Raw genomic sequence first — 56,862 nt, forward strand, 5'->3', positions numbered from 1 at the left:
CGTGAGCGGCGCAGGCGGGCCCGCGTATGGACCCCGAGCCGGCCCGAGGTGATCGAGCGGCTGGACTCCGAGGGGCTGCTCCCCGCCATCACGTTCATCTTCAGCCGCGCGGGCTGCGAGGCGGCCGTACAGCAGTGCCTGTACGCCGGGCTGCGGCTCAACGACACCGCCGCCCGGGCCCGTGTGCGCGAGATCGTCGAGAAGCGCACCGCGGACATCCCCGACGCCGACCTGCACGTGCTGGGCTACTTCGACTGGCTGGAAGGGCTGGAGCGGGGCATCGCCGCGCACCACGCGGGCATGCTGCCCACCTTCAAGGAGGTCGTCGAGGAGCTGTTCGTGCGGGGGCTCGTCAAGGCCGTCTTCGCCACCGAGACGCTCGCGCTCGGCATCAACATGCCCGCCCGCTCGGTGGTGCTGGAGAAGCTGGTCAAGTGGAACGGCGAGCAGCACGCGGACATCACGCCGGGGGAGTTCACGCAGCTGACGGGCCGGGCCGGACGGCGCGGCATCGACATCGAGGGGCACGCCGTCGTGCTGTGGCAGCGCGGCATGGATCCGGGAGCGCTGGCCGGTCTGGCCGGTACCCGGACGTATCCGCTGCGCTCGTCCTTCAAGCCGTCGTACAACATGGCGGTCAACCTCGTCGGCCAGTTCGGACGGCACCGCTCGCGCGAGCTGCTGGAGACCTCCTTCGCGCAGTTCCAGGCGGACCGCTCGGTCGTCGGCATCTCCCGCCAGGTCCAGCGCAACGAGGAGGGGCTGGAGGGCTACCGGGGCTCCATGACGTGCCATCTGGGGGACTTCGGGGAGTACTCCCGGCTCCGGCGCGAACTGAAGGACCGGGAGACGGAACTGGCCAAGCAGGGGGCCATGCAGCGCCGCGCGCAGGCCGCCGCGGCCCTGGAGAAGCTCAGGCCCGGCGATGTGATCCATGTGCCCACGGGCAAGTTCGCAGGGCTGGCGCTCGTCCTCGACCCGGGCACCTCGGGCGGCGGCAAGGGCCCGCCGCACCACAGGGGCTGGCAGCAGCAGGACGGGCCGCGTCCGCTCGTCCTGACCGCGCAGCGGCAGGTCAAGCGGCTCGGCTCGATCGACTTCCCCGTTCCGGTAGAGCCGCTGGAGCGGATGCGTATCCCGCGTTCCTTCAACGCCCGCAGTCCCGAGTCGCGCCGCGACCTGGCCTCCGCGCTGCGTACGAAGGCGGGGCACCACACGCCGCCGCGGCACCGCAAGCAGCGTGCCGCCGCCGCGGACGACTCCGAGCTCGCGCGGCTGCGTGCCGAGATCCGCAAGCACCCCTGCCACGGCTGCGAGGAGCGCGAGGACCACGCCCGCTGGGCCGAGCGCTATCAGCGGCTGCGGCGTGACACGCGTCAGCTGGAGCGCAAGATCGAGGGCAGGACGAACACCATCGCCCGTACCTTCGACCGCGTCTCCGCCCTGCTGACGGAGCTGGGCTACCTGCGGGGGGACGAGGTCACGGACGACGGGCGGCGCCTGGCCCGGCTCTACGGAGAGCTCGACCTGCTGGCCAGCGAGTGCCTGCGCGACGAGGTGTGGGAGGGGCTGCCCCCTTCCGAACTGGCCGCGTGCGTCTCGGCGTTGGTCTACGAATCGCGCTCCGCCGACGACGCGATGCCGCCGAAGCTGCCGGGCGGAGGGGCACGGGTCGCCCTGGAGGAGATGGTGCGCATCTGGGGCCGTCTGGACGCGCTGGAGGAGGAGCACCGCATCAGCCAGACCGAGGGCGTCGGCCAGCGCGAGCCCGACCTCGGTTTCGCCTGGGCCGCCTACCGGTGGGCCGAGGGGCACGGCCTGGACGCGGTGCTCCGCGACGCGGACATGCCCGCCGGTGACTTCGTGCGCTGGTGCAAGCAGTGCATCGACGTGCTCGGCCAGGTCGCGGTGGCGGCTCCGGAGGGCGGCGACGTCGCGAGGAACGCGCGCAGGGCGGTCGAGGCGATGCGGCGCGGCGTCGTCGCGTACACCAGCGTGGGTTGACGGGGTACGGGCGCGGCCGGCCGCTCCGACGTCTCACGGACGCGCGGGGTGTTGACCGCGGCCCCGCGCGGGGGGCATGTTCACCGAGGCGTCAACCGTCCGGCGCCCCTGCGCCGGACGCGTGCGTCAGGGTGCTCGCATCCCGCCGTACCGGATGCCGCCGGTCCGTGTCCCGTCCGTCCCCCACGGGAGGTCGATGTGCGCACCACGACAAGACCACTCTCGCGCCGCTGGGCCGCCGCCACCGCCGCGCTCGCCGCGGTGGCGGCGCTGACCTCCGCGACGCTGGCCCCGCCCCCCTCCAGCGCCCCACGGGACGGGAGCGATCCGGCCGGCCGGCTGCGCATGACCCAGCTTCAGGCGATGGCCACGCACAACAGCTACCACCGTGAAGTCTCCTTCGAGGAGCAGCAGCTGATGGGCCGGCACGACCCGAACTTCCGCACCCTGCTCTACAGCCACGCCTCCCTGCCCGTACAGCTGTCCCGTCAGCAGGTGAGGGGAGTCGAGCTGGACGTCTTCCCCGACCCGGACGGCGGGCTCTACGCCCGTCCGCTGATCCGCGGCGAGGCGGGGCTGCCGCCGCTGAAGGACCCGGAGCTGCGCAGGCCGGGCTTCAAGGTGCTGCACTGGGCGGACTTCGACTACCCCAGCAGCTGCGCCACCCTGACGCGCTGTCTGCGGCAGGTCAAGAGGTGGTCCGAGAGCCGCCCCGGGCACGTCCCCGTCCCGATACTGCTCGAACTCAAGCAGACCGACCCGGAGTTGGAGGAGCGCGGCGGTGCCGTGAGCCCACCGTGGAACACCGCGATGCTCGACGCGCTGGACGCCGAGATCCGCACGGTCTTCCCTGACAGCGCGACCGTCACCCCGGACGACATCCGCCGCCCCGGCCGGACCCTGGGGGAGTCCGTACGGGAGCACGGCTGGCCGCGCCTGGCGGACGCGCGGGGCAAGGCCGTCTTCCTGATGGACAACGACGACCCGGAGCTTCAGGACGCCTACCGGGCGGGAGGCCGCGAGAGCCTGCAGGGCAGGGTCTTGTTCACCGACTCCGAAGCCGGCCGTGCGGACGCGGCCTTCATGAAGGTCAACGACCCGACGGGGAGGGGCAAGAGCGTCATCAAGGACCTCGTGCGGCAGGGCTACTTCGTCCGTACGCGCTCCGACGTGCCCCTCGACCAGGCATCCAGCGGGGACACGCGCATGCTGCACGACGCCCTGAACTCCGGGGCGCAGATGGTCTCCACGGACTTCCCCGTGCCCGGTCTCGCCGCCCGCTACGGCTCCGACTACGTCGCGGGGCTCCCCGGCGGCGGCACGGCGCGCTGCAATCCGGTCACCGTGCCCGGTCCGGGATGTCCCGGTCCTCTGGAGCGCCGCCGTCCGCACCGGTGAGCCGGGGCGGAAGGAGGGAGCAACGACGCGGCCCGGGGGAGCGGTTCGCCTCGTGGGGCGTCCGCCCGCACGGTGTGAGGCACCGTGTCAGCTACGAGCGGCCCGGCGCCGCTACGGCGGAAGTCACCGGCGGCGTCCTCGCCTTCCCCGGGCTCGGGAGGGGCGGGGCACGCACGGTCGAGCCACGCGCCGGCTTCAGGCCGACGAACTCAACGAAGCGGTGGACCCCGCACTACCCTGCGGAGCGCCCCGCACCCGGCGCGTCCGGTGACTGCTCACGCCGCCCGTTCTCCTGCTCCGCCTCCACCTGCGCGTTCCACTCCTTCTTCGAGGACTGCCAGCCGTCCTCGTCGTGGCCCAGCCGCCAGTAGCCGGAGATGGACAACTGCTCGCGCTCCACGCCCCGTTCGAGCCGCAGATGGCGGCGGAGCTCCTTCACGAAACCCGCTTCGCCGTGCACGAAGGCATGCACCCGCCCCGGCGGGAAGGTCATCTGCCGCACCGCCTCGACCAGCAGCTTTCCCACCCGGGACGTCCCGCGGTGCAGCCAGACCACCTCGGCGGTGCCGGGGACGCTGAGCTTGTGCTCCTCCTGCGGGCCTTCGACCTCGATCAGCGCCCGTACGTGTGCGTCCGCGGGCATGGCCTCCAGTGAGGCGGCGATGGCGGGCAGGGCGCTCTCGTCCCCGGCGAGCAAGTGCCAGTCGGCCTCCGGGTCGGGGGCGTAGGCGCCGCCCGGGCCGAGGAGGCGGATCTGCCGGCCGGGCCGCGCGCTGCGTGCCCAGGGGCCCGCGAGCCCTTCGTCGCCGTGGACGACGAAGTCAAGGGTCAGCTCCCGCGCGGCCGGTGCCCAGGAACGCACGGTGTACGTCCGCGTCACAGGCCACTGCTCGCGCGGGAACTCCGCGCGGATGCCGGCGATGTCGAACGGCTCGGGATACTCCACGCCGGGGACGTCGAAGAGCAGTTTGACGTAGTGGTCGGTGAACTCGCCGGCCTCGAAATGCTCCAGGCCTGGGCCGCCGAGGACGAGCCGCACCATGTGGGGCGTCAGCCACTCGGTGCGCAGGACCTGCGCATGGTGGACCTGGGTCTTGCTGCGGGCCGGACGTTCTGCCACGTGGGACTCCTGGGGCGGCGTGCGCATAGCGGGACAGTGGTTAGGGTTACCTAACTTATCACTTCGGTCCCTGTCATGCGGGTGACTGGCTCACCCGTCCCGCTGAGCCAGCACCGCCAGCAGGCGCTGCAGGGACCCGCCCAGTCCCCACCGCTGCGCGAGCGCGTCGAGCGCCTCCGGGTCACGCGGCCGGACGGGCAGCGCGGCGTCGAAGCCGGTCAGCGCCACGTCGTCGGCGACCCTGACCACCTTCGGCGCCACCGCGAGATAGGGCCGCGCCCCGTCCAGGCGCTTGCGCTGCGAGGGGGTGAGCCCGGAGGCCGGGTCGCCGACGGCGGCCAGGATTCCCGCCAGGTCGCCGTAGCGCTCCAGCAGCTTCGACGCCGTCTTCTCACCGACACCCGGCACGCCGGGAAGACCGTCGCTGGGGTCGCCGCGCAGCAGCGCCAGATCGGCGTAACCGGCTCCGTCCACCCCGTACTTGGCGCGCAGCGCGGCGCCGTCGTAGGTGTCGAGGGTGCCCACGCCCTTGACCGGGTACAGCACCCGCACGCCCCGGGAGTCGTCGATGAGCTGGAAGAGGTCACGGTCGCCGGTGACGATGGCGACGGGACGGTCGGCGCGGGCCGTGAGCGTGCCGATGACGTCGTCCGCCTCGAATCCGTCCGCACCCACGCGTGCGATGCCGACCGCGTCCAGCACCTCGTCGATCACCGGTACCTGCGGGGCGAGGGTGTCCGGGGTCTCCTCGGCGTCCGGGCCGCCGGAGACCTCCTCGGCGACGCGGTGCGCCTTGTAGGAGGGGATGAGGTCGACCCGCCACTGCGGCCGCCAGTCGAAGTCCATACAGGCCACCAGCGAATGCGGGCGGTGGTCGACGAGCAGGCGCGCGATGAAGTCGAGCAGGCCGCGCACCGCGTTGACGGGAGTGCCGTCCGGGGCGCGGACCGACTCCGGGACGCCGAAATAGGCACGGAAGTACAGGGACGAGGTGTCCAGCAGCATCAGGCTGCGTGCCGTTGTCGTAGTCACCGTCCCGATGATGCCGTACGGGACCGACACCGAACGGCGCAGACGCCTCCGCGCGGCCGGTGCCGGGCGCGCGTGCCGCCCTCAGGCCGGACACCCCGCGGGGTGTCTGACAAATCCCGTCCGGGCCGCGGTGGCCGGCACGCACGCTCGCTGCGTTGTCGGTCGTCGGCGCAGCCCGCTGCGCTCTCCTCCCTCCGCCTTGCGATCGCACGCACCGGCCACCGCGGCCCCGCCCTCGCGGGCGAACGACGCCATTTGTCGGACACCCCTAGGCTCGGGTCATGGTAGCCACGCACACCTACGCGGTCAGCGTCGACTGGACCGGGAACCTGGGTGAGGGGACACGCGACGTCCGCGCCTTCAGCCGCGCGCACGACGTGCTCGCCGAGGGCAAGCCGCCGATCGCGGCCTCCGCCGACCGCGCGTTCCGCGGGGCGCGCGACCGCTGGAACCCGGAGGAGATGCTGCTCGCCTCCCTCTCCCAGTGCCACATGCTCACGTACCTGTACCTGTGCGCACGCCAGGGCGTCGTCGTCACCGGGTACCGCGACCGCGCGGCGGGGGCGGTGACGATGGACGCGGCCGGGGGCGGAGGAGCCTTCACCGAGGCCGTGCTGCGCCCCGAGGTGACCGTCGCCGAGGAGTCCATGCTGGTCGCGGCCCGTTCGCTGCACCACGAGGTGCCCGCCCTGTGCTTCATCGCGCGTTCCGTGAGCTTTCCCGTACGGCACGAACCGACCGTCCGGGCGGGCCCTGTGACGTAGCGGCACATACCGTCGGCGTCCTGACTGCCCCACGGCTGGCGCAAATTGACCTGCCCGTTCCGCTTCCTGCCGCCTACGCTCTTCTCCGTACGAGGAACGCGCTCCTGGGCCCCGCCGCGCAGTACGTCGCGCGGCGGCGGACGACCGCCGGGAGCGTGGGACGCCGTACGGGGGAGCGGCCCGAGCGAAGCCGCACGGGGGGCGTACGGTGCCGGTATGGCGCACAGGACGAATACCGGCACCGTGCGACGCGTCGTCTCCCTCGTCCCCTCCCTCACCGAGGCAATCGCGGTCAGCGCGCCCGAGTTGCTCACCGGGGCGACCGACTGGTGCAGCCACCCGCCCGGGCTGGACGTGACACGCGTGCGCGGCACCAAGAACCCGGACGTGGAGCGGATCGCCGCCCTGCGCCCCGACCTCGTCGTCGCCAACGAGGAGGAGAACCGCGAGGTCGATCTCGCCGCGCTGCGCGGTGCCGGGATCGAGGTGCTGGTCACCGAAGTACGCACGCTGCCGCAGGCCTTCAGCGAACTGGAGCGGGTCCTGACCGCCGGCTGCGGGCTGCCGCGGCCGGAGTGGCTCTCCCGGGCGGAGGACGCGTGGGCGGGTGTGCGCGCCGAGTTCGACGTGCGTGCCGTGGTGCCGGTCTGGCGCAGGCCCTGGATGGTGCTCGGCCGTGACACGTTCGCGGGTGCGCTGCTCGCCGAACTCGGGGTGCACAACGTCCACGCACACCATGACGAGCGCTATCCGCGGCTGCCGCCCGATGAGTTGAACGGCAGCGGCGGGCCGTCAGTGGCCGTACTGCCCGACGAGCCCTACCCCTTCAGCGCACAGGACGGGCCGGAGGCCTTCCCAGAGCTGCCCGCCGCTCTCGTCAGCGGGCGTTTCCTCACCTGGTACGGGCCCTCTCTGGCCGAAGCACCCGCCGCGCTGGCCGCGTCGCTGCACGAGGCGCTGGGCTGAGGCCGGCCGACGGGCGCGGCGCGGGCGTCCGGCCCGGTGCGGGGAACGCATGCTGCCCGGCCGCCGCCCGCCGGGCAGCTGCCGGTCAGCCGTGCCGCGCCGGAAGCGAGGGCGTCAGTGCCGGCTGCGGCGAGGGCTCGCGGGCGGCGTCGACCAGGGCGCGCATGACCCGGACGTCCTCGCCCTCCTCCGGATGCCACTGGACGGCGACGGCGAAGGGGTGCTCGCCGGCGGGCAGTTCGACGGCCTCGACGGTGCCGTCCTGCGTGTACGCGCCCGGCGACAGCCGGTCAGCGAGCCGTGCCAGCGCCTGGTGGTGGTAGGCCGGTACGGACACCGGCTCGGGAAGGATGTCCGCGAGGCGTGTGCCCGCCACCGGGCGCACCGTGTGCTGCGCGAAGACGCCGGGCTCCCCCCGGTGGCCCTCCATGTGCTGGACGAGGCTGCCGCCGAGCACGACGTTGAGCAGCTGCATGCCGCGGCAGATGCCCAGCAGCGGTACGTGCCGCGCCAGCGCCGCCTCGATGAGGGCGAGTTCCCACGCGTCACGCTCCGGCGACGGCGGCCCGCACTCCGCCTCGCGTGCGGCACCGTACCGGGCGGGCTCCACGTCCGGGCCGCCGGAGACGACCAGAGCGTCGAGGCGTGTGACGACGTCCTCGGCGCGTTCCGGCGTGTCAGGCGGGAGCAGCAGCGCCGCTCCGCCCGCGCGCTGGACCAGGCGGTGGTATCCGGCGGGCAGCACCGCGGCACGGTGCCGCCACACGCCCCAGCGGACGTCGGACTCCAGGTAGGTGCTGATACCGATCAGCGGCGTGTGCATGACGGGTGCCTCCGGCGGCGGGGTTCTCTGCCTCCTCCGCCCAGCTTACGGGTGTGCCTGCGCGGCGGGTGACTCCCCTTCGTCCGTGCCGCGGTCCAGCTCCGCCTCGGCCGCGGCGAGTGCCGCGAACTCCTCCTCGGGGGCGGCGGCGACCAGCCGGTGCCTGCTGTAGAAGGCGAAGTAGCCCACGGCGATCACGTACAGGACGAAGGCGATGCCCGCCGCCGTCGGGTCCACCAGGAAGGTGGCGACGACCGCGGCGCAGGCGAGTACGAACGCCACGGAGGAGGTGATCAGACCGCCCGGCGTGCGGTACGGGCGGTGCAGCTCCGGCTCCCGGCGGCGCAGCACGATGTGCGAGAGCGCCATCAGCACGTAGCTGATGGCGGCGCCGAAGACGGCGATGTTCAGCATCCGCGCGCCGTCGCCGGTGGCCGCGGCCAGCGAGAAGCCGATGGCGCCGGGCACCAGCAGGCCGAGGTAGGGGGCTTTGCGGCTGCTGGTCAGGGACAGGAAGCGCGGCAGGTAACCGGCCCGGGAGAGAGCGAAGAGCTGCCGCGACCCGGCGAAGATGAGAGAGAAGAAGGAGGCCACCAGACCGGCCAGGCCCGCGTAGTTGACGATCCGGCTCAGCGTGGTCGGGTCGCCGCCCGAGGCCGTCTCCAGGGCCGCCACCAGGGGGTTGTCGGCGTCCTTGATCGCGTCGGAGCCGGCAGCACCGGCAGCGGGCAGCAGTGTCAGCAGCGCGAGTATCACCAGGATGCCGATCGACCACGCCAGCGCCTTGGGCATCGAGCGGACGGGGTCGCGCGTCTCCTCCGCCGCGAGGGGCACGCCCTCGACGCCGAGGAAGAACCACATGCCGAAGGGGAAGGCCGCCCAGATGCCCAGGATGCCCAGCGGCAGCCACGAGCCGGAGCCGAAGGCCTCACCGTCGACGGCGATGTCGTTGAGCGAACCGGCGTCGAAGTGCGTGAACGCGCCGATGCAGAAGATGATCAGGGCCGCGACGGCGATGCCGGTGATCACGAAGCTGAAGCGCAGCGCCTCGCCGACGCCCCACAGGTGGATGCCGATGAAGACGGCGAAGCAGGCCAGATAGACCGGCCAGCCCGCCTCGATGCCGAACAGGCCCAGCGACTCGACGTACCCGCCGATGAAGACGGAGATGGCGGCCGGAGCGAGGATGTACTCGATGAGGATGGCCGTGCCGGTCAGGAAGCCGCCCCAGGTGCCCAGGGCGCGGCGTGCGAAGCCGTAACCGCCGCCCGCGGTGGGCAGGATCGAGGACAGCTCCGCGAGGGAGAAGACGAGGCAGGTGTACATCGTGCCCATGAGCACGGTGGCTATCGCCAGGCCGCCGAAGCCGCCCTCGGCGAGGCCGAAGTTCCAGCCCGCGTAGTCGCCGGAGACGACGTAGGCGACGCCGAGGCCCGTCAGAAGCAGCCATCCGGCGCTGCCGCGTCGCAGGGAGCGCCGTTCGAGGTACGACTGCGCGCTCTCCCCGCCGGTCCCGGACGAGGGTTGAGAGGACTGGGTTCCTTCGGCCATGACCGCTCCTACCTCCGGCATTGGTGTGGAGACATACCTTTGCCCCGAGTCAGGCCCCCGCGCAACCCCCTGCACATTACGTCGCCGTTACGCCGGGGCAAACCGTGCGGGCCCTCCCCTCCGGGCGGTTACTCGCGGACCGCGAGTCAGACGAGGAAGCCGCGCAGCAGCGCGGCCGTACCGGCGCAGTGCTCGCGCGCGACGGCGCGGGCCCGACCGGGATCGCCCGCCAGGACCGCCTCGACGAGGGCGTCGTGCTGCTGCTGTGCGTGCTCGATGTTGCGCACGAGCAGGGGGATGCGGCCGAGGAACTCGTTGACGGTGGCTCTGACGGCCGCGTACTGGGCCGTGAGCGAAGGGGACCCGGCCAGTTCGACGAGGGTGAGGTGGAAGAGGGTGTCGCTGCGCCGGTAGTCCGCGAGAGCCGCGTCGCGGGTGGCGTCCAGAGCGGCGCGCAGCCGTGCGGCCGCCTCCTGCGGGAGGCCGCGGGACGCGCACAGTTCGGCCGCGCCCGCCTCCAGCACCTCACGGAAGAGCAGCGTGTCCCGCACGTCCACCTCCTCCGCCGCTCCGGCCACGCTCCGCGGCAGCTCCCGGGCCTCGCGGCCCTCGGGGGAGAGTGGCCGGTGGCACACGAAGGTGCCTCCGTACCTTCCGCGGCGGCTGACCACCAGGCCCTGCTCGGCGAGGACCTTGAGCACCTCGCGCAGCATCACCCGGCTGATGCCCAGCCGCTCCGCGAGTTCGCGTTCGGCGGGGAGCCGCTCACCGTCCGGTACGAGGCCGAGCCGGACGATCTGGAGTATCTGCTCCAGCGCCTCCTCGAAGCCGTTGCCGGCGCGTACGGGGCGCAGCACCGCGCTCAGCCGGTCGGCCCCCGGCGGCTCCGGGGAAGTCCCTCGCCCGCCACCGCCGGCGTTCACTGGCTCTCCCTCATCGGAACCCCTTCCGGACCAATGGTCTTCCGGACTACCTTATGACTTCCAGTGGACCGCAAGGAGGCCGGACGTGGAAGAACGCACACCCCCGCTCTCTGTCGACGAGCTGCGCGTGCTCGTCGACAGAGAGGAGATCGACACCGTCACCCTGGCCTTCACCGACATGCAAGGACGCCTGCAGGGCAAGCGGTTCGCCGCCCGCCACTTCGTCGATGAGGTCCTCCAGCACGGCACCGAGGGGTGCAACTACCTGCTCGCCGTGGACGTGGAGCTGAACACCGTGGACGGCTACGCCATGTCCTCCTGGGAGCGCGGTTACGGCGACTTCGCCATGCACTGCGACACCAGCACCCTGCGCCTCGTTCCCTGGAACCCCGGCAGCGCCATGGTCACCGCCGACCTGGCCTGGCACGACGGCTCGCCGGTGATCGCCTCGCCCCGGCAGATCCTGCGGCGCCAGCTCGACCGCCTCGCCGAGCGCGGCTGGAGCGCCTACGCGGGCACCGAGCTGGAGTTCATCGTCTTCGAGGACTCCTTCGAGCAGGCGTGGGACCGCGGCTACCGCGGCCTGACGCCCTCCAACCAGTACAACGTGGACTACTCGATCCTCGGCACCGGCAGGGTCGAGCCGCTGCTGCGCCGCATCCGCAACGAGATGGGCGCGGCCGGGATGACCGTGGAGTCCGCGAAGGGCGAGTGCAACCTCGGCCAGCACGAGATCGCCTTCCGCTACGACGAGGCGCTGACCACCTGCGACCAGCACGTCGTCTACAAGACCGGCGCCAAGGAGATCGCCTCCCAGGAGGGCAAGGCCCTCACCTTCATGGCCAAGTACGACGAGCGCGAGGGCAGTTCCTGCCACATCCACCTCTCGCTGCGCGACCGTGACGGCGCGCCGGTACTCGCCGACGACGAGGGCCAGTACGGCATGTCCGCCACCATGCGGCACTTCCTGGCGGGCCAGCTCGCCACTCTGCGCGAGTTCACCCTGCTCTACGCCCCCAACATCAACTCCTACAAGCGTTTCCAGCCGGGTTCCTTCGCGCCGACCGCCGTCGCCTGGGGCCCCGACAACCGCACCTGCGCCCTGCGCATCGTGGGGCACGGAGCCGGCCACCGGCTGGAGAACCGGGTACCCGGAGGCGACGTCAACCCCTACCTCGCCGTCGCCGGGATGATCGCCGCCGGACTGCACGGCGTCGACAACGAACTGGAGCTGGAGGACGCCTGCACCGGCAACGCCTACAGCGGCGATGCCGAGCACGTCCCCGGGACGCTGCGGGATGCCGCCGGGCTGTGGGAGGGCAGCGCCGTCGCGCGTGAGGCGTTCGGCGAGGAAGTCGTCGCGCACTACCTCAACATGGCGCGCGTTGAGCAGCAGGCGTACGACACGGCCGTCACGGACTGGGAGCGGTACCGCTCCTTCGAGCGCATGTGAGGACCCGATCTTGCACGACGAGCACACCGAGCACGAACTTCCCGTCGTCAACCCGGCGACAGAGGAACTGATCACGAGTGTCGCCGCCGCCGGCCCCGCGGACGCCGACAAGGCCGTCAGACGAGCGGCCCGGGCCCAGCGCGGCTGGGCGGCACTGGCACCGGGCGAACGGGCGCGGCTGCTGCGCCGCTTCGCCGCCGTCGTCGACGAACACCTCGAAGAGCTGGCCCGGCTGGAGGTGCGGGAGGCGGGCCACCCCCTCGGCAACGCCCGCGGCGAGGCAGGCAACGTCCGTGACCTGCTCGACTACGCCGCCGGGGGAGTGGAACGGCTGACGGGCAGCCAGATCCCCGTCCATGGAGGTGTCAATCTCACCTTCGCCGAGCCGCTGGGCGTCGTCTGCGTCATCGCTCCCTGGAACTTCCCCATGCCCGTGGCCGCCTGGGGGACCGCTCCCGCGCTGGCCGCGGGCAACGCCGTCGTCCTCAAGCCCGCCGAGGCCACACCGCTGACCGCACTGCGACTGGCCGAACTGGGCCTGGAGGCCGGGCTTCCCGAAGGGCTCTTCCAGGTGCTGCCCGGCCGGGGCCCGGTGGCGGGCACGGCCCTGGTCGAGCACCCGGAAGTCGCCAAGGTCGTCTTCACCGGTTCCACCGCCGTCGGCAAGGACATCATGGCCAGGTGTGCCTCCGGCGTGAAGCGGGTGACGCTCGAACTCGGCGGCAAGAGCCCCAACATCGTCTTCGCCGACGCGGACCTCGCGCTGGCCGCCACCGCGGCACCCGGCTCCTTCCTCGACAACACCGGCCAGGACTGCTGTGCCCGCAGCCGCATCCTCGTGCAGCGCGACGTCCACGAGCGGTTCCTGGAACTGCTGGAGCCGGCGGTCAAGGAGTTCACGGCGGGCGACCCGGCCGACCCCGCCACGCGGATGGGTCCGCTGATCTCCAGCAGCCAGCGCGAGCGCGTACGCGGGTACGTACCCGAGGACGCCCCTGCCCTCATCCGCGGCGAAGTGCCCTCCGGCAAGGGGTACTGGTATCCGGCGACCGTCCTGGAGGGCGCGCCGGGGGAGCGGCGCAGCACCGAGGAGATCTTCGGGCCGGTCGCCGTGGTGATCCCCTTCGAGGACGAGGACGAGGCCGTCCGCATCGCCAACGACTCCGACTACGGCCTGTCCGGCTCGATCTATACGAGGGACGTGGGCCGCGCGCTGCGCGTCTCGCGTGCCGTGGCCGCGGGCAACCTCTCGGTCAACTCGCACAGCAGTGTGCGCTACACGACCCCCTTCGGCGGCTACAAGCAGTCCGGCATCGGCCGCGAACTCGGCCCGGACGCGCTGACCGCCTTCACCGAGACCAAGAACGTCTTCATCTCAACGGAGGACCAGCCGTGACCGACATCCCCACCGACTCCGTGTGCCGGCGCCTTGTCGGCCGTACCGCCGTCGTCACGGGTGCCGGGAGCGGCATCGGTCTGGCCGCTGTGCGACGGCTCGCCTCGGAGGGCGCGCGCGTGGTGTGCGCCGACGTGGACGCCGAACGCGGCAAGGCCGCGGCCGAGGAGAGCGGCGGCATGTACGTGGAGACCGACGTGACCGATTCCGCACAGGTCGAGGCTCTCTTCAGGACGGCGTACGAGACGTACGGGTCGGTCGACGTCGCGTTCAACAACGCCGGCATCTCCCCGCCCGACGACGACTCCATCCTCAGCACCGGCATGGACGCCTGGCAGCGCGTGCAGGAGGTCAACCTCACCTCCGTCTACCTGTGCTGCAAGCACGCCATCCCCTACATGCAGCGGCAGGCCCGCGGCTCCATCATCAACACCGCCTCCTTCGTCGCCGTGCTCGGAGCGGCCACTTCGCAGATCAGCTACACCGCATCCAAGGGCGGCGTGCTGGCGATGTCGAGGGAGCTGGGCGTGCAGTTCGCGCGGGAGGGCATCAGGGTCAACGCGATCTGCCCCGGACCGGTCAACACCCCGCTGCTGCGGGAACTGTTCGCCGAGGACCCGGTGCGCGCCCAGCGCCGGCTGGTGCACGTGCCGGGGGGCCGGTTCGCGGAGCCGGAGGAGATCGCCGCCGCCGTCGCCTTCCTGGCCAGCGACGACTCCTCCTTCGTCAACGCCACCGACTTCATGGTGGACGGCGGCATCTCGGGTGCGTACGTCACGCCGCTCTAGCGTTCCGGCTACGCGACGGGCCCCGGGGCGGCGTGGGCACCCACTGTGCCGGGCTGGTCATTCTTCCGCGTCGCGCACCACGAGTGCGATCTGCACACGGTTCTCGACCGCCAGCTTGGCGAGCAGACTGCCTGTGTGTGCCTTGACGGTCGCGACGCTGATGTGCAGCCGCTCGGCAATCTCCGGATTGCCGAGCCCGTCCGCGATGGCCCGAGCGGTGTCGAGTTCTCGTTCGGTCAGGACGGACAGCCGTTTCCGTGCGGCTTCGCGGGAGGAGCCGCGAGCCGCGGAGGACTGTGGCCCGGTGGCCGCGGCGATCACTCGTGCCGTGGCCACCGGGGACAGCACGGGGTTCCCGTCCGCCACTGTCCGCACCGCGTCGGCGATCCGTGACGGCGGGGTGTCCTTGAGGACGAACCCGAGTGCTCCGGCGCGCAGTGCGCCGAGTACCAGATCGTCGGAGTCGAACGTGGTCAGCATGAGCACCCGCGGCGGCGCCGGCCGGGTGAGGAGTTCCCGGGTCGTGCTGAGACCGTCACGGCCGGGCATCCGCACGTCCATCAGCACGACGTCCGGTCGCTGCTCGTCCACCACGGTGATCGCGGCTTCCCCGTCGGCCGCCTCCGCGACGATGGTCAGGTCCGGTTCGCCGTTGATGACGAGCCGCAGCGCCATCCGCACCAGCTCCTCGTCGTCGACGATGACGACACGCACGGGCTCCCGCTCGCTGTCCACTCATACGCTCTTTTCGTGGCTGTGGTTCGGCCAGGGTAGTTGCGCGGTGAGGAGGTATCCGTTGTCGGGTGTGGGGTGGTGGTCGAGTTTTCCGCCGGCGACGCTGATTCGTTCGGCGAGGCCGAGCAGGCCGAATCCTGATGCCGGCGGTTGAGTGGTTCTTGCGGTGGCCGGGGAGTTGCGGACGCTGATGTGCAGTTCGTCGCCGGCTCTTCCTCCGAGGGCGATGTGCACGTGTGCTCCCGGGGCGTGTTTGGCGGCGTTGGTCAGTCCTTCCTGGACGATCCGGTAGCAGGTCAGTCCCGCGATGCCGGACGGTTTTCCCGTCACTGTGGTGGCGAGCGTGACGTCCAGTCCGGATGTGCGGGCGTCGGCAACCAGTTGGGGGATCCGGTCGAGGGAGGGCTGCGGCGGTTCCGGGCGCCCGGGGCCGGCCCGGAGCACACCGAGGACGTCCCGCAGTTCTTCCAGCGCTTGGTGGGAGCCGTCGGCGATGCCGCGGAGCAGTACACGGTTCTCCTCAGCGGTGAGGTCGCCGCGGTGGTCCAGCACTCCGGCCTGCATGGCGACCAGGGAGATCCGGTGTGCGAGCACGTCGTGCATCTCGCGGGCGATCCGGTTGCGTTCCAGGGCCTGTGCCTGCGCCGCTCGTGCGATCTGTTCCCGTTCCGCGCTCTCCGCCCGGTCCCGCAGGGACCGTACTTCGGCACGCCGCGCGCCGGTGGCGACGCCCACGGCCGCCGCGATGCCCGCGCTCAGTGCCGGGAGCGCGAGCTGGAGCCACAGCGAGCCGGGTGGGCTCTGGACCGGGTAGAACCCGACGGCGAACTGTGATGCGGTCACGAATGCCAGGCCGACGACACCGATCTCCACCGGACGGCGACGAGCGGAGATCGAGACCAGCGCCAGAAACGCAGCGCCGGTGGCGAGTGCCGACGCGGTCGAGGCGATCGCGACCGTCATGGCCACGGTCAGCGGGAACCGCCGCCGCCAAAGAAGCGCAGTCAGGCAGCCCAAGGCCACCAGCGGATCACCGGTGAGGAACCAGGAGCCCGTTTCGGTCCCCTGCTCCCGCGACAGCAGCACACCGGTGGAGAGCCAGACCGGCAGGCCCACTGCCGCAGCGGCCGCCAGCCGCCAGGTCTGCTGCCACCCCCCGAGCCGTGGAGCCATGTCCATGTTCACCGGGTCATTGTCGCAACACCGTGCGGCCGGGTGATCGGACCTGGGGCCGATGTGGCCTTGGACCAGAGTCGAATCACCAACTCGCCATGGGGCGAAGACGGTTCGGGACGCGCGGCGGATGTGCCGGCCGCGCCGCACCGAAAGACTTCTTCACGTGCCGAGACAACCGGACACGAGAGGGAGAGACGCGATGCGCAAGGGTGGCCATATGGCCCTTGAGGCGACCGGGATGGTGATCACAGCCCTGTCCGCCCAAGCGGTGATCCGCGGATTGTTCAACCAGGACTCCGAGCCTCTGTGGGGCATCTTCACATGGGTCTCCGGCGGCCTTACCGGCCAGATGGTTCTCCTCGGAATCATCGCGTTCTTCGGAGCGGTGTTCGGCGGCTGGGCACACACCCGCCAGGGACCGGCCACCGAGCGGGTCGCTGATCCCGGGCGAATCCACGGCCGCTCAGCGGCCTGACGACATCCGGGGCCACGTATGCGCTCCTACGGCATGCGCGCCGGCGCGCCCCGCAAGGAGCACTCCGCCGTGCGCGCGCGGCCGGGCCGGCCCCGGCCTCTGCACCCCCGCCCGGACCGGCGTGCTGGTCCGCGTGAACGGCCGGCGGCGGGCCGTCCCGGCCCGCCCGTTCCGGCGCCCCCGTGCGCCACTTCAGGAGGACATCAGATGCGCAGAACCCTGTCCCTCGCCCTCGCCGCCACCGCGGTGGCGGCGACCGGCGTGGCGGTGACCGTGTTTCCGGGAGTGTCGGTGGCGACGCCGGAGAAGGCGGCGGCCACGCCGGACACCGTGCGGTGGGGCCCGTGCTCGGAGAAGGCCGACTCACCCCGTAAGGCCGCCCCGTCCCGTCTGGAGTGTTCGACACTCAAGGTCCCGCTGGACTACCGGAATCCGGACGGCCGTCAGATCAATATCGCGATCTCCCGGCTGGCGAGCGGGAAACCGTCGCAGCGCCGCGGCGTGCTGCTGACCAATCCGGGCGGCCCCGGCATCTCAGGGCTCGGCTACCCGGTCGCTCTCGCCGCCTCGAAACTGCCGCAGAAAGTGCAGGACTCCTACGACGTGATCGGCTTCGACCCGCGTGGCGTCGGCCGCAGCACGCCGGTGACCTGCGATCTGACTCCGGAACAGCAGAAGCGCGGCAACATCCCGCCGTACGCCCACACCGCGGGCGATGTCGCGCGGGAGGCGAAGAACGCGCGGACCGTCGCCAGGCAGTGCGCCACGTCGCGGACGGCGTGGATGCTGCCGCACATCACCACCGCGAACACCGCGCGCGACATGGACCGGATCCGGACGGCGCTGGGCGAGCCGAAACTCTCGTACCTCGGAGCGTCCTACGGCAGCTATCTCGGCGCGGTGTACACGACGCTGTTCCCCGGGCGCAGCGACCGGATCGTGCTCGACAGCAACCTGGGCCCCGGCGGTTACGACGTCACGGCCATGCGGTCGCTCGCCCGTGGAATGAAGGACCGGTTCCCGGACTTCGCGGCGTTCGCCGCCGCGCACCCCGAGTACGGTCTGGGCAGCACACCGGAGCAGGTGACCGCGAAGTTCTTCGACCTCGCGAAGCGGCTGGAGACGAAACCGGTCCGGGGCATCGACGCGACACTGTTCCGCGGGATCACCTTCGACCGCCTCTACAGCGACGCGGACATGCCCCTGGTGGCCGAGATGTGGCAGGCGCTCGACAAGGACCGGCCGCTGCCGCCCAACACCCCGCCGGTGATGGAGAACATGGAGAACTTCATGTCTGCCCGCTTTTCCGTGCTCTGCAGTGATTCGCGCTGGCCGCGGACGGTCCGGGAGTATCAGCGCAATGTCGCGGCCGACCGGCAGAAGTACCCGATGCTGGGCGGGTCCTCGGCCGGCATCGGACCGTGCGCCTTCTGGCCTGACAAGCGGGTCGGGCCGCAGGTGCGCATCGGTGACCGGGGTCCGTCGAACGTGCTCATGGTGCAGAACGAGCGCGACCCGGGAACGCCGCTGGCAGGCGCCAGGGAACTGCGGCGGGCGTTCGGGAAGCGGGCCACGATGGTGACGGCCGACCAGGGCGGGCACGGCGTCTATCCGTTCGGCCCCAACACGTGCGCGAAAGACGCGGCGACGACGTTCCTGACCACCGGGCAGCGCCCGGCGCAGGATCTCGCCTGCCCGGCGGAACCGAGCGAGTAGCGGAAGAGGCTGAGGCATGTTCCAGGCATTGCGGCAGCGTCGGGCCGCGCAGCGGGTCAAGTCCGGGGACGGGCGGGCGCTGAAGAGATTCCGCTGGTGGCAGATGCTTTCCCGCGCACTCTTCCGTCTTCGGCTGACGGACGACGACGGCCGGCAGAGGGTCTACGCCGTCGACGTGAGGCATCAGAAGCAGTCGGACGGCTACGTCAAAGCCCATCTTTACCTCGACGGCAGGCATCACGCCGAGTCCCGAGTCCCCGCCGTCTTCCCCGTCCAGGGCGGCACCGTCGAAGTAAGGGCGAGCAGCTTCGGGCTCAAACGCTGCCACTACGTCACCGCCGAGGGGTCCGAGCACCAGCTGACCCCCGACCCCGCCTCCGCCGAGGGGCGCCGCGCGCGCCTCGATCGCGCGCACCCCGCGCTGAGCCGCTGGATCGGCTTCCTCACGTCGATCGTGCTCCTCATCGGCCTGGTTCTCCTGATCCTTCAGCTCGCCGAACAGGTCACCCGGGCACCGGAGGGCGTCGCCCAGTACGTCGGGACCTTCACCTCGCCCATTGATCTGCCGGCATGGGGCAACGCCGTGGTCGGGCTCGGCACTGTGGCGGCCAGCACGGAGCGGGCGCTCCGGCTGCGCTACAACTGGCTGCTCGACGGCGGGGCGGGCTGAGACCGCGTCCGTCCTCGGCCCGCTTCGGACCGGTCGTTGTGAGCGAGGGGCTGAAACCGGTGGCGGCGGGTCACCATACGGGACACGGCCCTGATCGGGGCCGGTCACACCGGGGACACCGGCCGGGTGACGGGAGAGCCGGTGTGATTCGCACACCTGTTGTCCTACAGTGCGTAGCGTGACCATGACGACACCACCCGGCTGGTACCCCGACCCCGATCCGGCGCAGCGTTCCAACGCCCGTGCGGGAGAGCGCTGGTGGGACGGCAGCGCCTGGAGCGGCCAGACCCGTACCAGAGGCGCCGTGCGCGGCCCGATGGTCGCGGGAGTGGTCGGAGCCATGGTGCTCGTCGCCTCGCTGCTGGTCGGCGTGGTCCTCGTCCTCGGGCCCGGCGGCGGCCTCGGCACGGGTACGCGCGACGACGCGGGCGGCGGCCCCCGGAGCGAACCCACCCCGCCCCGGGACGACCCCGGCGGTTCGGGCGGTTCCGGCGGCGGGGCCCCCGACCCCTCCGACCCGGAGGACGGCCCCGGCGGGGAGGGCGAGATCCCTGCCACCGGCGTCGATCTGCCGGTGCTGGACGGCTGGAAGCACGACCCCTTCGGCCCGATGGTCAGCATCGGCGAGTACACCTGCCCCGGCAGTGAGGAAGCGAGCTGTCTGCGCGGCTCGTCCGTCATCGTGGTGGCCGCGACCGACACCGGCGACGCCGAGGACGTGGCGAAGAACGACATCGGAAGGTTCGCGGAACTCGCCTACAGCGAGAGCACCTACGGCGGCATCACCTCCCACAAGGCCCTCGCCTCCGGGAAGACCCGGGTGGCCGGCGAGAACGCGTACCGCGTGCGCTGGAAGATCGTGAACCGCACCAAGCCGGACGCCTACGTCGAGTCCGTGGCCTTCCCCCACCCCGACGGCTCCGGCCAGATGCTGCTGCTGCGCAGCGGGTTCGACATCCACCGCTCCGCCCCGCCCCTGGGGGACATGGACAAGCTGGCCGAGGGCGTCACGGAGGGAGCCCCGGAGGGCGGTTCGGGAGGCGACGGCAGCCCCGGCGAGCAGGTCTGAGCGCGGGACCGCCGGGCGGGGACCGGGCCCTCTCCGGGACGGCCCGCGCGCGCCCGCCGCCTCCCCGCCCGCCTCACAGAAAGGTGCGGCCCTCGCCCCTGTACGTCGGCAGTGACTCCGCCACCCGTTCCCCCTCCACCAGGTGCAGTTCAGCGAAGCGCTCGCACAGTTCCCCGGCCTTGGCGTGCCGGAACCACACCCGGTCGCCGACGAGGAGATCGTCGGCGGGAGGCCCCAGCAGCGGGGTCTGCACCTCGCCGGCCGCCTCCTGACGGTCGTAGCGCAGCCCCGGCGGAAGGTAGGGCTGCGGCAGCCGGTCGCTGCCGGGCGCGCCGGAGGCGGGATAGCCGCCGCCCAGCACCGTGACCACACCCACCCCGGGCCGGCGCACCACGGGCAGGGCGAAGAGCGCGGCGGGACGGCCCGTGAAGGAGGTGTAGTGGTCGAAGAGGCGCGGCTGGAACAGGCCGGAGCCGGCGGCGACCTCCGTCACCGGCTCCTCCGCCGCCGTGTGCTGGACGCTGCCGGTGCCGCCGCCGTTGACGAACTCCAGGTCCGGCACGACGCTGCGCACCGCGCGCACGGCCGCGGCACGCCTCGCGGCCAGTTCACGCCGGGCGGCGGCCTGCATCAGCCGTACGCCGCGTGAGCGCAGCCAGTTGCCCGGGGCCGCGTCACCGACGCCCGCCACATGCCCCTCGTACGCCATCAGTCCGACGAGGCGGAAGCCCTTCCACCGGGTCACCGAACGGGCCAGTTCGGCGAGCGCGGTGGGGGAGTGCAGCGGGGAGCGGAGCGCTCCGACCCGCAGGCGGCCGCCGAACTGCCGCAGCGAGGTGTCCAGTTCGAGACAGACGCGGATCTCCTCCCCGCCGCCGTCCCTCGCGTCGTCGATCAGCGCGAGCTGCGCCGGGTCGTCGACCATCACGGTCACGGCCCGCGCCAGCTTCGGGTCGGCCGCGAGCCGGGCGAATCCCGCCCTGTCCGCCGACGGGTAAGCCAGCAGCACGTCCTTGATGCCCGAGCGGGCCAGCCACAGGGACTCGGCGAGGGTGAAACTCATGACGCCCTCGAAGCCGTCCCGCCCCAGCACGCGCTCCAACAGGCCCCGGCAGCGCACCGACTTGGTGGCCACCCGGATCGGCTTGCCCCCGGCGCGGCGGAGAAGATCACCGGCGTTCGCGTCGAACGCCTCCAGGTCCACGACTGCCAGCGGCGCGTCCAGATGCGCGGTGGCGCGGCCGTAGCGGGCCCGGTCCGCGATGAGGTCTGCTGTGGTGTCGAACACCCGCGCAGCTTGTCAGAGCACGGCGTTCCAGGACACCCCGGCAAGGTCGCCGACCGGGTTGCCGCAACCACCAGTTCGCCCCGTAGAGTGACGGCCGCACGCTGCGTGCGGGCTGGGCCTGCGGCGTGTTGTCCGATACGAACCGGCATGCCCCGAAAGGGTTTCGTGTGGGGTGGCACTGCGCGCGGGAGGGGTGCAGATGAGCACTGACGCCGAGCGCACGGATTCCCGCAAGCCTCCTCCCGAAACACCGCGGGAGCATCCCCGCCACGAGGAGTCCCGGCCCGGGCCCCAGTCCGGACCGAAGCCGGGATCCCAGCCAGGATCGCAGTCCGGATCCCGGCCCCCGTCGAAGATCCCGCCGCTCCCCTCCGCGCCGCCGCGCCCCACCGCTCCCCCTCGCCCCTACGCGCCCCCGCGTCCCGCCGCACCGCCCAGACCCACGGCGCCGCCCGCAGCGGCCAACGGCACCGCGCCGGCGGCCGGTTGGGCCGGCGGGACCAGGCCCGCGCACGGGCCCGCAGGGACTGCGAAGCACACCCAGAAAGACGAGCCCTCCCGAGAGATGCCGCACGACCCGGAACCGGACGAAGCACGGTCCTCCGCATCGCCCGCAACTTCCACCCGGCTACGTCTTCCCGTACCCGGCGCACCGCCCCAGCCCCCGCCCCCGACCGGGGAGCCGCTGACCTCCGAGACCCTGCGCCGCAGGCAGTACGGTCCTCCGGCCGCGGCCCCCGCCCGGCCCGAAGGGCCGCCCGCGACGCAGGACCCGGGTGCGGACGGTGCCGCCGGCGCCCTCCGCCAGGACGGCGCGTACGGTTCCGGGCCGCCCACCTGGCAGCTGCGGCCGGTGAGCGACGGCCCCCGCCACAACGGTCCCGCTCCCCGTACGGTCGCCGCCGCCGCGTGCCTCGTACTCGGCGTCGGCCTCATCGGGGGCGCCGCCGCGGGCATGACCTGGCTCACCGACGACCCCGGCGAGCAAGCCTCGGCACAGGAGTCCTTCGACCACGCGCGGTCCGTGTGGCACAGCGAACCCGTGGACGAACTCTTCCCCAAGCAGATCGAGGGCGACGGAGCCGGCCCCGGCGGCGCCGACCGCCGCTGGCTGCGCGTCGCGGTCGCACCGGACAGCAACTGCCGTGACGCCTTCGACCCGTTGCTCACCAAGGCGCTCTCCCCGGTCGGCTGCGCCCGCCTGCTTCGCGCGACGTACGCCGACGAGACCACCAGCAGCGTCACCACCGTCGGCCTGGTCTTCACCCGCGCCGGCAACGACGGCATGGTCGCGCTGCGCAAGCGCTTCGCGGTCGAGAACCTCAGCGGGCGGACGGACCTGATGCCGCGTCCGTACTCGGCACGCGGCACAGTCGCCGCGGACTTCGGCGACGCGCAGCGCGCCAGCTGGACGGTGCGGGTGCTCTCCGACGCGCCCGTCGTCGTCTACGCGGTGACGGGCTTCGCCGACGGACGCACCGTCAGCGACCCGCAGGCCGCGGCGGAGGCGACGGAGAAGGGCGACACGTCCGCCGCGGCACAGGCCGGCCTCGGCCACGACGCACAGGGCATCGCGGACCGCATCGAACGCCGGGTGCGCGACGCGGCGGAAGGGCGAGGAGAAGGCGACCGGTGACGCACACGCGAGCGGCGACGCACAGCAGCGACATGCACCCCTGTCATCCGGCACCGCACGGGCCGCGAGCAGACGGACGCAGGGCGGCCCGTGCGCGCTTCCCCTTCCGAGTCCGCGCGGCGCGCCGCCTGGCGGTCCTGCCGCTGGCGGCGGTGCTCGCCCTTCTTCCGGCGGCGGGCAGCGCGCACGCTGCGGGCGACGACGTACGGGGACAGCAGTGGGGTCTGAAGGCCCTACAGGCGCCCGACGCGTGGAAGACCACCAAGGGCGAGGGCATCACCGTCGCCGTTCTCGACACCGGCGTCGACTCCGGCCACCCCGACCTGAGCGACAGCGTCGTGCGGGGCAAGGACTTCGTCCGCGTCGGGGCCGAGAGGGGCGACCGCTCCTGGGCGCGGCACGGCACCGCCATGGCGGGGATCATCGCCGGTCACGGACACGGACCCGGCGGCAGGCTCGGAGTGATGGGGGTCGCCCCCGAGGCGACGATCCTTCCCGTGCGGGTGCTCCTGGAGGACGGCGACCCGCAGCGCAGGAAGGCCCGCAGCGCCACCGACTCCGCCCTGGCCAAGGGCATCCGCTGGGCCGCCGACAAGGGCGCCGACGTCATCAACCTCTCCCTCGGCGACGACAGCGACTCCGCACACCCCGACGCCCGCGAGGACGCCGCGGTCCGCTACGCGCTGAGAAAGGGCTCCGTCGTAGTGGCATCCGCCGGGAACGGGGGCGAGGAGGGGGACCATGTCTCGTACCCGGCGGCCTATCCCGGCGTGATCGCCGTGACCGCCGTCGACCGGCACGGTGCCCGCGCCGCCTTCTCCACCCGCCGCTGGTACGCCGGCGTCGCGGCGCCCGGCAAGGACATCATCATCGCCGACCCCGACAAGCGCTACTACGAGGGCTGGGGCACCAGCGCCGCCGCCGCCTTCACCTCCGGAGCGGCCGCGCTCGTACGGGCCGCGCACCCGGACCTCAGCCCCGCCCAGGTCAAGGAACTGCTCTCCGACACGGCGCGCAACACCCCCGAGGGCGGCCGCAGCGACGCCCTCGGTACGGGCATCGTCGACCCGGCGGCCGCCATCGAGATGGGCTCCAACGTCAAGCCCCGCAAACAGCAGCCCAGTCAGGCTCCCTACCGCAGCGAGTTCTTCGGCGCCGGGCCGGACGACGGGCCCAGCGCCGGATGGCTCGCGACCGTCACCGCCGTCCTCGGGGTGCTCCTGATCGTGGCCGCTGTCGCGGTGCACCGCGGAGTGAGCCTGAACACCCTGCGCGGCGGGATACGCCTGCCGGGGGAGTGACGGTCAGGGGCGGGGCCGCTGCGGTCAGGGGCGGGCCCGAGGCCGGGCGGCCTGCCGGTACGGGCTAGGCTCCTCCCGTGGCGCTCAAGAACATCCCCGAATCCGGCTTCGCCGACGACACCGGCGCCGCCGACCCCGCGCTCGCCGAGGCCCTGACCGCCTGGGACACCGACCGCGAGGACCCGGCCGCCGAGCAGCGCGTGCTGGAGGCCCTCGCCGGCGCGCGGCTGCTGGTCCCCGTCGTCGCCGTGCTCGGCGAGAGCGAGACGGACGCCTCGGGGCTGCGCCGCGACAAGACCAGCGACATGGCCGTTCCCACCCTCACCGCCCCCGGCGGGCGCCGCGCGCTGCCCGCCTTCACCTCCACCCGCGCCCTCGCCCGCTGGCGCGCGGACGCCCGCCCCGTGGCCGTACCGCTGAGCCAGGCGCTGCGGGCGCTCGCGCAGGAGGAGGCCGACACCCTCGTGCTGGACCTGGCCGGGCCCGTGACGTACCAGCTCACCGGAGCCGGGCTGCGCACCCTCGCCGAGGGACGTCCCCGGACCGATCCCGCCCGCGACCCCGCGGTCGCCGAGGCGCTGCGTACGGTGCTGGCCGCCCAGCCGCAGGTCACCGGCGCCCATCTGGCGCCGGGCGGTGACAACAGCGACGCCACTCTCGCCCTGACCCTGACGCCCGGGGCCGAGAGCGCCGACGCCGCCGGGACGGTACGGCGCGTGGCCGCCGCGCTCGCCGAGGACGAGACGCTGCGCGCCCGGCTGAGCCGGGGCCTGGAGATGGCGCTGCTCCCCTCCGGCAGCACCCTGCCGCAGCACGCTCTGTACCGGCGGTCTCCCGCCCGCTGACGGGCAGGGCGCCCACTCGACATGCGAGCGCGCCGCAGGCGGCTCAGACTCGGGGTGTTCGACCATCCCCGACGTGTCAGGAGTGTCATGTCGACCGAGACGGAGCTGCAGACCCCTGTGGCGGAATTCCTGGGAACCCTGATCCTCGTCTTCTTCGCGGTCGGTGCCACGGTGCTGTCGGGTGAGTACATCGGCACGCTCGGCATCGCCCTGGCGTTCGGGCTGACGCTGCTCGCCCTCGCCTATGTGATCGGGCCGATCTCGGGTGCCCATGTGAACCCGGCGGTCACCCTCGGCATGCTGGCCGCCAAGCGCATGGACGTGCAGACCGCTGTGAAGTACTGGATCGCCCAGCTCGCCGGCGCCATCGCCGGTGCTGCGCTGCTCTTCCTCGTGGCCAAGCAGGTCCCCGGCCTGCGGACCAGCGAGAGCTTCGGCAGCAACGGCTTCGGCGACCGGTCCGCGGTGGAGATCAACCTCGGTGGCGCCTTCGTGGCCGAGCTGCTGCTGACGGCCCTGCTCGTCTACGTCTACCTGTGCATGACGCACAAGGTGACCGTCGCGGGCTTCGGCGGCCTGCCCATCGGATTCACGCTGGCCGTCGTCAGCCTGATGGGTATTCCGCTCACGGGGGCCTCGGTCAACCCGGCCCGCAGCTTCGGCCCGGCCATCTTCGCGGGCGGCGCGGCGCTGACGCAGCTGTGGCTGTTCCTCGTGGCGCCGCTGGTGGGCGCCGTGCTGGCGGCGGCCGTGCACCGGGTCACGCATCCCGCGGCGGGCGCGGAGCTGCACAGGAACCTGCAGCCCTCCGGCTCCCCCATGCGGTGAGGGGCCGGACGGCACGCATCCGGACCGCACGCATCCGGACCGTACGCATCCGACCGGCATCGTCCGGACCGGCATCGTCCGGTCCGGACGCTGTCTGCGGGACGCTCAGCCCGTGAGCGGACCGGTGAACTTCTCGCCGGGGCCCTGGCCGGGCTCGTCCGGCACGGCCGAGGCTTCGCGGAAGGCGAGCTGGAGGGACTTCAGCCCGTCCCGCAGGGGCGCGGCGTGGTACGACCCGATCTCCGTCGCACCCGCGGTGACCAGCCCCGCCAGGGCATGGATCAGCTTTCTCGCCTCGTCCAGGTCGCGGTGTTCCCCGCCCTCCTCGGAGAGCCCGAGATTGACGGCCGCGGAGCTCATCAGGTGCACGGCCACCGTGGTGATCACTTCGACGGCGGGCACGTCCGCGATGTCGCGCGTCAGGCTGTCGAAGTCGGGGGCGCCGGTGGTGCCGGAGGGGTCGGTGTCGCTCATGTGCGTCAGCCTAGTGCCGGCTGCGGCGCGTGCTCCCCGCTGCCGTCCCCGTACCCCGGCCGGGAGCACCTGTGCCCCCTGGTATGCTGGGTAGTCGACCGGCTGGAGAACATCTCTCCGGCCCGCAAGTGGAGGCTCCGAACTCCCACCTGACGGTCCCCCGGACCGCGGGTCAACGGTCAGGCTGCGCCCCGCGGATCGTCGCGGCGGTGCTCCCGGTCTTTGAGGAGCCCCGCCTGTGTCCGTCAGGGGCGTTCTTTGCGTTCCGGCGCGGGGGTCACACTGAAAACAGACTCGCACGCGGCCGTCCGCCAGACCGTCGCGTGGTGTACCCGAGGAGGCCCCATCAGCGCCGAGCCCCGCATCAACGACCGGATTCGCGTCCCCGAGGTGCGACTCGTCGGTCCCAGTGGCGAGCAGGTCGGCATCGTGCCGCTTGCCAAGGCCCTGGAGCTTGCGCAGGAGTACGACCTCGACCTGGTCGAGGTGGCGGCGACAGCACGTCCGCCCGTGTGCAAGCTCATGGACTACGGAAAGTTCAAGTACGAGTCGGCCATGAAGGCCCGTGAGGCGCGCAAGAACCAGGCGCACACGGTCATCAAGGAGATGAAGCTCCGGCCGAAGATCGATCCGCACGACTACGACACCAAGAAGGGTCACGTCGTCCGGTTCCTCAAGCAGGGTGACAAGGTCAAGATCACGATCATGTTCCGCGGCCGTGAGCAGTCGCGCCCCGAGCTGGGCTTCCGCCTGCTCCAGCGGCTCGCGGACGACGTCGCCGACCTGGGCTTCGTGGAATCCAACCCGAAGCAGGACGGCCGTAACATGATCATGGTGCTCGGTCCGCACAAGAAGAAGACCGAGGCGATGGCCGAGGCCCGCGAGGCTCAGGCCGCCCGCAAGGCCGGCCGCCAGCAGGAGAGCAGCCCGCTCGAGGAGCCCGCCGAGGAGCCCGCCGAGGCGTGAGCCCTTCCTGGGGCCCCGCCTCGGAATACCCGAACCAGCGACACACGACGCTTCCGCATGCCGCCGGCAGTCGCGGGGTGTCACCGACGAGGAGTGAACGGCGACATGCCGAAGAACAAGACGCACAGTGGTGCCCGTAAGCGCTTCAAGGTCACCGGCTCCGGCAAGGTGATGCGCCAGCGTGCCGGTCGCCGCCACCTTCTCGAGCACAAGCCGTCCACGCTGACGCGCCGCCTTGCCGGCAAGACCGAGATGGCCCCGGCCGACGCCAAGAAGGTCAAGAAGCTTCTCGGCAAGTAAGCCCGCCCCGTCCGGGACCCAATCGATTCGGGCTGGGTGGTCGTTCACCAGGCCGGCCCCGTGTACCAAGGAGTAGTCAAGTGGCACGCGTCAAGCGGTCAGTCAACGCACACAAGAAGCGCCGGGCGATCCTGGAGCAGGCCAGCGGCTACCGTGGCCAGCGCTCCCGTCTGTACAGGAAGGCGAAGGAGCAGGTCACCCACTCCTACGTCTACAACTACAACGACCGCAAGCGGCGCAAGGGCGACTTCCGCCAGCTGTGGATCCAGCGCATCAACGCCGCGGCCCGCGCCAACGGCATCACGTACAACCGCTTCATCCAGGGACTCAAGGCCGCCAACATCGAGGTGGACCGCAAGATCCTGGCCGACCTCGCCGTGAACGACGCCGGGGCCTTCACCGCTCTCGTCGAGGTGGCCCAGAAGGCCCTCCCCGGCGACGTCAACGCCCCGAAGGCCGCCTGAAGCACGCCGGGCGCGTGAAGCACAGCGACGGACCCGCAGGCAACCGTGCCTGCGGGTCCGCTGCTGTGCGCGTGCGTGGCGTCCGGGCACGAACCACGAAGTGAGCCGCCTCCCATGGGCACTCCCGACCTGATCTCCCCGCGCTCCGCACGCGTCGCCGCGGCGCGCAGGCTCGTGCGGCGCAACTTCCGCGCCAAGGACCGCCGCTTCCTCGCCGAGGGCCCGCAGGCCGTACGGGAGGCGGTCGCCCACGGGCGCGCGCGCACCGGCTGCGGAGCCGGCGACGGCACCGCGGACGGCGGCGGCCCGACGCTGCTCGAACTCTTCGCCACCGCCGAGGCCGCCGGCCGGCACCCCGAGATCGTCGGAGAGGCCCGGCGGAGCGGGGCGCGTGTGCACCTCGCCGAGGAGGCGACGCTCGCCGACATCGCACAGACCGTCACCCCGCAGGGACTCATCGGCGTCTGCCGCTTCCTGGACCGCCCTCTCCAGGAGCTGCTGGCCGGGCGGCCCCGCCTGGTGGCCGTACTCGCGCACGTACGCGACCCGGGCAACGCCGGCACCGTGCTGCGCTGCGCCGACGCCGCCGGAGCCGACGCCGTCGTCTTCACCGACGCCTCCGTCGACCTCTACAACCCCAAGGCGGTACGTGCCTCGGCCGGCTCGCTCTTCCATCTGCCCGTCGCCGTCGGTGTCCCCGCCGGGGATGCCGCAGCCTCGCTGCGCGCCGCCGGCGTGCGGCTGCTGGCCGCGGACGGCTCGGGCGGGAACGACCTCGACGCGGAACTCGACGCCGGAACCATGAGCGGCCCCACCGGCTGGATCTTCGGCAACGAGGCGTGGGGCCTGCCGGAGGAGACGCGTGCTCTGGCGGACGCGGTGGTGCGGGTGCCCATCCACGGCCGCGCCGAGAGCCTCAACCTCGCCACGGCCGCCGCCGTGTGCCTCTACTCCTCGGCGCGGGCACAGCGCGCCCCCGGCGGGTGCCGCGGTGAGACGGACGGCTCGGACAGCACGGCGGAATAGGGCGTTCCGGTGGCTCGCGTCAGGCGGCCGTCCGCACGTGGCCGGGCTGCATCCGCCCAGCGTCTCGGGGAGGGACACCGCGGTGCGCGCACTAGTAGGGTGCGTGCCCGGGGGCGGAGCAGAGGAGCCGGTACGACAGCATCAAGGGGGGTGCGGCGGGTATGGACGTGCGCGAATCCGGCACACAGCCGCGCGGGATCCCGCCCGGAACCTGCGTGGGAGCGCCGGAGGGCGGCCCGGGGGGCGCGGGCCCCGGTGATTCCGCCCCGGAAGCCCCCGCCCACCCCGGCCCCGCCGCCGGCGGACCCGGGGTGCACCCCGACGACCTGCCCGACGGACTGGTCGTCGCCGACCGCCGGGGCGACGTCGTCTGTTTCAACTCGGCCGCGGCCCGGCTGACCGGCACTCCCTCCGGCGAGGCGCTGGGCCGCCCCCTGGCCGCCGTGCTGCCGCTGGAGGACGTCAACGGCCGCCGCTGGTGGCAGCTCACCGATCCCTACGGCGGTCTCGCCACCCGCACCGGTCAGCCCGAGCGGAATCTGCTGCTGCCCGGCGGGCGTGAGGTGATGGTCGCCGCGCGGTACGTCCGCGCCTTCCCCCGGGGCCCGCTGGAGCGGCTGGTGGTGAGCCTGCGCGGGACGGAGGCGCGGCGGCGCGCGGAGCGCAGCCACGCCGAACTGATCGCCACCGTCGCTCACGAGCTGCGCTCGCCGCTCACGTCGGTGAAGGGGTTCACCGCGACCCTGCTGGCGAAGTGGGAGCGCTTCACCGACGACCAGAAGCGGCTGATGCTGGAGACCGTCGACGCCGACGCCAACCGCGTCACCCGGCTCATCGCGGAGCTGCTGGACATATCGCGCATCGACTCCGGGCGGCTGGAGGTACGCCGTCAGCCGGTGGACATGGCCGCGGCCGTGCGCCGTCACACCGGGGCGCACATCGCGGCGGGGCGTCCGGCGGACCGTTTCGTCATCCGCGTGGGCGCGCCCCTGCCGGACCTGTGGGCCGACCCGGACAAGATCGACCAGGTGCTGGGCAACCTGCTGGAAAACGCAGTGCGGCACGGCGAGGGGACTGTCACCATCGAGGTGGTGCCCGATCCGGGCGACGGAGAAGGAACGGCGGTTACCGTGAGTGACGAAGGCCCCGGCATCCCCGAGGAGTCGATGAGCCGCGTCTTCACCCGCTTCTGGCGGGGCAGCAGGCGCGGCGGCACCGGGCTGGGCCTCTACATCGTCAAGGGCATCGTCGAGGCGCACGGCGGGACGATCACCGTGGGGCGGGCGGCCGCCGGAGGAGCCCAGTTCCGGTTTATCCTGCCCGTGGGCGCCCCCGCCTTCATGGTCTGAGCGGCGCGCACGGGCTTCACAGGGCCCCAGGGGCCCGCGGGGTCCTTCACGTGATCACATCCGTGTACGGGGGACCACGCCCGCCCCTCTAGACTCGGCTGTCGGCACCCTTGCGCAGCCACAGCCAATCGGAAGTACGGGAAGAGATGTCCGCACCCAATAAGTCCTACGACCCTGTCGAGGTCGAGGCACTGAAACCGGAAGTCGTCGGGAAGGCCAAGGACGAGGCGCTCGCCGCCATCGCCGCCGCCGGTGACCTCGAAGAGCTGCGCGAGGTGAAGGCCGCCCACGCCGGCGACCGCTCCCCGCTGGCCCTCGCCAACCGCGAGATCGGCGCACTGCCCCCGCACGCCAAGGCCGAGGCCGGCAAGCGGGTCGGCCAGGCCCGCGGCACGGTCGGCCAGGCGCTGAAGCTGCGGCAGGAGGAGCTGGAGCGGGAGCGGGACGAACGCGTGCTGGTCGAGGAGGCCGTCGACGTCACGCTGCCCCACGACCGTCTGCCCGCCGGGGCCCGGCACCCGCTGACCACTTTCAGCGAGCGCGTCGAGGACATCTTCGTCGCGATGGGCTACGAGATCGCCGAGGGGCCGGAGGCCGAGGCGGAGTGGTTCAACTTCGACGCCCTCAACATCGCGCCCGACCACCCCGCGCGCACGATGCAGGACACCTTCTTCGTCCGCGGGAGCGGCGACGGCGGGGACGGCGAGGAGGACGAGGGCGCCGGCGTCGTCCTGCGCACCCACACCTCGCCGGTCCAGATCCGTTCGCTGCTGGAGCGCGAACCGCCCGTGTACGTCATCTGCCCCGGCCGCGTCTTCCGTACGGACGAGCTGGACGCGACCCACACCCCCGTCTTCACCCAGGTCGAACTGCTGGCCGTCGACGAGGGCCTGACGATGGCCGACCTGAAGGGCACCCTCGACCACATGGTGCGGGAGCTGTTCGGCGAGGGTGTGCACACCAGGCTGCGCCCCAACTACTTCCCCTTCACCGAGCCGTCCGCCGAGATGGACATGGTCTGCTACCGCTGCCACGGCGAGTCCGTGGGCGACCCGGACAACCCGTGCCGCACCTGCTCCAGCGAGGGCTGGATCGAGCTGGGCGGCTGCGGCATGGTCAACCCGCGGGTCCTCACGGCCTGCGGCGTCGACCCGGAGAAGTACAGCGGGTTCGCCTTCGGGTTCGGGATCGAGCGGATGATGATGTTCCGCCACAACGTCGAGGACATGCGAGACATGGTCGAGGGTGACGTGCGCTTCACCAGGCCGTTCGGGATGGAGATCTGATGCGCGCCCCGCTTTCGTGGCTGCGAGAGTACGTCGAGCTCCCGGCCGGCGAGACCGGCCGGGACGTGGCGGCGAAGCTGATCGAGGCCGGCCTGGAGGTCGAGACCGTCGAGCAGCTCGGCGCCGGGCTGAAGGGGCCGCTCGTCGTCGGCAAGGTCCTGGCGATCGAGGAGCTGACCGGTTTCAAGAAGCCGATCCGCTACTGCCAGGTCGATGTGGCGGACGCCAACGGCACGGGTGAGCCGCAGAACATCGTGTGCGGCGCGGTCAACTTCGCCGTCGGCGACAAGGTCGTCGTCGTGCTGCCGGGAGCCGTGCTGCCCGGCGGTTTCGCCATCAGCGCCCGCAAGACCTACGGCAAGGTCTCCGAGGGCATGATCTGCTCGGCCGCCGAGCTGGACATGGGTGACGACCACGGGGGGATCATCGTCCTCCCGCCCGAGTACGAGCCGGGCACCGACGCGGTGGAACTCCTCGAACTCGTCGACGAGGTGCTGGACATCGCCGTCACGCCCGACCGCGGCTACTGCCTGTCCATGCGCGGCATCGCCCGGGAGACCGCCACCGCCTACGGGAAGCCGCTGCGTGACCCGGCGCTGCTGGACGTGCCCGTGCCCAACGAGCACGGCTTCCCGGTGCGTGTCACCGACCCCCGCGGCTGCGACCGCTTCGCCGCCCGTACGGTCACCGGACTGCGGCCCGAGGCATCCTCGCCCCTCTGGCTGCGAAGGCGGCTGCAGAAGGCGGGCATGCGGCCCGTCTCGCTTCCTGTCGACATCACCAACTACGTGATGCTGGAGATGGGTTCGCCCCTGCACGCCTACGACCGCTCCCGGCTGGACGGGGCGATCACCGTCCGCCGCGCGGAGCGGGGCGAGCAGGTGACGACGCTGGAGGGCACCAAGCGCACCCTGGACGCCGAGGACCTCGTCATCGCCGACGACGCGGGCCCGGTCGGGCTGGCCGGTGTGATGGGCGGCATCAACAGCGAGATCGCCGACCCCCGGCAGGACCCGCAGAGCGGCGAATGGCACGGCACCACCGAAGTCGTCGTGGAGGCCGCGCACTTCGACCCCGTCTCGGTCGCCCGCACCAGCCGCCGCCACAAGATCTCCTCCGAGGCCTCGCGGCGCTTCGAGCGCGGCGTCGACCCGGAGGCGGCAGCGGCCGCCGCCCAGCGCACCGTCGACCTGCTGGTGCTGCTCGCCGGAGGTACCGCCGAGGCCGGGGTCACCCATTTCGCCGCCCCGCACGGCCCGCACACCATCAAGATCCCGGCCGCGTACCCGGACCGTGTCGCAGGTGTCACCTACGGCCGGGAGGCCGTCGTGCGCCGCCTGCTGCAGGTGGGCTGCGACGTGTACGGGCAGGACGAGCTGACCGTCACCGTGCCCTCCTGGCGCGCCGACCTCACCGATCCCAACGACCTCGCCGAGGAGGTCATCCGGCTGGAGGGGTATGAGAACCTTCCCTCCACGCTGCCCCGTCCGCCCGCCGGGCGCGGTCTGACCGAGCGGCAGCGGCTGCACCGCCGGGTCGGCAGGGCGCTGGCCGGCGAGGGTTTCGTCGAGACGCTCAACTACCCCTTCACCGGGCCCGCTTCCCTGGACCAGCTCGGTCTCGCCGGGGACGACCCCCGGCGCCGTACGGTCGACCTGGTCAACCCGCTCTCCGACGAGGAGCCGTCGCTGCGTACGACGCTGCTGCCGGGGCTGCTCGCGGCGCTGCGCCGCAACGACGGCCGGGGCAGCCAGGGCAGCCAGGGAGGTCTGGCCCTCTTCGAGACCGGCCTGGTCTTCCTGCCCACCGGAACGCCGCCCCGTGCCGCCCGGCTGCGCGTCGACGTCCGCCCGTCCGAGGAGGAGATCGCCTCTCTCGGCGAGGCGCTGCCCGACCAGCCGCGGTACGCCGCCACCGTGCTCGCGGGCCCCCGTGAGCAGCCGGGCTGGTGGGGTGAGGGCCGCCCGTCGGACTGGGCGGACGCGGTGGAGTCCGCCCGTACGGTCGCACGCGAGGCGCGGGCCGAACTCACCGTCCGCGGCGCCCGTCACGAGCCCTGGCATCCGGGGCGCTGCGCCGCGCTGTACGTCACGCACGACGGTGAGGAGGTGCTCGCGGGCCACGCGGGTGAGCTGCATCCACGTGTGGTGAAGGCGCTCGGCCTGCCGAAGCGCACCTGTGCGATGGAGCTGGATCTGGATGTCGTCGAGCGGGCGGGCGGCGGCGTGGTGCCGGCACCACGCGTCTCGGGCTACCCGGTCGCGACGCGTGACGTGGCGCTCGTCGTGGACGAGTCCGTGCCGGCCTCCGAGGTGGAGGCGGCGCTGCGTGCCGGAGCGGGCGAACTGCTGGAGTCGGTGCGGCTGTTCGACGTCTTCGCCGGTGAGCAGCTGGGCAGCGGGAAGAAGTCGCTGGCGTACGCGCTGCGTTTCCGGGCCGCCGACCGCACGCTCAAGGCCGAGGAGGCCTCGGCGGCGCGTGACGAGGCCGTCGCGGCGGCCTTGGAGCGTACGGGTGCGGTGCTGCGGGGCGCCGGCGTGGACGCGTAGTCGCTGCGGGCGGCCGGTGGTCTGCCGGCTGCCGGCTGCCGGCACGCGCTGTGCATGCAGCGATTCGAGGGGCGTACGGATCACCGTCCGTACGCCCCTCGGTGTGTCCGCACTGCTGTACGGACCGCGGAGGTGCACGGCTCACTCAATAGGGTGAGGAATGACGGAGGTTGGTCATCGGCGGTACCGACTCGACCACCATCGTGCACGTCGCACCGGGAGTCGGTGGGGAGGGGGCAGAGGCACCAGCACGGAGGGGCGCGCGACCGCCTCACAGGCCGGAGGGACCGTCGTATGACCGGAGACCAGGCAGCGAGCCTCCACGTCACCAGCCCCGGCTCCACCGCCTCCGTCCCCCTGGCGCGGGAGGTCTCCCGCCGGGTGACTCTCGGCCGGACGCTTGCCTACGCCGCACCCGCCGTCTGGGTCGTCGCGGTGCTGCTGTGGGAGCGAAGCCTCCCCAGCGGCACGCACGTCCTGGCACTGCTCGCCGCCACACCCGCCCTGGCCTGCGCGGGCACCGGCGGCAGCACCGGCATCTGGCTCGGCGGAGGCTGCGCGCTGCTCGCGCTCGGACCGCTGCCGGTGGCGGCGTGCGTCGAGAGCGGCAGCAGAGCCGGAACGGGTGCGGCCATCCTCTGCGTCGCGGTGGCCAGTTGCTGGGCCATGCGGCGCCGCGCACGGCTCGCCGACGAACTGGAACGCACCCGGGAGGCCGCCAACGCCGCCCAGCAGTGCCTCATACGTCCGCTGCCGCCGCGCGTCGGAGGGTTCGCGGTAGCCGCCGGGTATCTGTCGGCGGCACGCGGGGCGGCGGTCGGCGGCGACCTCTACGACGCCGTGGCCACGGAGCACGGTGTGCGGATCGTCATCGGCGATGTGCGCGGCCACGGTCTGGGCGCGGTCAGCACGGTGGCGGCGGTGCTCGGCAGCTTCCGCGAGGCCGCGCACGACGAACCGCGGCTCGGGCAGGTGCTGCGCCGTCTGGAGAGAGGTCTGGAGCGGCACTTGAGCGCACGCCGTGAGGAGGCGGGCCGGGACGGGGGCCCGCTCGGCGGCCTGAGCGAGGCCGACGAGGAGTTCGTGACGGTGCTGCTGCTGGAGGTCCGTCCCGGGGGAGCGGTCACCGTACTCAACTGCGGCCACCCGTGGCCGTACCGGCTGGCCGCGGGGGAGGGCGCCGCCGCCCGCGTCGGTACGGTCTGCGAGGCCGAGCCGCTGCCGCCGCTGGGCCTCTTCCCACTGCCGCCCGACGCCGAGCCGCTGCGGCTGCATCTGCCGCCGGGCGACGCGCTCTTCCTGCACACCGACGGAGCGGAGGACGCCCGTGACGCGGACGGTGAGTTCTTCGCCTTCGCCGACGTGCTGAGTGCCGTGTTCGCCGACCGCAGCCCGGCCGCGACGCCTGCCGCACCGGCGGAGATCGTGGCCTCCATGCGGCAGGCGGTGCTCAGCCACGCGGGTGCGCGGCTCTCCGACGACGTGGCTCTGCTCGCCCTGTGCGAGGAGGGCTGCCGCGCCCACGCGCAGCCGCAGCGGTCCCCGGCACAACCGGTGGCCGCGGGGCTGCCGTGCTCATGCCCGTGAGAGGGCTCAGGCGTAGGCGTAGAAGCCCGCCCCGGCCTTGCGGCCCAGGCGTCCCGCGTCCACCATCCGCTGGAGGAGCGGCGGAGCGGCGTACAGCGGCTCCTTGAACTCGGCGTACATCGAGTCGGCGACGGAGGCGACCGTGTCCAGGCCGATGAGGTCGGTGAGCTTGAGCGGGCCCATCGGGTGCGCGCAGCCCATCTCCATGCCGTTGTCGATGTCCTCGCGGCTGGCGATCCCCGACTCGAACATCCTGATCGCGGAGAGCAGGTACGGCATCAGCAGCGCGTTGACGACGAACCCCGACCGGTCCTGCGCACGGATGGTGTGCTTGCTCAGGAGGCCCGCGACCGCCGCCTCGGCGCGCTTGATCGTCTCCTCCCCGGTGGTCAGGGCGGGGATGATCTCGACGAGCTGCTGCACCGGCGCCGGGTTGAAGAAGTGGATGCCGATGACCTGATCGGGGCGCGAGGTGGCGACCGCGAGCCTGACGAGCGGGATCGAGGAGGTGTTGGAGGCGAGGATCGCGTCGGTACGGGTGACGACCTGGTCGAGAACCTGGAAGATCTCGGTCTTGACCTGCTCGTTCTCGATCACGGCCTCGATGACCAGGTCCCGGTCGGCGAAGTCGCCCAGATCGGTGGTGAAGGTGAGCCGGGCAAGCGTGGAGTCCCGCTCCTCGCCGGTGATCTTGCCGCGTTCCGCGGCCTTGCCCAGGGAGTTCACCAGCCGGGTGCGGCCCAGCTCCAGTGCCTCGCCCGTGGTCTCGGCGACCACCACGTCCAGTCCGGCCCGCGCGCACACCTCGGCGATGCCGGCGCCCATCTGGCCGCAGCCCACCACTCCGACGCGTTCGATGTCGGTCACCTCGTGCCTTTCGCTGTTCCTGCGGTCCCGGGCGGTACGGGGGGTGCCGTGAAGGGAAGGCTCCCGGGTACAGCCGTTCCGCCTCAACGCCAGACGTTACCTCCGAGTCCACTCTCCCCGCCGGGCCGGGGGTTGAAGCTCCCCGGGACGTGACGTCCGCGGGCGTCCGCACGTGTGAGAGGCCCGGCGGTACTGGCGGGATTGGTCTTCACCACTTCCGGTGGCACTTTTGAGGTGAGTGAAGAGGGACGACGAAGGGGCAGCGGATGCGGCGGATCACACGCAGGAGCTTCGCGGCGGGCTCTGCCGCGGCGCTGACGGGCGTGGCCGGCTCGGCGAACGCGCGCGCCGAGGAGTTCCGGCGCCGCCACACCCCGGCGGACGGGGCGGGCGGTGACGGGGACGAGGGCCGCGACGTGCGGGGCATGTGGATCGCCACGGTCGCGAACCGCGACTGGCCCGGCACCGCGGGCGCCGCTCCCGAGGAGCAGCAGGCGGAGCTGACCGCTCATCTCGACCACGCGTGCCGGCGCCGTCTCAACACCGTCTACTTCCAGGTGCGTCCCGCCGCCGACGCGCTGTGGCCCTCCCCGCACGAGCCGTGGTCCCAGTGGCTGACCGGCACCCAGGGCAAGGCACCCGGCTGGGACCCGCTGGGCTTCGTCGTACGGGAGGCGCACCGCCGGGACCTGGAGGTGGAGGCCTGGTTCAACCCCTACCGTGTCGCCCTCCACGACGATCCCGGGAAGCTCACCTCCGGCCACCCGGCCCGCCGCCACCCCGGCTGGGTCGTGCCCTACGGGGGCAAGCTCTACTACAACCCCGGGCTGCCGCAGGTGCGGCGCTTCGTCCAGGACGCCATGCTCGACGCCGTCGCCCGCTACGACATCGACGGCGTCCACTGGGACGACTACTTCTACCCCTACCCCGTGCCCGGTGAGACCTTCGACGACAGGGCCGCCTACGACGAGCACGGGCAGGGCTTCCCCGACGTCGCCGCGTGGCGCCGCCACAACATCGACCTGCTGGTGCAGGAAGCCGCCCGGCGCATCCGCCGTATCAAGCCCTCGCTGCGCTTCGGGATCAGCCCCTTCGGCGTGTGGCGCAACGAGTCCGCCGATCCGGCGGGTTCACAGACCTCCGCCCAGGTGCAGACGTACGACGACCTCCACGCCGACACCCGCAAGTGGGTCAGGGAGGGCTGGATCGACTACGTCATGCCGCAGCTGTACTGGCACATCGGTTTCGGGGACGCCGACTACGCCGAGCTGGCGCCCTGGTGGGCGGAGACCGTACGGGGCACCCGTACGCGCCTCCACATCGGTGAGGCTCTCTACCGCGCCGGGGATCCGGCCCAGCCGGCGCCCTGGCAGGACCCGGCCGAACTCTCCCGGCACCTCACGCTGTGCCGGGAGCTGCCCGAGGTGCGGGGTCATGTCTTCTTCTCCGCGAAGGAGGTCGGTGAGGACAGGAGCGGAGCGATGGACCGCGTCGTCACCGACCACTACCGGGCGCGCAGGAAGTGACCTTCGGGACCGCCGGGGCCCGTGCCGGCCACGTGCGAATCGAGGATGCACGCGGCCGTCGGGTCACGCCTTCTTCCGCTCCCGTACGACGGAGTCGGGTCCCGGTGACAGCACCGCCTCGTGTCCGTCCTCGAAACGGACCCGGTACGGCGGTTCGCCGTCGGCACCGAGCACTTCGATGATCTCGGCGACGCGGTCGTGGTCACCGACCACCCGGCCGTGCATCAGCAGATGGTCGCCCGTGTTCGCTCGCATCAGCAGAACCCTCCCGTTCACAGGGGTGTACGCCGTGTAAGCCGGAATGCCGCGCAGTCCGGGGTGTGCTCGTCCGTGGGCTCAATTCTACGGCGGAGAGCCTTCCGGCGCCGGGTCACGAACGGCTGCGCCGCACGACGACGATGCAGACGAGCACGGCCAGCGCCGTCACGGGAGCGAGGGGCGAGAGGTCCTCTCCCAGCAGCAGGACCGACCATCCGAGCGTGAGCAGCGGCTGCGCGAGCTGAGTCTGGCTTGCCCTGGCCACACCCGCCACGCCCATGCCCCGGTACCACAGCACGAGTCCCAGGACCTGTGATCCGGCCGCCCCCCACAGCAGGCCCGTCACCGCGTGCGCGGTCAGGTGCACGGGCTCCGTCAGTACGGCGATCACGGCACCGGGCACGGCCAGCGGGAGGCAGCCCACCAGCGCCCAGCCGATGACCTGGATGCCGGTCAGCTCACGCGCCAGCCTGCCACCCTCCGCGTACCCGGCCGCGCACACCAGCAGCGCCCCGCCGAGGAAGAGGTCGCCGGTGGCGGGGGTGCCGCCGCTCTCGTACAGCGCGAAGGCGAGTACGGCCGCGGCGCCGGCCAGCGCCGCCGCCCAGAAGACGCGGGAGGGGCGGTGGCCCGTGCGCAGCGAGGAGTACAGCGCGGTCGTCAGCGGCAGCAGTCCGACGACGACCGCGGCGTGCGCCGTCGAGGACGTCCGCAGGGCGAGCGTCGTCAGCAGCGGGAAGCCGATCATCACGCCCGAGGCGGAGACGGCCAGCCACGGCCAGTGGCGGCGGGCTGGCACGGGGACGCGGAGGACGGCCAGGATCACGGCGGCGAACAGCCCGGCGAGGAGGAGGCGCAGGGCCGCCGCCGACCACGGGCCCAGACCTTCCAGGGCCCAGGCGGTGGCGGGAAAGGTCAGGGAGAAGCAGGTGACGCCGAGGCCGGCGAGCAGCAGGCCGCTCCCGGCCCGTCCCCGTGCCGGGCCGGAGGGGGCCGGAAGGGGCGGGGAGACGGGGGCGGCGGGTGGAACCGCTATCGCCGACGGTGGAGTAGCGCTACTGTTGACTCTCATGAATCAGAGTAGCAGTGTCGCTGAGCTGGTGAAAACCCTGCGAGGGAGCGTGAACCGCTACTCACCGGGTGAGAAGCTGCCCTCCAGTCGGGAGCTCGTCGAGGAGCACCGCGTCAGTCCGGTCACCGTCTCCCGCGCGCTCGCCCAACTGGCCGTGGAGGGGCTCGTCGTCACCCGGCCCGGCGCCGGGGTCTTCCGTGCCGAGCCGCGCCGGGAAGCTCCCGTCCACGGCGACACCTCCTGGCAGGAGGTCGCCCTCAGCGCCGAGGCGTCCGCCGACCAGGTGCCTCGCAGTGTCGACGCCGGGGGCCTCCTGACCACGCTCGCTCTCCCGCCGCCCGGTGTGATCGAGCTCAGCGGTGGCTACCTGCCCGCGGGGCTGCGGCCCGAACGGGCACTGTCCGCCGCCCTGGCGCGTGCCGGACGGCGGCCCGGAGCCTGGGAGCGGCCGCCGGTGGGCGGGGTGGAGGAGCTGCGCGGCTGGTTCGCGCGCGAGATCGGCGGCCACCGCGGGACGGTCACGGCCGCGGACGTACTGATCACCTCGGGCGGCCAGAGCGCGATCACCACCGCTCTGCGCGCGCTGGCCGCGCCCGGGGCCGCGGTCCTCGTCGAGTCGCCGACCTACCCGGGACTCATCGCCGCCGCCCGAGCCTCCGGCCTGCGACCCGTTCCCGTGCCCGTCGACTCCGACGGGGTGCGCCCGGACCTGCTCGCGGGAGCCTTCCGCGCCAGCGGCGCACGTCTCTTCTTCTGCCAGCCGCTCTTCCAGAACCCGACCGGCGCCGTACTGTCCGCCGAGCGCGGACAGGCGGTGCTGCGCGCGGCGCGGGAGGCCGGCGCGTTCGTCGTCGAGGACGACTTCGCCCGCAGCCTCGCCCATGAGGACGCCGGGGGACTGCCACCCACCCTTCGCGCGGACGACCCTGACGGCAGAGTCGTCCACCTGTGCTCGCTGACGAAGGTCACCTCGCCCAGCCTGCGCGTCGGCGCCCTCGCCGCGCACGGTCCGGTGCTGGAGAGGCTGCGCGCCGTACAGACCGTGGACAGCTTCTTCGTCTCCCGTCCGCTCCAGGAGGCGGCGCTCGAACTCGTCGGCGCGCCCGCGTGGCCGCGTCATCTGCGCGACGTCGCCGCGCGGCTGAAGGGGCGGCGCGAGGCGATGCTCACCGCGCTCGCCCGTGAGGTGCCCGCCCTCTCGCTCGCGCACGCGCCGCGCGGCGGCTACTTCCTGTGGCTCCGGCTGCCCGACGGCACCGACGAGACCGCCCTCGCCGGTGCCGCGCTGCGCGCGGGCGTGTCCGTCGCGCCGGGCCGTCCCTACTTCGCCGCCGAATCCCCCGCCCCGCACGTGCGGCTGAGCTTCGCCCCGGCCACGGGCGAGGCCGAGATCGCGGAGGGGGTACGGCGTCTGCGCACCGCCTGCGAGGAGGTGCTGGGCTGAGCGGCTCCCGTTCGCCCGCTTCCCTCCGCGGGGCGGCGGGCCGCGCGTGCGCGGACGACCCCCCACCTCCGGCGGTGTGGCCGGGGCGCGCTCAGTCCCCGCATGCCGTGGCCTCCTCGACGGAGCGCTGGAGCACGTCGCAGGTGTGCTGGACCTCCTCCATGAGCCGGGTCGCCTCCGTGAGCAGGATGTCGTACGGCTGCGAGGGGTCGCCCAGGGGGATCGAACTGCTCTCGGCGTTCTCCACGAGCCGGGCCCTGGCGTCCTGAGCCTGCTCCGCCGCCTCGCACAGTTCGGGGGCCTGCTGCTGAAGACGGTCCTCGTCGAGCCGGCTGAAGAGCTCCGTGATGTGTGAAAGGGAGGCCAGGAGGTCGCCGTAGCGGTGGAGGAAGTTCTCGTGGTCCTGGTCGGTCCGGCCGTCGTGTGCCTGGTCGAGGCTGCGCGTCATCGACGACAGCTGGTAGGTGACCCTCTCGAAGGCGTCAATGACACTCTCGTAGCCGCTGAAGGTGGGATTGTGCCCCCGCAGCAGCCTGCGGGGGTTGTACAAGGCGCTCTCCTTGGCGGTCCGCACGGACGCCTGCGCCTGGCTGACGATGGGCCCCAGGCGCGACGCCCGCTGCCGCCAGTGCTCGGTGCGCTCCTTCTCCAGACGGCCCTGCCGCAGCGCCGGATACATGTCGCTGACCAGGTCGCACAGGGAGTGCGCGAGCGTGTGGATGCCCGACTCCGCGCTGCGGTAGCGCATCGGGGGGAGCACGAGAATGTTCACGATGACGCCCGCACCGCAGCCGATGCAGACCAGCACGATGATCTCTCCCAGCTGGGAGATCCCCTGGCTCGTGCTGCTGGCGGCCGCATAGGTGGAGAAGGCGAAGAAGGCCGCCGTGACCACCTGTGAGCCCTGTGAGCCAAGCCTCTGCCACCGTCCGATGGTCAGTCCCGCCAACGCCACCAGGACGAACGTCAGCAGATACGGGCCGGTCAGCAGCCCGAGCACCGCCTGCACCGCCACACCGGCCGAGACCGCGGCGAGATAGCGGAGCATCTGCAGCAGCGACCGGTAGACGGTGACCTGCATGATCAGTACCGCGGAGAACGGTGCGAACGCGGGGGACTGCGCCTGCATCACATCGTGGGCGATGAACCAGGCCACGCTCGCGGCAAGGGTGCTCTTTCCGACGAGCGCCAGGGTGTGCCGCTCGTGCCCGTCCGAGCCTCGCGCCCGTACCAGCCACTGTTTCGCCCTTGCCGCCCTCCCCTGGGGCGCCGCCTCCGTCCGCTGGGACGGTGCCGCCGTATCGGCCATGTATTTCCTCTCCTCGGATCATCAACGGGCCGGATCAGCCGCTCGCGTACCCGCGCTCGGCAGGTCGGCACGCGGGAGTGCCGAAGATCTCACGCGGGACGGGCGTCCTGCGAACCCGTCGCACGTCAGAAGCCGTTGGGAGCGGACGGGACGCCGGCCCTCGACCGTTCGCCCACCGGCTCAACCGCGCTCCGGCGGGAGCTTGCCGGCCTTCCGTACGCCCCTCCCGGTGAGACCTCCCGCCGGCACGGTCACGGCAGTTCCCCCGGCACTGACCCTCCCCTCAGTGCCCTTTCCGCCGCCCGGCCGGCGAGCCACGGTCGTCCCGCCCGGGCGGCCCGTCCGCCAGAAGGCGCGCACGCTCCCCGGCGTCGTCGGCCGCACGGCGCTTCTCCCGGTGGACGCGGTCAGCCTCCCGCTCGCGCTTCCTCGCGCGGGAGCGGTCCTCCTCGGCTTCGCGCAGTTCACCGCGGAGGCGCTCGGCACGCTCGTCCGCCTCGCGGCGTGCGGTGCGGGCCGCCTGTGCGTCCTCCCCGGCGGCCCCGGCCTCCTGCCGCAGTCCGCGTGCCGACTCCTCGGCCCTACGGGCGTCACGTCCCGCATGGCCGGCGGTTTCCCGCTCCCGCGCCGGCACGCCCGCTCTGCCTCCGCTCCCGGCACGGCTCTTCGCACCGCCCGTCCCGCTGCTCCTGGAACCGCTCTGCTTCACGCTCCCGGCGGGCGGCGTCCCCTCGGCCTCCCGTGCGGCGGCGTCGAACCCGACGGGCACGGACAGCGGCTTCGAGAGCCGTCCGGCAGCCCACGTCCGGGCGGAGTCCGGGTCGGCGAGTACGGCCTGGAGGGTCTGTGCCAGCTCCTGCCGGGCCTGGTCGCCCATGGACTGGCCGGCCGCGGCTGCCAGCTCCGCGGCCTGCCGTGCCAGGGCGCCGACCAGCTGATGCTGCTGCCGGGAGAGCGCCCTCAACTCCTCCCCGTCCAGGTTCCGGTGCGCGCCGCGCAGTTCGCGGCCCAGCCGCAGCAGCGGCTCGACCGCCTCCGGCTGTTCGCGCACCAGCAGGTTGCTCGCCCATGCGGCCAGGCTCGGACGGCGCAGCTCGCGGATGCGGGCGGCCAGTTCCCGCTGCCCGCCGGTCCGGGCCTGCCGCGCCCGGTCGTTGCGGGCGGCGGTGAACTCCCCGGGCGGCAGCCCGTACAGCTCGTCCGCCACCTCGTCCAGGTCCATACGGCCTCCGATGCCCGGTAAGTCCCTTTATGTCACCGCGGTTCATCATCGCACCGGGGTCTGCGGGGACGCGCCCGCGCGGGATGTGAGAACTGGACGACTCCCTGTCGAACACGCGAGCAGGTCGTTCTACGATCGCCGGATGGCCCTTCGCCTGACCCTGCTGGCCGCCAGCCGCAGCTCGTCGGTGCTCGACGTGCGGTTCGGGGACAACCGCCCGCTCGACGCGCTGGGGTGGCACGAGATGCAGCGGGTGGGACCGGCGCTGTCCCACCTGGCCGCGGCAGAGCTGCGCTACTGCTCGCCCTCGCCGCGCTGCCGGGAGACCGGGCTCTCGCTCGGACTCGCGCCGCTGGCTCAGCCCGCCCTGCGCGACTGCGACATGGGCCGCTGGAACGGATTCACGCTGCAGGAGGTGACGGCACGGGAACCGGGAGCCGTGCGCGCCTGGATCGCCGATCCGCGCCTGGCGCCGCACGGCGGAGAGTCGCTGCTGTCGTTCATCCAGCGCGTCGGCGCCTGGCTCGACACCCGTCCGGCGGGCAACCAGGGCTGGGTGGTCGCGGTGACCGAGCCGGGAGTGATGCGGGCCGCGCTGTGCTACGTCCTCAAGGCGCCGCCGCAGTCGTACTGGCACATAGACGCACCGCCGCTCTCCGTCGTCACGCTCTCGGGGCGGCCGGGGGAGTGGAGCCTGAGCCTGGCGGGCTGACACCTGCGCTGACGCCTGGGCGGCGGTCCCCGTTCCGGACGAGGTCCCTCACCGTGTGCCGCGCAGCTGAAGAACGTACGCCGCAGTCAGCGCAACGGCGCGGTCCCCGTCGTGCGAGAGCTCCACGAGGGCGTGTGAGGCGGTCGCCCCCGGGATGCCCGCCAGCGCCTGGGTGAGCCGTCCGCGTGCGGGCGCTTGAGTGCCGCCGTGGGCGAGGCGGTCGATGAGCACGGCAGCGACCCGCTCCGCCGTCGCGTCGTCGCCCGCCAGCACGCTCAGTGCATCGGCTGCGTCGGTGTCGTTCCTTCCCTCCACGATCATGTCGATGAGCGTCGGGAGCGTCTCGGCCACTCCACGTGTCCCCAGAGCCAGAGCCGCATGCCCGCGGACCACGGAGTCGGGACTCGCAAGAGCCGCCCGCAGCATCCCGGCAGCCTCATCGCCGGGCATCTCGGCGAGGGACCGAACGGCACGCTCCCGCACCGCGGCCACCGGCGAGTCCAGACCCTCCGCCAGCAGCGCCGGTCCGCCGCCGCCCGATCTCGCGAGCGCCCATCGAAGGGCTCCGGCGACGTTGGGTTCCGTCTCGCTCAGTGCCGCCTCGACCAGGGCCTCCACCGGCACCGGAACCTCGTCGGCCGAGGAAAGAGCCGCGCGCTGGCGCGCGTCGGCGCTCTTCGACCCCAGCGCCTGGAGGAGGGCGACGACCTGGAGGACGTCCTCCCAGCCGGCGGGGTCCGCCGCGTCGATCCGGCGCAGACGCGTGAGCAGTTCGGTCTCCGCCGCGATGCGTTCGCGTGTACGGCCGATGAGGTCGCTGACGAGCGCCGAGGGGGTGAAGCCGGGATCTTCGAGGGTGCGCCCGATCTCACGCAGTGACAGTCCCAGCGACCGCAGGCTCTCGATGTGGAAGATCCGCCGGATGTCCTCCCCGGAGTACTCCCGGTAGCCGGAGCCCGTACGACCCGAGGGCCGCACCAGACCCAGCGACTCGTAATGCCTGAGCATGCGGGCGCTGACCCCGGACCGTCGCGCCACCTCACCGATCAACACGCCCTATCGTCCCTCCTGACCGGGCCCGAGAGCCACGATGCGCCTTGCCTCCTCGATCGCCGGCCCGAATCCGGCGTCCGGGTCCTGCAGCAGCCGTTGCGTGGCGAGCGCGTGCGCACGCACGCCCGGGTCGGGGACCGTCGTCGCAGCCCGAAGAGGCGGCACGATCACTTCCCCCAGCGCGACCAGGGCCCGGCTGAGACTCAGCTGCAACTCCCGCCCACCGCGCCCGAGCTGCGTCGCCAGCACCGCGGCCAGGTCGGACTCCTCGCCCTCCGGCACGAGCACGGCCGCCGCCCGCCAGGCGCTCCGCGCCACCTCGTCGTCGGCGTCGGACAGCAGCGCCCGTGTGAGCGCCGGCCACGCCTGCCGGTCCCCGATCTTGGACAGCGTGTGCAGCGCCTGGCTCCGTGCCCGCGCAGGCTCCGAGCGGACTTCGCGGAGCAGCGCGGGAACCGTCATGGACGCCGGGTGGCGGGTGAGCGCCCAGGTCAGCATGTCGCGGACGAAGAACTCGGGCTCGACGGCGCACCGCTCGATGAGCTTGTCGACGAAGCGCGGGTCAGGCGTCGTCCCGGCCGCCAGAGCAACCCGCAGCCGCACGGACGAGCGACCGTCCTCCAGACCCTCCAGCGCCCGCACCGCATCCATGTCCTCTCCCGTGACCGTCATCGGGACCACCTCCATGGAAGGAAGTGAAGGCCCTGTCACCGTGTCAAGGTCAAGCAGGTCCCCTCCGCGCGGTCACGGGGACGCGAACGCGACCAGCGACTTCACGGCGCACAGTTCTCATGGGGCCGCCGGGGACCGGTCGGCTTCACTTCTTCGTACGGCGTGGTTGGGGTGTTCGAGGTCCGCCGTTCCAACCCGCCGGCCGGCGGGTTGGAACGGCAGGCCGAGCGCCGAGGCACTTCAGTGGTGATCGTCAGTAGCCGACGATCTTCGGCCAGTGACGCTCGACGCCGACGGCGTCCAGCTCGGCCTGGAACTCCTCGAGCAGTTTGTCGTCGGCGCGTACCTGGGAGGGGGTGATGTCCCGGTCCGCGCAGAAGCCGATGAGGTGGCCGTCGACCTCGCCGATGTTCCACTCGACCAGGGGCATCCGGTAGGCGCCGTTGGTGATGTGGGTGGTGCCGATGTTCTTCGCGCCGGCGAGCAGGTTGGTGACCCGCACGGGGATGAGCGCGCCCAGGGGCAGCTCGAACGGGCAGCAGCCGATGTCGATGTAGGAGTCGCCGCCGGTGGAGGGATGCAGGTCGATGCGGTACATGCCGACCCCGACGCTGTCGCGGTGCTGCACGGCGCCGCGGTTCCCGCGAATCTCCAGGGAGATCTCCTGCTCGACGACCGTGTGCTCGGCCACGATGCGACGCGACTCGCGGATGTAAGGCGCCTTGGCCAGCCCGTCGGAGCTGTCGCCCAGCACATCGCCACGCAGACGCAGCCCCGGCCAGCCGGTGCCGCCGTCGGGACGCGGAGCGGCGGTCTGCAGCCAGTACAGCAGGCTCAGCGACAGCTCACGGGCCCGGCCGAGGTGGAAGGCGACCTGCTCCGCGGGAACATCGAAGACGGGACCGTCCCAGTAGTCCACCTGCGGCCAGTTCACCAGCGTGATGTCGGACGCGTAGGCATCGGGCAGAAAGTTCCGGGCTGCCGCGATGCGGCGGAAGGTCCACAGGTTGCGGTCCAGGCGCCCCACCCGCTGGTCCGCGTAGTCCGGGCGGATGAGCGTGTGGTCCTCGACGGGGTTCGGGATGAACGTGTGGTGCGAGGGCGCGAGCGTCTTGGGATGGGGCGCGGTCAGCGAGAGCCGGCCGCCCGGCCAGTCCGTCGCCGAAGAGGTCGCGAAGTGTTCGTAGCTGTCGGGGCGCGCGACGGTGAAGTCCCCGCCGTCGATGTGGTCGAGTGCGAGGCACACCGAGACCGGCTGCATGTTGAGTGGGGCCGGCAGTTCCGGAGCGTGCGGTTCACCGGTGGCGTCCCGCGACTCCGCGCCGGTGACGTACTCGACGCCGGCCAGCGGCAGCAGGTCGCCGGTCTCCGTCGCATCGACGAACCAGGCAGCGCTCACCGTCCTGAGGTCACCAGTACGGCGATCACGCAGAGTGATCGACTCCAGTGTGTCGGGGTCGCCGGTCTCCGTCGCGGAGACCGGTTCGTGCTCCATCAGCACACGGATGCGCCCGGACGCCCGGTGCGGCGCGAGGAGAGCCTCGAGCACGGCGAGGGACACACGCGGCTCGTGGCAGAGGTCGGAGACCTTGGCGGAGCCGGGATTGAAGGCCACCGTGCAGCGGGCCGCCTCGGTCAAGGGGTAGTGGCGGCGGTAGTAGGAGCGAACAGCCTCACGGAAACCGCGGTAGGTGGCTGTGCAGCCGAACTGCTCGATCCACACGTGCTCGTCCGGGGGGACCCCCTGGCTCGTGAGGACGCCGCCGAGCCAGTCGGTCGGCTCGGTCAGGACAACGCTCACGCCACGTCGCGCCGCGGCCAGGGCTGCCGAGACGCCGCCCAGACCACCGCCGACCACGAGAAGTTGTGTCTCAATCTCGGTCATGCCGAGATCTCACCACCGCAAAAGCGCCGGCAACATGGCCAGAGTGAGCAAGCCTGTGTCTGGAATTGATACCGCCTCCCGGCGCCTGAGAATCGTCAATTCCGTGGTCCGCAGCGTCGTCCACCCTCCTGGCTCCCGTATCGGGCCCCGGGTGCAGGGCAATGTTCAGCTGATGCTGATCCATTCCGGAACGATGGTCGTGCACGTGGACGACCGCGATCCGTACGCCGTTCCCGGGGGGCAGATGTGCATCCTGCTGCCCGGGCACACCGAGGTGATCGGCTTCGCCCAGGGCGCCGAGACCCGCCAGACGCTCGTACGCGGCGAACTCGACGAACTCACCCCGCAGATGAACCGGTGGCTGGAGGAGCTGCGCCCGACCAGACCGTTGTCCTCCGCCCTGACGTACATGGCGCGCGAGGCTCTGATCACGGAACAGACCCGTCTCACCGCCCAGGGCGCACTGGTCGACGCGCTGGCCACGGCACTGCTGTGGCGCTTCATCGCCGAGTTCGAGAATCTGCCCGCTGCGCTGCCGGCGCCCATCGAGGACGCACGGCTGTTCATCCACCGCAACGTCCAGAGCGACATCGACCTGGCAGCCCTCGCCACGGTCGCGAGGGTGAGTCCTGAGCACTTGGTGCGCCTGTTCCGTGAGCACATGAACACCACACCCATGCGCTACCTGTGGGACCGACGCGTCACTCACGGTATCGAGCTGTTGACCAGTTCGGGGCTGCCCGTCGGATCGATCGCGGCGTGCTCGGGCTTCAAGACGAGCTTCCATTTCGCGCGCAAGGTCAAGGAGGCCACAGGTCTGTCGCCGACGGCGCTGCGTGCGTGCCACTGGTCGCAGCACTCAACGGACGCCGACGGCAACCAGCGACCGTCTCGGGCCGGCCCGCGCAGCGAGCAGCTCTCCGGCCGCGTCGGCCGGCCGGAGAATACGAAGTCCCCACCGGCAGCGCCGAAGTGATGACCCGTTGTCGGTGACCCCGTGCGGCTTCTCCCAGGTCACGGTCTCCCAGGTCACGGCGTCATCGGTCGGCGATCACGGACCGAGCTGTGAGCGGCGCCGGGTGAAGGTGCCATGATGACGGGGAACCAGGCGAGCGCGGAATGAGGAAGCCGGTGTGAATCCGGCGCGGTCCCGCCACTGTGATCGGTGAGCGAATCCCACACAGGCCACTGCCCGCACGCGGTGGGAAGGCCGGGACGAGCGACGACCCGAGAGCCAGGAGACTCCCACGACTCGCGTCCTCGACGAAGCCGGGGCGGACTTCCCCGGAGAGGCAGGAGGGCGTCATGCCCGAAAGGCCGAACGGGCCGTTGCCGTGCCGGGTCACCGTGTGCCGGGACTGCTGCTGCGGAGGCCCGGAGGTGACTGGAGCCGAGCACGCCGAGCAGACCGCACGCCTGCGGGCCGGAGTCCCCGGAGCCGCTCCGCTGTCCGGCGTTCTCACCCTGTACTCCTTCACCGCACCGGGCCGTGTGAAGACGCCCCGCTCGCCCGTCCGGGACCGCGGACCGGGAACGCGGGTGAGCCGATGACCGCCTCCGGACCCGTCCCCGCCCACTCGGCGGCGGAGGCGCTGACCGACGCTGCGTCCCTCGGCCCGTTCTTCACCGTCCACCTCGGCGGGGAGGACCGGGGCTGGCACCCGGTGCGCGAGTCCTACGCGCGCGGATACGCGGACCTGATCCAGACCTGCGGGGCGCGCTACGGCACGCAGGAGGAGCGCATCCCCGCCTCGATCGTGCAGCTCGGCCACGCCGCCCGCCTGTGGTCGCCCGCGCTGGCCTGCACCGTCGCCCACGGCGTCATACCCGACTTCGACGCCCTGCACCGCGCCGACGACGGAGCGGCCCTGCGGCTGCCGGCCGCCGCGGGCCGACGAGCCGGGCCGCTCCCGGATGCGGTGGAGGCGCTGTACCGGCTCGTGATGGAACAGCACTTGGACGCCTTCGCCGCGGGACTTCGCGTCAAGGTCGCCCCGCGGTTGCTGGACGGCAACGCCGCCTCGGCGCTCATCGGGGCGGCCCGCGCGATCCTGCATCTCCGCCCCGGACTGCGTGCGCGGCTCACCCCGCTCGTGAGCGGCCTGCTCGCGCGTGGGCGGTTGGCCGGCACCGGGGATCTCGTCGCTCCCGACCTGTCCTTCCGGCGCCGCAGTTGCTGCCTGTTCTACCGCGTTCCCTCCGGGGGCAAGTGCGGTGACTGCTGCCTGGACCGCTGAGTCGGCGCAGCGCCACGAAGGTGACCGGGCGCCCCGCCTCTGGGGCGAGCGCCGGGCGGCCAATGGCTTCCGTGTCCGTGCCCGGCGGCGGATACACGCCGACGCGGTGACGGGAGTTCACCGCCACCGGCTTTGCATAAAGCTGCCGTGCTGCGTATAGTCATACTCTCAACGAGGAGGGTTCGATCCGGATGGCAGTACGAGCGGCAGTCGCGGGGGCGAGCGGGTACGCGGGCGGGGAGATCCTGCGTCTGCTGGCCGCGCACCCCGAGGTCGAGGTCGGGGCGGTCACCGCGAACTCCAACGCCGGTGCCCGGCTCGGCGCGCTCCAGCCCCACCTGAGCCCCTACGCGGACCGCGTGCTGGTGGAGACCTCGCCCTCCGAGCTGGCCGGCCACGACGTCGTCTTCCTCGCGCTGCCGCACGGGCAGTCCGCCGCGGTCGCCGGGGAGCTGGGCGAGGACGTGCTCGTCGTGGACTGCGGTGCGGACTTCCGGCTGACCGACGCGCACCAGTGGCAGCGCTTCTACGGAACTCCGCACGCCGGGAGCTGGCCATACGGTCTGCCGGAGCTGCCCGGCGCGCGAGCGGCGCTGCGGGACGCCTCGCGCGTCGCCGTTCCCGGCTGCTATCCGACTGCCGTCTCCCTGGCGCTCGCCCCTGCCTACGCGGCAGGGCTGGCCGAGCCGGAGGCCGTCGTCGTCGCGGCCACCGGCACCTCGGGCGCGGGCAAGGCCCTCAAGCCGCACCTGCTGGGCAGTGAGGTGATGGGCTCCATGAGCCCGTACGGCGTGGGCGGTACCCACCGGCACACCCCCGAGATGATCCAGAACCTCTCGGCGGCCGCCGGGGAACGCGTCAGTGTCTCCTTCACCCCCACACTCGCCCCCATGCCGCGCGGCATCCTCGCCACCTGCAGTGCGAGGGCGGTGCCCGGCACCGGGGAGGAGGCGCTGCGGGAGGCCTACGAGAAGGCGTACCGGGACGAGCCGTTCGTCACGCTGCTCCCCGAGGGCACGTGGCCGGCCACGGCGTCCGTGACCGGCTCCAACACCGTCCACCTGCAGACCGCCCTCGATGAGGACGCCGGGCGCCTCATCGTCGTCAGTGCCCTGGACAACCTCACCAAGGGCACCGCGGGCGGCGCGGTGCAGAGCATGAACATCGCCCTCGGGTATCCCGAGGAACTCGGTCTGCCGGCCGTGGGGCTCGCCCCGTGAGTGACGGGGCCACCGGGCCCCGGGGCGCCGGCGAAGCGAACGGAGAAGCACAGTGAGCGTGACAGCGCCGAAGGGATTCACGGCCGCGGGCGTCGCCGCCGGGCTCAAGGACAGCGGCGGCCCCGACCTGGCTCTGGTGGTCAACGAAGGACCGCGCCGCGCGGCGGCCGGCGTCTTCACCGCCAACCGTGTCAAGGCCGCCCCGGTGCTCTGGTCCCAGCAGGTGCTCAAGTCGGGTGCGGTCACCTCGGTCGTCCTCAACTCCGGCGGCGCCAACGCCTGTACGGGTCCGCCCGGCTTCCAGGACACCCACGCCACCGCCGAACACGCGGCGCGGGTGCTCGGCCACAGCGCCGGTGAGGTCGCCGTCGCCTCCACCGGACTGATCGGCATCCGCCTCCCCATGGACAAGCTGCTGCCGGGCATCGACGAGGCCGCGGGCCTGCTCTCGCCGCACGGCGGTGAGAAGGCCGCCATGGCCATCAAGACCACCGACACGGTGCACAAGACCGCTGTGCGGGAAGGCGGTTCGGGAGCCGGAGCCGGAGCCGGAGCCGGGGCCGGAGCCGGGGCCGGGGCCGGGTGGACCGTCGGCGGGATGGCCAAGGGCGCCGGCATGCTCGCGCCCGGACTGGCCACCATGCTCGTCGTGCTCACGACGGACGCCGACCTCGACACCGCCGCGCTGGACGAGGCCCTGCGCGCTGCGACCCGTACGACCTTCGACCGGATCGACTCCGACGGCTGCATGTCGACCAACGACACGGTGCTGCTGCTGGCCTCCGGCGCCAGTGAAGCGGTGCCCGACCGCGCGGAGTTCGCCGAGGCCGTACGTGCCGTGTGCGACGACCTCGCGCTGCAGCTCATCCGGGACGCCGAGGGCGCCTCCAAGGACATCCGCATCGAGGTGGTGGGTGCGGCCAGTGAGTCGGACGCGGTCGAGGCCGGCCGTTCGATCGCGCGCAACAACCTCCTCAAGTGCGCCCTGCACGGCGAGGATCCCAACTGGGGCCGGGTGCTCTCGGCCATCGGCACCACCGGGGCGGTCTTCGAGCCGGACCGGCTGAACGTCGCGATCAACGGCGTGTGGGTGTGCCAGGACGGCGCCGCCGGCGAGGACCGGGGCAAGGTCGACATGCGCTACCGCGAGGTCTCCGTCACCGCCGACCTCGGCGCCGGCGGTGAGCGCGCCGTGATCTGGACCAACGACCTGACGGCCGACTACGTCCACGAGAACAGCGCGTACAGCTCATGAGCCGGCACCCTCCTCACCCCGCACGCAAGCACACCGCGCTGCCCAAGGCGCGGACGCTCATCGAGGCGCTGCCGTGGCTCACCCGGCACAACGGCAGGACCGTCGTCATCAAGTTCGGCGGCAACGCCATGGTGGACGAGGAGCTGAAGGCCGCCTTCGCGCAGGACGTCGTCTTCCTCCGGCAGGCCGGGCTGCGTCCCGTCGTCGTGCACGGCGGCGGGCCGCAGATCAGCGCCCAGCTGTCGAGGCTCGGCCTGGACTCGGAGTTCAAGGCCGGGCTGCGGGTGACCACCGAGGAGACGATGGACGTCGTACGGATGGTGCTCGCCGGGCAGGTGCAGCGTGAACTGGTCAACCTGCTCAACCAGCACGGCCCGCTCGCCGTCGGGATGACCGGTGAGGACGCCCGCATCATGGCGGCCACGAAGCGCTACGCGCGGGTGGACGAGGATCTGGTCGACATCGGCCGCGTCGGGGACATCGACTCCATCGACACCGGCGCGGTCCGGGCACTGCTCGACGACGGCCGCATCCCCGTCATCTCCTCCATCGCCCGCAGCGCCGACGCCGAGACCGGTACCGGCACGGCCGGCGCCGGTACCGGTGTCTACAACGTCAACGCCGACACCGCCGCCGCGGCGCTCGCCGCGGCGCTGGGAGCCGAGACGCTGATGGTGCTCACCGACGTGGAGGGCCTGTACGCGGACTGGCCGCACAGCGACGAGGTGATCAGCGAACTGACCGCCGCGGAACTGGAGAAGCTGCTTCCCGATCTGGCCAGCGGCATGGTCCCCAAGATGGAGGGCTGTCTGCACGCCGTGCGCAACGGAGTGCGCACGGCACGCGTCCTGGACGGCCGGGTCCAGCACTCGATCCTGCTGGAGATCTTCACCGACGAGGGCATCGGCACCATGGTCGTGCCCGACAAGCACGAGGGGGACCCCACGCCATGAACACCGCCGTCACCGGTACGAGCGGGGGCGCCGGGTCCGCCGCCCCCGAAGGCACAGCCTCCGGCACGGGTTCCGGCACCGGTGCGCCCGGCCGGGGCGGGGACACCGGCCCGGGGAACGCCGAGCTCACCGGCCGCTGGCAGTCCGCGCTGACCGACAACTACGGAACCCCGCGGCTGCCCCTGACGCACGGCGTGGGCTCCACGTTCTGGGACGCCGGGGGCAGGTCCTACACCGACTTCGTCGGCGGCATCGCCGTCAACGCGCTGGGGACCGCGCACCCGGCGGTCGTCCGGGCCGTCTCCGAGCAGATCGCCACGCTCGGCCACGTCTCCAACCTCTTCATCGCCGAACCGCCGGTCGCCCTGGCCGAGCGGCTGCTGGAACTGGCGGGGCGCCCGGGCCGCGTCTACTTCTGCAACTCCGGTGCCGAGGCCGTCGAAGCCGCCTTCAAGGCCGGGCGCCGCACCTCCCGCACGCACATGGTCGCCACCGAGGGCGGCTTCCACGGCCGCACCATGGGCGCGCTCGCACTGACCGGGCAGCCCGCGAAGCAGGCGCCCTTCGAACCGCTGCCCGGCGAGGTCACGCACGTGCCCTACGGGGACGCCGAGGCGCTGCGCGCCGCCGTGACGACGGAGACCGCGCTCGTCATCGTCGAGCCGGTGCAGGGAGAGAACGGCGTCGTCGTACCGCCCGAGGGCTATCTGGCCGCGGCCCGCGAGATCACCCGCGCGACCGGGACACTCCTCGTCATGGATGAGATCCAGACAGGTATCGGACGTACCGGCCACTGGTTCGCCTGCCAGGCGCAGGGCGTGGAACCCGACATCATCACCCTCGCCAAGGGGCTGGGCGGCGGCCTGCCGCTCGGCGCGACGATGCTCTTCGGCGAGGCCGCGGATCTGCTCACACCCGGTCAGCACGGCTCCACCTTCGGCGGCAACCCCGTCGCCTGCGCCGCTGCCCTCGCGGTTCTGGAGACCCTGGAGGCGGAGGAGCTGCCCGCCCGCGCCGAGCGGCTGGGGACGCGGCTGGGTGACGCGATCTGGTCGCTCGGACATCCGCTCGTCGAGCGGGTCCGCGGAGCGGGACTGCTGCTGGGTATCGTGCTCACCGAGCCCGTCGCACCGCGCGTGCAACAAGCGGCTCAGGACGCGGGGTTCCTGGTCAACGCGGTCGCGCCGGATGTCGTACGGCTCGCACCGCCGCTGATCGTCACCGAGGACGAGGTGGAGGCTCTCGTCCGAGCCCTGCCCGGTGTCCTGGACGCGGTGGACGGCGGGCGGACGAGCCGATGAGCCGAAGGGGATCGGGGCGATGACCGACGGGTACGCGCAGGACCAGGAGCTGGGCAACGGGTACGGGGGCCAGGCCGTACCGCAGACCCGTACGGCGCGGCACCGCCGGATCGTCGACATCCTCAACCGTCAGCCGATCCGCTCCCAGAGCCAGCTCGCCAAGCTCCTCGCCGACGACGGACTCTCCGTCACCCAGGCCACGCTCTCCCGCGACCTGGACGAGCTGGGCGCCGTGAAGATCCGCAACACCGGCGGCGAGCTGATCTACGCCGTTCCCGGCGAGGGCGGCGACCGGACACCGAAGGCGCCGCTGGGAGAGTCCGCGAGCGAGGCGCGCATGGCCCGCCTCGCAGGTGAACTCCTCATCTCCGCCGAGGCGTCGGCGAACCTGGTGGTGCTGCGCACGCCGCCCGGCGCCGCGCAGTTCCTCGCCTCGGCCATCGACCAGGCGGGCGTGCACGACATCATCGGCACCATCGCCGGTGACGACACGCTTCTGCTCATCAGCCGCGCCCCGGAGGGCGGGCAGGCCCTGGCCGGACACCTGCTGAACCTGGCCCAGAAGGAGCACTGACCGTGCACTGGCCGGCGCCCTCCCGGCGCCGGCCTCGCGGAGAGGACGGTGCACCTGTGGCCGGGCAGTCCACCGGGCGTCGCGAGCCGGTGAGACCTCCCGGTTCCGGCACCGCCGGCGGGCGGGGGCCGGCTCAGCCCCGCGAGCGGCCGCGGCGGGAGAACCAGGCCGCCAGGACGGCGCCCGTGACGTTGTGCCAGACGGAGAAGACGGCGGCGGGCAGCGCGGCCAGCGGGCTGAAGTGGGCCGTGGCGAGTGACGCGGCGAGACCGGAGTTCTGCATGCCGACCTCGAAGCACAGGGCGCGGCGGGCGGGCTCGTCCAGGCCGCTGAGCCTGCCGGCGCCGTAACCGAGGGCCAGACCCAGGGCGTTGTGCAGGACCACGGCGAGCAGGACAAGGCCCGCCGCCGACTTGATGGCGTCCGCGCTGCCCGCGACGACCACCGTGACGATCACGGAGATCGTCAGTGCCGACAGCCAGGGCAGCGCCGGCAGGGCACGCCGCACGAGACGGCCGGCCAGCAGCCGTACGACGATGCCCGCGATCACCGGCAGCAGCACCGTCTTGAGGATGTCCGTGACCATCGCGCCCGCGTCGACCGGCATGTGCTCACCGGCCAGGAGAAGCGTGAGCGGCGGTGTGAGCAGCGGTGCGAGGACCGTGGAGACGGAGGTGACGGAGACCGACAGCGCCACGTCGCCGCGCGCGAGGTAGGTGACGACGTTGGAGGCGGTACCGCCGGGCGCGCACCCGACGAGGATGACACCCGCCGCCAGCTGGGGCGGCAGGCCCAGCACATGGGCGACCGCCCAGCCGAGCCCCGGCATGACGACGTACTGCGCCGCCACGCCCAGCGCGACCGCCCACGGACGCTTGGCGATGCCTCTGAGGTCGGGCGGCGTCATGGTCAGTCCCATGCAGAACATGACCACGCCGAGGAGGTAGGGCACCGCCTCCGCCGCCCCCGTGAAGCTGGCCGGACTGATCACGCCCACGGCGCCGGCGAGCAGCACCAGCACGGGGAAGATCGTCACGGCACGCCGGGCGGCCCGGTCGTCGTCGGCCTGCTGGCTGGTCCTGATGTGTTTTTCGGATCGCACCGCGCGATGGAACGCCCTTCCACGGCGGCCGCGCAAGCCCCGTCTCGGTATCCGGGACCCCATTTCCGTGAGGCGGAACGCGGGGGCGGGTTTCTCTGAGCATCGGGCCGAGCGCCGCGGCGCGCTGCGTGCCATCGAGTCCGGAGACGTGAGCGACGAGCACTTCGAGAGGATCGGGGGAGGCAGGGCCGGCCGGGGCCGATGAGGAGGCGGGCGTTCCGCGCGGGCCTGAACACCGTGCG

51 protein-coding genes and 1 riboswitch (1 of these 52 cut by a window edge) are annotated in these 56,862 nt (G+C 72.4%); of the genes, 33 read left to right on the forward strand and 18 right to left on the reverse strand.

Annotated features, from left to right (window positions below; translation table 11 throughout):
* Nucleotides 1-2,004 carry the 3' portion of a DEAD/DEAH box helicase gene (locus tag H343_RS0113060; protein WP_028431520.1) on the forward strand. Its footprint begins 807 nt before the window's first position, so only the last 2,004 of its 2,811 coding nucleotides appear in the window; its start codon lies beyond the left edge, outside the window; it ends in the stop codon at nt 2,002-2,004.
* 198 nt (nt 2,005-2,202) lie between these two features.
* The gene (locus tag H343_RS0113065) at nt 2,203-3,402 is read left to right on the forward strand and encodes a phosphatidylinositol-specific phospholipase C1-like protein (protein ID WP_028431521.1); all 1,200 of its coding nucleotides are present in this window, start codon (nt 2,203-2,205) and stop codon (nt 3,400-3,402) included.
* Nucleotides 3,403-3,634: 232 nt separating this feature from the next.
* Here the strand turns inward: H343_RS0113065 and H343_RS30390 are convergent, their stop codons facing one another.
* Together H343_RS30390 and H343_RS0113075 are read right to left on the reverse strand one after the other, a co-directional pair.
* On the reverse strand, nt 3,635-4,522 hold the full coding sequence (locus H343_RS30390; RefSeq protein WP_051265124.1) for a siderophore-interacting protein: 888 nt from the start codon (nt 4,520-4,522) through the stop codon (nt 3,635-3,637).
* Between the two features lie 90 nt (nt 4,523-4,612).
* Entirely contained in the window at nt 4,613-5,527 is a 915-nt protein-coding gene (locus tag H343_RS0113075) for a 5'-3' exonuclease H3TH domain-containing protein (protein ID WP_028431522.1), read from the reverse strand.
* 308 nt (nt 5,528-5,835) lie between these two features.
* Between H343_RS0113075 and H343_RS0113080 the strand changes: the two genes are divergently transcribed.
* The gene (locus H343_RS0113080) at nt 5,836-6,318 is read left to right on the forward strand and encodes an OsmC family protein (protein WP_028431523.1); all 483 of its coding nucleotides are present in this window, start codon (nt 5,836-5,838) and stop codon (nt 6,316-6,318) included.
* Between the two features lie 216 nt (nt 6,319-6,534).
* On the forward strand, nt 6,535-7,284 hold the full coding sequence (locus tag H343_RS0113085; protein ID WP_037903634.1) for a helical backbone metal receptor: 750 nt from the start codon (nt 6,535-6,537) through the stop codon (nt 7,282-7,284).
* A gap of 85 nt (nt 7,285-7,369) precedes the next feature.
* On the opposite strand, the gene H343_RS30395 is transcribed toward H343_RS0113085, so the two are convergent.
* From H343_RS30395 to H343_RS0113100, 3 genes are all read right to left on the reverse strand, one after another.
* Nucleotides 7,370-8,107: a gamma-glutamyl-gamma-aminobutyrate hydrolase family protein gene (locus H343_RS30395; protein ID WP_051265126.1), complete on the reverse strand. Its 738-nt coding sequence runs from the start codon at nt 8,105-8,107 to the stop codon at nt 7,370-7,372.
* A 45-nt stretch (nt 8,108-8,152) separates the two neighbouring features.
* On the reverse strand, nt 8,153-9,658 hold the full coding sequence (eat, locus tag H343_RS30400) for an ethanolamine permease (RefSeq protein ID WP_051265128.1): 1,506 nt from the start codon (nt 9,656-9,658) through the stop codon (nt 8,153-8,155).
* Between the two features lie 146 nt (nt 9,659-9,804).
* Nucleotides 9,805-10,581: an FCD domain-containing protein gene (locus H343_RS0113100; protein ID WP_051265130.1), complete on the reverse strand. Its 777-nt coding sequence runs from the start codon at nt 10,579-10,581 to the stop codon at nt 9,805-9,807.
* An 85-nt stretch (nt 10,582-10,666) separates the two neighbouring features.
* Here H343_RS0113100 and H343_RS0113105 point away from each other — a divergent pair, with 85 nt between their 5' ends.
* The 3 genes from H343_RS0113105 to H343_RS0113115 are packed head-to-tail and all read left to right on the forward strand — an operon-like array spanning nt 10,667 to nt 14,218.
* Nucleotides 10,667-12,034: a glutamine synthetase family protein gene (locus tag H343_RS0113105; protein WP_028431526.1), complete on the forward strand. Its 1,368-nt coding sequence runs from the start codon at nt 10,667-10,669 to the stop codon at nt 12,032-12,034.
* A 10-nt stretch (nt 12,035-12,044) separates the two neighbouring features.
* The gene (locus H343_RS0113110; protein ID WP_028431527.1) at nt 12,045-13,430 is read left to right on the forward strand and encodes an aldehyde dehydrogenase family protein; all 1,386 of its coding nucleotides are present in this window, start codon (nt 12,045-12,047) and stop codon (nt 13,428-13,430) included.
* A 5-nt stretch (nt 13,431-13,435) separates the two neighbouring features.
* Nucleotides 13,436-14,218, forward strand: a complete 783-nt coding sequence (locus tag H343_RS0113115; RefSeq protein WP_106958851.1) for a 3-oxoacyl-ACP reductase — start codon at nt 13,436-13,438, stop codon at nt 14,216-14,218.
* 57 nt (nt 14,219-14,275) lie between these two features.
* On the opposite strand, the gene H343_RS0113120 is transcribed toward H343_RS0113115, so the two are convergent.
* On the reverse strand, nt 14,276-14,953 hold the full coding sequence (locus tag H343_RS0113120) for a response regulator transcription factor (RefSeq protein WP_028431529.1): 678 nt from the start codon (nt 14,951-14,953) through the stop codon (nt 14,276-14,278).
* Nucleotides 14,954-16,138, reverse strand: coding sequence for a histidine kinase (locus tag H343_RS0113125; protein ID WP_028431530.1), 1,185 nt, complete (start codon nt 16,136-16,138; stop codon nt 14,954-14,956). It abuts the gene before it with no gap.
* 190 nt (nt 16,139-16,328) lie between these two features.
* On the opposite strand from H343_RS0113125, the gene H343_RS30405 reads away from it, so the two are divergent.
* From H343_RS30405 to H343_RS0113145, 4 genes are all read left to right on the forward strand, one after another.
* Nucleotides 16,329-16,604 carry a hypothetical protein gene (locus H343_RS30405; RefSeq protein WP_051265132.1) on the forward strand — a complete coding sequence of 92 codons (276 nt, stop codon included), beginning with the start codon at nt 16,329-16,331 and terminating at the stop codon, nt 16,602-16,604.
* Between the two features lie 207 nt (nt 16,605-16,811).
* Complete coding sequence (locus H343_RS0113135) at nt 16,812-18,320, forward strand: alpha/beta hydrolase (protein ID WP_028431531.1); 1,509 nt, start codon at nt 16,812-16,814, stop codon at nt 18,318-18,320.
* Between the two features lie 16 nt (nt 18,321-18,336).
* The gene (locus H343_RS0113140; RefSeq protein WP_028431532.1) at nt 18,337-18,990 is read left to right on the forward strand and encodes a hypothetical protein; all 654 of its coding nucleotides are present in this window, start codon (nt 18,337-18,339) and stop codon (nt 18,988-18,990) included.
* Between the two features lie 184 nt (nt 18,991-19,174).
* A complete protein-coding gene (locus tag H343_RS0113145) occupies nt 19,175-20,059 on the forward strand; it encodes a DUF2510 domain-containing protein (RefSeq protein ID WP_486586905.1) in 885 nt (294 codons plus the stop codon).
* Nucleotides 20,060-20,132: 73 nt separating this feature from the next.
* On the opposite strand, the gene H343_RS0113150 is transcribed toward H343_RS0113145, so the two are convergent.
* Nucleotides 20,133-21,347: an alanine racemase gene (locus tag H343_RS0113150; protein ID WP_028431534.1), complete on the reverse strand. Its 1,215-nt coding sequence runs from the start codon at nt 21,345-21,347 to the stop codon at nt 20,133-20,135.
* Between the two features lie 853 nt (nt 21,348-22,200).
* On the opposite strand from H343_RS0113150, the gene H343_RS30410 reads away from it, so the two are divergent.
* From H343_RS30410 to H343_RS30420, 4 genes are all read left to right on the forward strand, one after another.
* Nucleotides 22,201-22,983, forward strand: coding sequence for a hypothetical protein (locus H343_RS30410; RefSeq protein ID WP_037903710.1), 783 nt, complete (start codon nt 22,201-22,203; stop codon nt 22,981-22,983).
* Nucleotides 22,980-24,284 (forward strand): type VII secretion-associated serine protease mycosin, encoded by a 1,305-nt coding sequence (gene mycP, locus H343_RS30415; protein WP_486586892.1) that lies wholly within the window; start codon nt 22,980-22,982, stop codon nt 24,282-24,284. The genes H343_RS30410 and mycP overlap by 4 nt, the downstream gene beginning before the upstream one ends.
* 77 nt (nt 24,285-24,361) lie before the next feature.
* Nucleotides 24,362-25,129, forward strand: a complete 768-nt coding sequence (locus H343_RS0113165) for an SseB family protein (RefSeq protein WP_028431535.1) — start codon at nt 24,362-24,364, stop codon at nt 25,127-25,129.
* A gap of 87 nt (nt 25,130-25,216) precedes the next feature.
* Entirely contained in the window at nt 25,217-25,957 is a 741-nt protein-coding gene (locus H343_RS30420) for an MIP family channel protein (protein ID WP_051265134.1), read from the forward strand.
* A gap of 105 nt (nt 25,958-26,062) precedes the next feature.
* Here the strand turns inward: H343_RS30420 and H343_RS0113175 are convergent, their stop codons facing one another.
* Nucleotides 26,063-26,431, reverse strand: a complete 369-nt coding sequence (locus H343_RS0113175) for a DUF1844 domain-containing protein (protein WP_028431536.1) — start codon at nt 26,429-26,431, stop codon at nt 26,063-26,065.
* 282 nt (nt 26,432-26,713) lie between these two features.
* Between H343_RS0113175 and infC the strand changes: the two genes are divergently transcribed.
* The 8 genes from infC to H343_RS30430 all read left to right on the forward strand — a co-directional run bounded on the left by infC (nt 26,714) and on the right by H343_RS30430 (nt 35,958).
* Nucleotides 26,714-27,397, forward strand: a complete 684-nt coding sequence (infC, locus tag H343_RS0113180; protein WP_028431537.1) for a translation initiation factor IF-3 — start codon at nt 26,714-26,716, stop codon at nt 27,395-27,397.
* Between the two features lie 105 nt (nt 27,398-27,502).
* Entirely contained in the window at nt 27,503-27,697 is a 195-nt protein-coding gene (gene rpmI / locus H343_RS0113185; RefSeq protein WP_028431538.1) for a 50S ribosomal protein L35, read from the forward strand.
* Between the two features lie 80 nt (nt 27,698-27,777).
* Nucleotides 27,778-28,161, forward strand: a complete 384-nt coding sequence (gene rplT, locus H343_RS0113190) for a 50S ribosomal protein L20 (RefSeq protein ID WP_028431539.1) — start codon at nt 27,778-27,780, stop codon at nt 28,159-28,161.
* A 114-nt stretch (nt 28,162-28,275) separates the two neighbouring features.
* Nucleotides 28,276-29,187, forward strand: a complete 912-nt coding sequence (locus H343_RS30425) for a TrmH family RNA methyltransferase (protein WP_037903639.1) — start codon at nt 28,276-28,278, stop codon at nt 29,185-29,187.
* Nucleotides 29,188-29,348: 161 nt separating this feature from the next.
* Nucleotides 29,349-30,536: an ATP-binding protein gene (locus H343_RS0113200; RefSeq protein WP_078505554.1), complete on the forward strand. Its 1,188-nt coding sequence runs from the start codon at nt 29,349-29,351 to the stop codon at nt 30,534-30,536.
* 146 nt (nt 30,537-30,682) lie between these two features.
* Nucleotides 30,683-31,822, forward strand: coding sequence for a phenylalanine--tRNA ligase subunit alpha (gene pheS / locus H343_RS0113205; protein WP_028431541.1), 1,140 nt, complete (start codon nt 30,683-30,685; stop codon nt 31,820-31,822).
* Complete coding sequence (gene pheT / locus H343_RS0113210) at nt 31,822-34,371, forward strand: phenylalanine--tRNA ligase subunit beta (RefSeq protein WP_028431542.1); 2,550 nt, start codon at nt 31,822-31,824, stop codon at nt 34,369-34,371. The genes pheS and pheT overlap by 1 nt, the downstream gene beginning before the upstream one ends.
* 294 nt (nt 34,372-34,665) lie before the next feature.
* Entirely contained in the window at nt 34,666-35,958 is a 1,293-nt protein-coding gene (locus H343_RS30430; RefSeq protein WP_078505556.1) for a PP2C family protein-serine/threonine phosphatase, read from the forward strand.
* A gap of 6 nt (nt 35,959-35,964) precedes the next feature.
* Here H343_RS30430 and H343_RS0113220 read toward each other — a convergent pair whose 3' ends face one another.
* Nucleotides 35,965-36,825 carry a 3-hydroxybutyryl-CoA dehydrogenase gene (locus tag H343_RS0113220; RefSeq protein WP_028431543.1) on the reverse strand — a complete coding sequence of 287 codons (861 nt, stop codon included), beginning with the start codon at nt 36,823-36,825 and terminating at the stop codon, nt 35,965-35,967.
* Between the two features lie 266 nt (nt 36,826-37,091).
* Between H343_RS0113220 and H343_RS0113225 the strand changes: the two genes are divergently transcribed.
* Nucleotides 37,092-38,351, forward strand: a complete 1,260-nt coding sequence (locus tag H343_RS0113225; RefSeq protein ID WP_028431544.1) for a family 10 glycosylhydrolase — start codon at nt 37,092-37,094, stop codon at nt 38,349-38,351.
* A gap of 63 nt (nt 38,352-38,414) precedes the next feature.
* Here H343_RS0113225 and H343_RS0113230 read toward each other — a convergent pair whose 3' ends face one another.
* Nucleotides 38,415-38,606 (reverse strand): DUF1918 domain-containing protein, encoded by a 192-nt coding sequence (locus H343_RS0113230; RefSeq protein WP_028431545.1) that lies wholly within the window; start codon nt 38,604-38,606, stop codon nt 38,415-38,417.
* 115 nt (nt 38,607-38,721) lie between these two features.
* Entirely contained in the window at nt 38,722-39,681 is a 960-nt protein-coding gene (locus tag H343_RS0113235) for a DMT family transporter (protein ID WP_028431546.1), read from the reverse strand.
* Here H343_RS0113235 and H343_RS0113240 point away from each other — a divergent pair.
* Nucleotides 39,680-41,125: an aminotransferase-like domain-containing protein gene (locus H343_RS0113240; RefSeq protein WP_028431547.1), complete on the forward strand. Its 1,446-nt coding sequence runs from the start codon at nt 39,680-39,682 to the stop codon at nt 41,123-41,125. The two genes, H343_RS0113235 and H343_RS0113240, sit on opposite strands and share 2 nt — an antisense overlap.
* 91 nt (nt 41,126-41,216) lie before the next feature.
* Here the strand turns inward: H343_RS0113240 and H343_RS30435 are convergent, their stop codons facing one another.
* Together H343_RS30435 and H343_RS30440 are read right to left on the reverse strand one after the other, a co-directional pair.
* Complete coding sequence (locus tag H343_RS30435) at nt 41,217-42,434, reverse strand: aromatic acid exporter family protein (protein WP_037903644.1); 1,218 nt, start codon at nt 42,432-42,434, stop codon at nt 41,217-41,219.
* A 283-nt stretch (nt 42,435-42,717) separates the two neighbouring features.
* Nucleotides 42,718-43,656 (reverse strand): hypothetical protein, encoded by a 939-nt coding sequence (locus H343_RS30440; protein ID WP_051265138.1) that lies wholly within the window; start codon nt 43,654-43,656, stop codon nt 42,718-42,720.
* A gap of 142 nt (nt 43,657-43,798) precedes the next feature.
* On the opposite strand from H343_RS30440, the gene H343_RS0113255 reads away from it, so the two are divergent.
* Nucleotides 43,799-44,368, forward strand: a complete 570-nt coding sequence (locus H343_RS0113255; protein ID WP_028431548.1) for a histidine phosphatase family protein — start codon at nt 43,799-43,801, stop codon at nt 44,366-44,368.
* A 48-nt stretch (nt 44,369-44,416) separates the two neighbouring features.
* Here H343_RS0113255 and H343_RS0113260 read toward each other — a convergent pair whose 3' ends face one another.
* From H343_RS0113260 to H343_RS0113270, 3 genes are all read right to left on the reverse strand, one after another.
* A complete protein-coding gene (locus tag H343_RS0113260) occupies nt 44,417-45,421 on the reverse strand; it encodes a MerR family transcriptional regulator (RefSeq protein ID WP_028431549.1) in 1,005 nt (334 codons plus the stop codon).
* Nucleotides 45,422-45,424: 3 nt separating this feature from the next.
* Entirely contained in the window at nt 45,425-46,093 is a 669-nt protein-coding gene (locus H343_RS0113265; RefSeq protein ID WP_028431550.1) for a HEAT repeat domain-containing protein, read from the reverse strand.
* A gap of 253 nt (nt 46,094-46,346) precedes the next feature.
* Nucleotides 46,347-47,978 carry an FAD-dependent oxidoreductase gene (locus tag H343_RS0113270; RefSeq protein WP_028431551.1) on the reverse strand — a complete coding sequence of 544 codons (1,632 nt, stop codon included), beginning with the start codon at nt 47,976-47,978 and terminating at the stop codon, nt 46,347-46,349.
* Between the two features lie 34 nt (nt 47,979-48,012).
* On the opposite strand from H343_RS0113270, the gene H343_RS33585 reads away from it, so the two are divergent.
* The 7 genes from H343_RS33585 to H343_RS0113310 all read left to right on the forward strand — a co-directional run bounded on the left by H343_RS33585 (nt 48,013) and on the right by H343_RS0113310 (nt 55,518).
* Nucleotides 48,013-48,954 (forward strand): helix-turn-helix transcriptional regulator, encoded by a 942-nt coding sequence (locus H343_RS33585; protein WP_486586893.1) that lies wholly within the window; start codon nt 48,013-48,015, stop codon nt 48,952-48,954.
* Between the two features lie 145 nt (nt 48,955-49,099).
* Nucleotides 49,100-49,223: riboswitch (cobalamin riboswitch) on the forward strand.
* Nucleotides 49,224-49,525: 302 nt separating this feature from the next.
* Complete coding sequence (locus tag H343_RS0113285; protein ID WP_028431552.1) at nt 49,526-50,215, forward strand: (2Fe-2S)-binding protein; 690 nt, start codon at nt 49,526-49,528, stop codon at nt 50,213-50,215.
* A 191-nt stretch (nt 50,216-50,406) separates the two neighbouring features.
* Complete coding sequence (gene argC / locus H343_RS0113290; RefSeq protein WP_028431553.1) at nt 50,407-51,435, forward strand: N-acetyl-gamma-glutamyl-phosphate reductase; 1,029 nt, start codon at nt 50,407-50,409, stop codon at nt 51,433-51,435.
* Between the two features lie 52 nt (nt 51,436-51,487).
* Nucleotides 51,488-52,690: a bifunctional glutamate N-acetyltransferase/amino-acid acetyltransferase ArgJ gene (gene argJ, locus H343_RS0113295; protein WP_028431554.1), complete on the forward strand. Its 1,203-nt coding sequence runs from the start codon at nt 51,488-51,490 to the stop codon at nt 52,688-52,690.
* Nucleotides 52,687-53,643, forward strand: a complete 957-nt coding sequence (gene argB, locus H343_RS0113300) for an acetylglutamate kinase (protein WP_028431555.1) — start codon at nt 52,687-52,689, stop codon at nt 53,641-53,643. Before argJ ends, argB begins: the two co-directional genes overlap by 4 nt.
* Nucleotides 53,640-54,944, forward strand: coding sequence for an acetylornithine transaminase (locus tag H343_RS30450; RefSeq protein ID WP_078505562.1), 1,305 nt, complete (start codon nt 53,640-53,642; stop codon nt 54,942-54,944). Before argB ends, H343_RS30450 begins: the two co-directional genes overlap by 4 nt.
* Nucleotides 54,945-54,963: 19 nt before the next feature.
* On the forward strand, nt 54,964-55,518 hold the full coding sequence (locus tag H343_RS0113310) for an arginine repressor (protein ID WP_028431556.1): 555 nt from the start codon (nt 54,964-54,966) through the stop codon (nt 55,516-55,518).
* A 133-nt stretch (nt 55,519-55,651) separates the two neighbouring features.
* On the opposite strand, the gene H343_RS0113315 is transcribed toward H343_RS0113310, so the two are convergent.
* Nucleotides 55,652-56,620 (reverse strand): bile acid:sodium symporter family protein, encoded by a 969-nt coding sequence (locus H343_RS0113315; protein WP_051265142.1) that lies wholly within the window; start codon nt 56,618-56,620, stop codon nt 55,652-55,654.
* Nucleotides 56,621-56,862: the final 242 nt, after the last annotated feature.

Source organism: Streptomyces sp. TAA204, from assembly GCF_000424965.1.

What these genes read in the sequence shown, in the direction of transcription:
- H343_RS33585 (WP_486586893.1), top strand. Translation starts at nt 48,013, where the DNA reads ATGGCCAGAGTGAGCAAGCCTGTGTCTGGAATTGATACCGCCTCCCGG.
- eat (WP_051265128.1), bottom strand. Translation starts at nt 9,658, where the DNA reads ATGGCCGAAGGAACCCAGTCCTCTCAACCCTCGTCCGGGACCGGCGGG.
- H343_RS30425 (WP_037903639.1), top strand. Translation starts at nt 28,276, where the DNA reads ATGGGCACTCCCGACCTGATCTCCCCGCGCTCCGCACGCGTCGCCGCG.
- H343_RS0113285 (WP_028431552.1), top strand. Translation starts at nt 49,526, where the DNA reads ATGACCGCCTCCGGACCCGTCCCCGCCCACTCGGCGGCGGAGGCGCTG.
- pheT (WP_028431542.1), top strand. Translation starts at nt 31,822, where the DNA reads ATGCGCGCCCCGCTTTCGTGGCTGCGAGAGTACGTCGAGCTCCCGGCC.
- argB (WP_028431555.1), top strand. Translation starts at nt 52,687, where the DNA reads ATGAGCCGGCACCCTCCTCACCCCGCACGCAAGCACACCGCGCTGCCC.
- H343_RS0113240 (WP_028431547.1), top strand. Translation starts at nt 39,680, where the DNA reads ATGAATCAGAGTAGCAGTGTCGCTGAGCTGGTGAAAACCCTGCGAGGG.
- H343_RS30450 (WP_078505562.1), top strand. Translation starts at nt 53,640, where the DNA reads ATGAACACCGCCGTCACCGGTACGAGCGGGGGCGCCGGGTCCGCCGCC.
- H343_RS0113270 (WP_028431551.1), bottom strand. Translation starts at nt 47,978, where the DNA reads ATGACCGAGATTGAGACACAACTTCTCGTGGTCGGCGGTGGTCTGGGC.
- H343_RS0113200 (WP_078505554.1), top strand. Translation starts at nt 29,349, where the DNA reads ATGGACGTGCGCGAATCCGGCACACAGCCGCGCGGGATCCCGCCCGGA.
- H343_RS30440 (WP_051265138.1), bottom strand. Translation starts at nt 43,656, where the DNA reads ATGGACCTGGACGAGGTGGCGGACGAGCTGTACGGGCTGCCGCCCGGG.
- H343_RS0113145 (WP_486586905.1), top strand. Translation starts at nt 19,175, where the DNA reads ATGACGACACCACCCGGCTGGTACCCCGACCCCGATCCGGCGCAGCGT.
- H343_RS0113140 (WP_028431532.1), top strand. Translation starts at nt 18,337, where the DNA reads ATGTTCCAGGCATTGCGGCAGCGTCGGGCCGCGCAGCGGGTCAAGTCC.
- argC (WP_028431553.1), top strand. Translation starts at nt 50,407, where the DNA reads ATGGCAGTACGAGCGGCAGTCGCGGGGGCGAGCGGGTACGCGGGCGGG.
- H343_RS30435 (WP_037903644.1), bottom strand. Translation starts at nt 42,434, where the DNA reads ATGGCCGATACGGCGGCACCGTCCCAGCGGACGGAGGCGGCGCCCCAG.
- H343_RS30405 (WP_051265132.1), top strand. Translation starts at nt 16,329, where the DNA reads ATGCGCAAGGGTGGCCATATGGCCCTTGAGGCGACCGGGATGGTGATC.
- H343_RS0113255 (WP_028431548.1), top strand. Translation starts at nt 43,799, where the DNA reads ATGGCCCTTCGCCTGACCCTGCTGGCCGCCAGCCGCAGCTCGTCGGTG.
- H343_RS0113085 (WP_037903634.1), top strand. Translation starts at nt 6,535, where the DNA reads ATGGCGCACAGGACGAATACCGGCACCGTGCGACGCGTCGTCTCCCTC.
- H343_RS0113080 (WP_028431523.1), top strand. Translation starts at nt 5,836, where the DNA reads ATGGTAGCCACGCACACCTACGCGGTCAGCGTCGACTGGACCGGGAAC.
- H343_RS0113175 (WP_028431536.1), bottom strand. Translation starts at nt 26,431, where the DNA reads ATGAGCGACACCGACCCCTCCGGCACCACCGGCGCCCCCGACTTCGAC.
- rpmI (WP_028431538.1), top strand. Translation starts at nt 27,503, where the DNA reads ATGCCGAAGAACAAGACGCACAGTGGTGCCCGTAAGCGCTTCAAGGTC.
- H343_RS30420 (WP_051265134.1), top strand. Translation starts at nt 25,217, where the DNA reads ATGTCGACCGAGACGGAGCTGCAGACCCCTGTGGCGGAATTCCTGGGA.
- H343_RS30430 (WP_078505556.1), top strand. Translation starts at nt 34,666, where the DNA reads ATGACCGGAGACCAGGCAGCGAGCCTCCACGTCACCAGCCCCGGCTCC.
- H343_RS0113235 (WP_028431546.1), bottom strand. Translation starts at nt 39,681, where the DNA reads ATGAGAGTCAACAGTAGCGCTACTCCACCGTCGGCGATAGCGGTTCCA.
- H343_RS0113075 (WP_028431522.1), bottom strand. Translation starts at nt 5,527, where the DNA reads ATGCTGCTGGACACCTCGTCCCTGTACTTCCGTGCCTATTTCGGCGTC.
- H343_RS0113230 (WP_028431545.1), bottom strand. Translation starts at nt 38,606, where the DNA reads ATGCGAGCGAACACGGGCGACCATCTGCTGATGCACGGCCGGGTGGTC.
- H343_RS0113135 (WP_028431531.1), top strand. Translation starts at nt 16,812, where the DNA reads ATGCGCAGAACCCTGTCCCTCGCCCTCGCCGCCACCGCGGTGGCGGCG.
- H343_RS0113225 (WP_028431544.1), top strand. Translation starts at nt 37,092, where the DNA reads ATGCGGCGGATCACACGCAGGAGCTTCGCGGCGGGCTCTGCCGCGGCG.
- H343_RS30395 (WP_051265126.1), bottom strand. Translation starts at nt 8,107, where the DNA reads ATGCACACGCCGCTGATCGGTATCAGCACCTACCTGGAGTCCGACGTC.
- pheS (WP_028431541.1), top strand. Translation starts at nt 30,683, where the DNA reads ATGTCCGCACCCAATAAGTCCTACGACCCTGTCGAGGTCGAGGCACTG.
- H343_RS0113265 (WP_028431550.1), bottom strand. Translation starts at nt 46,093, where the DNA reads ATGACGGTCACGGGAGAGGACATGGATGCGGTGCGGGCGCTGGAGGGT.
- H343_RS0113310 (WP_028431556.1), top strand. Translation starts at nt 54,964, where the DNA reads ATGACCGACGGGTACGCGCAGGACCAGGAGCTGGGCAACGGGTACGGG.